Genomic DNA, 57,671 nt, shown 5'->3' on the forward strand with positions numbered 1-57,671 from the left:
GCACCATGCGATGCGCCATGACATCTCCGGCCAGCTCCGCGACATCCTCCGGCAGGGCATAATCGCGCCCCTGGATATGCGCCCGTGCCTTGGCCCCGGCTGCCAGCGCAAGCGAGCCTCGCGGCGAAACCGCGTGTTCGATATCCTCGGCAAGCGGCCCGTCGCGCGTGGCGGTCACCAGCCTGACGATGTAATCGCGCAGCTCCGGTGACAGATGCACCGCCATCGCCGCGCGCTGCGCCTCTTTCCGGGCGGCCAGAGCCAGGCGCGGCGGGGCGGCGGGCGTTTCTGCGCTTTCGGCTTCGACCAGGTCCAGGATACGCCGTTCGGTCTGCGCATCCGGCAGCTCCAGCGTGGTGTAGAGCAGGAAGCGGTCCAGCTGGGCTTCGGGCAGCGGGAAGGTGCCGTCATGTTCGATCGGGTTCTGGGTGGCGACCACAAGGAAGGGATCGGGCAGAGGATGCGTCTCGTTGCCGGCCGTCACCTGGTTCTCTGCCATGGCCTCCAGCAGGGCGGATTGCACCTTTGGCGGGGCGCGGTTGATTTCATCGACCAGGACAAGGTTATGAAACACCGGGCCGGGGACAAATTCGAAGCTGCCCGTCTGAGGGCGAAAGACCGGCGTGCCCGTCAGATCCGAGGGCATCAGGTCCGGCGTGCACTGGATCCGGGCAAAGCTGCCCTCCACCGCGCGCGACAGCCATTTGACCGCGCGGGTCTTGGCCAGGCCCGGAGGCCCCTCGACCAGAAGGTGCCCCCCGGCGAGCAATGAAATCAACAGGCGTTCGATCAGCCGCTCATGGCCGATCAGCCCCTGCTCCAGATAGCCCGACAGCGCAGCGATCCCCTGTGGCGGGGTTTCGGACAAGGTGTCCATGGTTCCTCTCCCTCCGCCGGTCGGGCGGCCTTCGCCGCGATGCTAGCCCATCGCCCCACCCCGGCCTATCTAGCCCAAAGTCGTACCGACCCTGGCGCGGCATGGGGGGTGCCTGGTTGGGAGAAACGAGCCTGTAGCGTGGGCCGAGACCGCTTGGTGGCCGACCTGAAGCGTCTGGAGGCGCGTGACACCAACGGCGCTTACTAAGTGAATTTACGGTTAAAAGCGCCCCTGTTGCGGAACCAAGGAATTGGTCTGATTTTCACGGTAGTTTCAAAGCTCAATAGGGCGACCAATTCCAACATTTCCAACGTTTCGAGAAATAGCCTCCGGGCGCCATCGGGCACGTCAATTGTCAGCAAAATCAAAGAGGATAACCCGATCCGGTTTGCCTGTCGGTCCGATGAGAAGCGAGATACCAGGCACCGTCGTGAGAAAAATCTGAAAGCACCTCAGGTACGGCCAAGAATGGGCAATTTCCCACAGCTCTTCATGTCTGCGAAGTGGTCCAGCGGAAGTCCCGGCAAGCTCGGACCTGCGCGCCCTCACAGGCCCTCTGGTGTCCGATACAATCAACCGAACAATGTTGGCCGTGCGGCTGCTGGTTCATCTGAGAAGCTCCCTAAGTCGCTCTGACCAACCGGCTGGCCGGAGAAACTCGTTCAGAACAAAGCCACTGCAAAGACGTCCGGCCACCCTGCCCGCTTTATCACTTAACAGCTGTTAAGTCCTACGTGCCGCCACCAGCCAAAACACGCTACAACCCAAGAACTCAACGCACGCCATCCAGAAACACCTACGCAAACCAACACCCACGTCCAAAACCCCATCCGGCCCACTTAACAGCTGTTAAGCCGCCTTCCGCCCCCCGTTCATCAGCGCCATGATCATCGGTCCGCAAGAGAACGCGCCTTCCGCCGCCTTGGCGCTCAGTGCGCGCAGGTAGCCCCCGGGCGAGCGGATTTCCGTGAACCGCTCCAGCATCGCCACCACGACGACAGCTGCCTGTTCCGGGCCCATAAGCCGGCAAGCCTCGTCCCAGGCAGAGCTGTTGATCCCCATCGCAGGCCGAACCTGGCTGGCGGCATTGAAAAGTTGATGCCAATGCCGGATCGGCCCTTCGTGGAAATCGTGGATGGAGGGACAGGCCGACAGGATCAACCTCAGGGGAATGCGTGGCATGGGCCGTTCGACCTCTTCCCCAGCCTCTTCCTCCGTCAGCGCCTCCTCTGGTCGGTCCTCGACCACGGTGCCGCAGGCCTGCTCCACCTGTTCAAATACAAGAGAGTCTTTATCTGAATTCTGATGGTGCTGCTCAGATTGACGCGCAGTGGTGCTCAGATCCTCTGTTTCGGTGCCGTCGATCAGGGTTCTTGCCTGGTCCAGCGCGGCCTCCAGATCGATCCGCAGGGCGTTCAGATCGGCTTCGGTCAGCTTGCGCCGCAGGGCCCGGGCGCTCAGCGCGGCCTTGTCCGCGAAGTAGTCCCAGGCATCCTGGCCCGGGGTCAGCTCCGCGCCGTAGCTGGCAACGGCGGCCAGATCCCGGCGCATCAGGCTGACGCATTCCCGCAGGCGGCGCAGATGCTCTTCCGCCGCACGGATCTCTTCTGCGGCTGCGGTGATTTCGGCGGCACGCCGGGGCAGGGGCGACAGGTCAAAGCCATAGGCCACCCGGGCCTCCCCAAGGCTGCGGCTGTAGCGCTTGCCATTGGGGCTGTCGCGGCGCTGGACAAAACCGGCCTCGATCAGCCGGGCCAGGTGGCGGCGCATGGTCGAACAGGCCATGCCGTTCAGCCGCTCGCAAAGCGCCTTGTTGGAGGGGTAGACGATCATCTGCGCCTCTCCGCCTAGCATGTCATCGGGATAAAAGCTGATAAGTCCCTGCAGGACAGTCAGCTCCCGTTCGGACAGGCCAAAGGCGGATTGCGCCTTGGACAGCTCCCGAAACAGGGCCCACTTGTTGACCGGATGCGTGGCACCGGCCGCCTCGCGCCGCTCCGCTGCCTGCAATTGGACATGCGTGATCGGTCGCTGAAACGACGAAAACGGGATGTATTCCATGTTTTTTGTCACGAAGGCAAAACTGTAGCGGCCCACGAAACGCTTTGCGCTTGCGGGTTGGACATCGGCTCGCTAAAGTCAGAGGTGCGAAAACTGAGTTTTGTTGCGAGCTAGTCCCGTGACGAAACCACTCTTAAAGGTCTCGTGAAGCTGGCTTCTCGGGGCCTTTTTTCTATCCTGCCTCTTGTCGTGCCTCCTTGTTTTTCACTGCTTCCCTCAATCTTCCGCCCGCTTGTAACGCGCGTGAAGCTCTTGCAGCAGGGCCGGGGCATTGCCTTCCAGCCAGCTGACGAATTTCGGGTCCTGCGCCTGCAGGTCAAGCTTCAGACGCTTGCCGCGGCTGCCGGTCTTGACCGTGGCGCGGCCCACGCCGGGGATTTCCTGGCCGCTCTCCGCCGTAGCGGGGGCAGGGCGCGCGGGCGCATTGGCCTGCGTCGCCGCCAAGGCGGCAAGAAAGGCCTGGTCAGAGGTCTCTCCGATAGTTTCGCCCTGCGCGCTTGCGGCGGCCTCCAGCAGGGGCGCGCGCTCTGCGCCCTCGGCCAGGGCGCGCTTCAGCTCTTCCCAGCGGGGGCGGCCGATGCCCGGTGCGGCGCCGATCGCGCGGATCAGGTCATCGCCCACCGTGCGCACCACGCTCAACATCTGTGAAACGCCGGCCTCTGTCAGGTTCAGAACCTCTGCCACGCCCTTGTTGCTGCGCTCACCCTCTGCCAGGTGGTCGCCTTCCAGCAGGGCAGAGGCTACCAGCGCGCGTTCGATGAAGCTCAGATCGCGGCGCGCCTGGTTCTCAAGCAGCTGATCTTTCAGGGCCTGGTCGTCTTCCAGCTCCGTGATGATCGCGCGGACGGGCTTGCCCAGCTGGCGGCAGGCCTCAAGCCGGCGCCGCCCGTAGATTAGGCTGTAACGGCCGCCTTCGGCCGGGCGCAGCAGGATCGGCACCCGCTGTCCGTTCCGCTCGACCGAGGCTTTCAGATCCGTCACATCGATTTGCAACCGGTCTTCCAACCGCCCGCCGGTATCGATCAGCGCCGGGTCGACCTCGGAAATGCCGCCGCGCAGACGCCGGTTTTCCCGAACGTCCGGCGCATTGTAGAGCGTGCTGAGCGCGGGGTTGAGTTTAGCCCTTCTTGCCATCACGTCCTCCGGTTCGGCCCCAGGTGTCCTGGATCAGCACGGCAATTTCATCGTTCACCGCGTTCATGGATTCCACGGCGCGGTCATAGGTGGTGCGGGTGAAATCCTTGCGGTCGACCTCGTACAGGGTCTGCTTGGTCAGGCCGGCGTCGGAAATCGCAGTGGATTCAACCATTTGGTTGGTCAGGACAGAGCGCCCGAACAGGCCGCGGATAAAGGCGATCATCTCTGTCTGCGGCGCATCGCCCACCTTGTAACGGGTCGGCAGGAACTTCAGCCACTCGTACCGCAGGTTGGCGCCCGCATCGCGGATCACGCCCAGCAGGTCAGAGGTCATCCGCAGGAACTGGCTCATGGACATCAGGTCCAGCATCTGAGGATGTACGGTCACCAGCACCCCGGTCGAGGCTGATAGCGCTGACATCGTCAGGAAGCCAAGCTGCGGCGGGCAGTCGATCACCACAACGTCGTAATCGGTGTCGACCTCGTCCAGCGCGTCCCGCACCCTTGAGAAAAAGGCCTTTGCCCCGCCAAGTGCGATGGCCGCCGGCGTCTCATGTTCGAATTCCATCAGCTCCAGGTTGCCGGGAATCAGGTCCAGACCGCGCATGTAGGTCTTGCGGATCACGTCGCGGATCGGCAGCGGATCCTCGTAGGCGACCACGTCGTAAAGCGTGCCGCCCTCCATCAGGTCGATTTCCGGCTGAATGCCGTGCAGCGCAGAAAGAGAGGCCTGCGGATCCAGGTCGATGGCCAGCACGCGGTAGCCCTTCAGCGCCAGCCGCTGCGCCAGGTGGGCAGAGGTCGTGGTCTTGCCCGAGCCGCCCTTGAAGTTCACAACGGAGATCACCTGAAGCTCATCTCCGTCCCGGCGCCCGGGCACGTAAGTATTTGTCTTCTTGGCGTTTTTCTCAAGCGCGTGGCGGATTTCCCAGATATCGTCCAGGGTGTAGCGCCGGTGGTTGCCGGCGGTCATGTCGACCTCGGGGATCTTTCCCTCGCGGTGCAGCTTGCGCAGGTAGGTGTGATCGACACCCAGAAGCTCCGCCGCCTCTCCGCTGGTGAGGCTGCGCATGGCCTTCTTGGCATCGGGCGGAAAATGGGCTTCCCTCTGCGCATGCAGGTTGGCCGCAAGAAGCTCTGCGTAATGCCCGATGGCGATATCGAGGTCCTGATCTGTCTCTGTCATATCCCGCTCGATTCGTGGGCGCGGTTTTTCTCGGAACTCGCGCTATTTTTCGAGACTATTGCCTGCCGACCCGGAGTCGCGCAAGTGTTTTCCACCGGGATCGGGGTGGAACGGGGGCCTAACCCCCTTTCAACAGGGAAAAAGCTGCCCTGTCACGCCCCGTTTGGGCGGTGCCACCCGCAATCGCGCGAAAAAACCGCGCCCATGAGCAGGGCAGGGGGCCTGCACAGGGACGTACGATTCGACGGCGGGGCAGGGGGCCAAAACCGGGCGGAGCGGCACGCGCGCGGGGCACGGCCCCCCTTGCGCGCCGCTTGTCGCTGCCGCTCCCGCGCGCAGGGAAGGGTCAGAGCATCCGCGTCAGGCGCAGGGCATCGTAGATCGCCGCATGGGTGTTGCGCGCGGCCACCGCATCGCCGATCCGGAACAGGCGGAAGCGGCCCGCCTCGTTCGGCGCAAGGCTTTGCGGGCGTCCTTCTGCCAGGGCCTCGTAATCCACCTCGCCAAGGTTGCGCGATAGGGGCTTGAGCGCGAAATACACATCGTCCAGCGGGCGCGTGCCATGGTTCACCACCACCTGGTCGACGATCCGCTCGCGGGTGACATCCCCGTAATCCGATCCCAGCACCGCCTTCAGCGCATTGCCCGCCTGCTCCACGGCGCGCAGCCGCCAGGTCACGGTAAAGGTGGTGTCCCGGGCCTGGAGCGCGCGCATGTAGGGCACCAGGTTCATGGCCATGACCTCGGGGGCGAAACTGCGATCAGGCGTCACGATCTCCACCCGCGCCCCGGTGGCCGAGATCACATCCGCGGCCTGCAGCCCGGCGTGATCCCCCGCATCGTCATAGACCAGCACGTTGCGCCCCGCCGCCACGTCGCCCGACAGGATATCCCAGGCAGAGACGACCAGCGCATTGCCCGCGCGCAGCACCTCCGTATGGGGCATCCCGCCGGTGGCGACGATCACCTCGTCCGGGTCGGTGGCCAGGATATCCTCTGCCTCGGCATAGGTGTTGAAACGGAAGGTTACCCCGGCTTTCTCGCATTGCGCCAGCCGCCACGCGATGATGGAGGACATCTCCCGCCGGCGTTCCTGCAAGGCCGTCAGGCGGATCTGCCCGCCGGGCTGGTCCGCCGCCTCGAAGACGGTGACCAGGTGACCCCGGGCGGCGGCCACACGGGCGGCTTCCATCCCGGCGGGCCCCGCGCCCAGGATGGTCACGCGTTTCTGAGCCTCTGCCGGCGCGATGGCATGGGGCTGCTCTTCCTCGCGCCCTGTCGAGGGGTTGTGCAGGCAAAGCGCCATGCCGCCCTGGTAGATCCGGTCCAGGCAGTAGTTCGCGCCCACGCAGGGGCGGATGTCCTCTTCGCGGCCCTCGACGACCTTCCGCACCAGGTGGGGATCGGCCATATGGGCGCGGGTCATGCCCACCATGTCCAGCTTGCCGCTGGCGATGGCATGGCGGGCGGTGGCCACATCGGGGATCTTGGCCGCGTGAAAGGTGGGAAAATCGGTGGCGGCGCGGATCTCTCCAGCGAAATCCAGGTGCGGGGCGTTGCGCATCCCCTGTATCGGGATCACGTCGGTCAGGCCGGGATCGGTGTCGATGTGGCCGCGCACCACGTTCAGGAAATCCACCAGCCCGCTGTCCTTGAGCTTCTGCGACATGGCCAGCCCCTCGGCCTTGCCGAACCCGCCAGGCAGACACTCGTCACCGCTGTAGCGCACGCCCACCAGGAACGCCTCGCCGCAGCGCCTGCGGATCTCGCGCAGCACGTCGAAGGCAAAGCGCATGCGGTTGTCCAGATCGCCGCCATAGGGCGCGTCAAGATCGTTGGTCAGGGGGGAAAAGAACTGATCCATCAGATGGCCATAGGCTTCAAGCTCGATGCCATCGAGCCCCGCCGCCTTCATCCGCTCGGCCGCGTCGCCGTAATCCTGGATGATGCGGGCGATGTCCCAATCCTCCATCTTCTTGGGAAAGGCCCGGTGCGCCGGCTCGCGCTCATGCCCCGGAGAGACCACCGGCAGCCAGTCCGCCTTGTCCCAGCGGGTGCGGCGGCCAAGGTGGGTAAGCTGGATCATCACCGCGCAGCCCTCGTCGTGGCACTCCTGCGTCAGCTTGGCCATGTGGCCCACCACCTCGTCCTTCCAGGCCAGGATATTGTTGAACACCGGCGGGCTGTCCCGAGAGACAGAGGCAGAGCCGGCCGTCATCGTCAGCGCCACGCCCGCCCTGGCCCGCTCCCGGTGATAGGCCCGGTACCGCGCCTTGGGCATCCCGTCGTCGGGATAGGCCGGCTCATGACTGGTGATCATGATGCGGTTCTTCAGCGTCAGGTGTTTCAGCTGGTAGGGCTGCATGAGCGGATCATTGGACATCGGGGACCTCGTGAAGACCAAGCCTGGGGCTGATGTCGAGCGTTTCCGAAAATGTTCACTTGTGTCAATTAAAAGATCACCGGTGTTTGGGCTGGCGCAGGCAGCCCCTTGTGCGCCCACGAGCCCACTGGCAAAAGTTTCGACGGCGCTGCAGGGGGTTACGGTCCGTCAGCCCGCCGTTCAGACCAAATCAAGCTGGCAGGAAAACCGACTCCGAGTACCCCAAGCCTGACCCGTCCCGCCCAAGTCACGGGCAACAGGGCAGGGGACCAGCCCCGACATGTTAAAGCCACAGGGCAGGGGCCTCGGGACAAGCCGCAGGTGGCGCGCGCCCTCAGCCCGCCTGCGCCGCGTATCCGATCCGCGCCTTGAAGCGGGCCATCTCGGCCTCGGTCGGTCGCTGCCCGGTATAGACCTCGACGTAATGGGGATGGCGCTGCAGGCGCTCTTCCAGGCTTTCGGCCACGCGGGTCGCGATATAACCGATCTGGACCAGGTAGATCGTCCGCGCGCGCACATCGGCATCCTCCGCTCCGTGCCCCCAGCGGATCAGCATCTGGCGCAGGGCCTCCAGGCGCCGCTCATCGGCCTGCTGAAGACGCGCCAGGACCTGCGGATCCTGCTGCGCCCAGGCCCGCACTGCGGTCTCGAGCGGGGCATCAAAGCTGTTCTGCGGCATGAAGATCGCGATGACATTCAGCATCGCCTCGGTCACGGTCGCGGCGTAGTCCTCTGTCGCGGCGATGAGCGGAAGGGTGGTGCTGCGCTCCCAGCGATCCAGCAATCCGGCCAGCAGCTCCTTTCGATCCTTGAAGAACCAGTAGAAGCTGGTGCGCGACAATTCCAGCGCATTGGCCAGCGGCATGATCTTCACCGCATCGACGCCCTTGTCGACCAGCGCGCCATAGGCCGCGTCCAGCCAAAGCTCCTGTGATCCGCGCCACCCGCGGGTCTGGGCCGTGTCTTCGCTCATGGGACTTTCCGCCGGTTGCCGCGCCACATTGTCCACAAAATGTGCACCCCTGTCGATACACCGCGCAAAACCCGCTGGCACGCCAACCCGCGCCTTTCTTCTTGCCGGCAAACTCCGGGGGAGACGCCCGAAAGGGGCATCGAGCCCCTCTCGGGCGTCGGGGGCAGAGCCCCCGCCAGCGCTTAACCCGGGCCTAACGCCCCGTTCGCCGCGCACCGACGTAATACCGACGCAGTACCGACGTGAAACAGACGTCCCACCGACAGCCATTTCAGTGGGTCAATCGGGGCTCCAGACCGCCTCGGAACGTCCCGCTGAAACGCTCCAGGATGGACGGGATTTGAACGGATCGCGGAGCCTGCCAAGCGATGGCGCGGTCGACTTCAGCAGCACAGCTGCGTGTCAGGGGCGCGCCAAAAATCGGGTCATTTCGTGCCGCCAATCGACGCCTCGAGTCATGCCTCCCCGGCCGGTAAAGTCCCTCAATTTCATAGCGGACACTGTGCAAGGCAACCGAGGTCATCACGGCCGGTTTCGGGCTGCGCCCACGCCTTGGCAAGGTTGCGTCTACCCAGCCAAACGCCCCTCCTCGCCAAAGGGGCGGCGTTTTTGTGCCTCGTGAGTACTTCGCAGTTTCCTGCGCAGCCGAAACTCTTGTGCGCGATGCGACCACACCCGTTCTTTGAATCCCCTGGCGTGAGTGGGGAGATCGGTCGTGCATCACGATCGAGGTTCCGGGATCCGAGTAAGCGCGTCGTTCCAATAACATCGAAGGTTTTTCAGAGAACACAACACGCCGCTCCCCCCTCCATATTGCGGCGCACGGCCTCTCGCCCCCTGCCGCGCAATTTTGCTTGCGTGTTCCCAAGAGAATCTGCATGGTTTCATTATGCGAACAAAAGTCCGACAAAATTGGCTGAGGTCCGAGTGTCACGTCTGGGGCTGATCATCAACCCTGTCGCCGGCCTTGGCGGCGCGATGGGGCGCAAGGGCAGTGACGAAACCGACATCGCCCAACGCGCCACCGCCGAAGGGCGGGTTTCCCAGGCACCGCACCGCGCGGCCCGGGCGCTGGCGGCATTCCGCGCCCAAAGCGATGCCCCCGTCCTGGCCGGCCCGGTCCTGCCGGACGGCGACGCGGCACAGGCCTTCGGCCCCGGCGCGCTGACGCAAACGGCCAAGGACACCCTGGCAACGGTCCAGGCGATGCAGGGGCAGGTGGACCTCATCCTCTTTGCTGGCGGCGACGGCACCGCCCGCGACATCTGCGCCGCCAACGAGACGGGCATCCCGATCCTGGGCATCCCCTCCGGGGTCAAGATGCAGTCCGGGGTTTTCGCCCGCAGCCCCGAGCGCGCCGGGCGGCTGTCCGCGGCCTTCCTGGCCGATCCCCGACGGCGCACCGAGATGGTCGAGATCCTTGATCTGGACGAAGCGGCGCGGCGGGACGGACGGCTGTCGGCCCAGCTTTACACGGTGGCCCGCACAGCGCTGGACCGGCAGGGCGCGCGGCAGAACCCGAAGGCGGGCAGCACCGATCCGGTGGGTGACCTGGACGCGGCGCTGGCGGCCTACGTGGCCGAGATGGAGCCCGATACCCTTTATATTCTTGGGCCGGGCACCACGATGAAGGCGCTGAAGGACAGGCTGGGCGGCGGGTCGTTGTTGGGCGTGGACCTTGCCGAAGGCGGCCGCCTTACCGGGATCGACCTGGACGACACCGCGCTTCTGGCGCGGGTCAGGGGGCGGCGCGTGCGAGTCGTCCTGACCGTGGTCGGGGGGCAGGGTTTCCTGCTGGGCCGCGGCAACCAGCAGATCTCGTCTCAGGTTCTTCGCGCGGCGGGGCTGCCGCCCATCGACGTGATCTGCGGCGCAGAGAAACTGGCGGGGCTGACCCCGCAGGAACTGACAATCGACACGGGCGATCCGACGCTGGACGGCACGCTTGCGGGATACTGGCCGGTCATTACCGGCGCGGGCCGCAAGCAGGTCGTGCGCGTCGTAGCCTGAAACAAGGACAGGAGAGGGTGATGAAACCGCATCCATGGATGGCGAATTCCGGCGGCACGGCCAAGCAAGAGATGCTGGCCGCGCTTGGGGCAAGCTCGGTCGAGGCGCTCTTCGCGCAGATCCCCGAGGATCACTACATGAAGGGGCCGCTGGACCTGCCGCCGCAATTGTCCTCCGAGGTCGCGCTGGCGCGGCACCTCGACGACATGATGGGCCGCAACACGGTGTTTCCGGCGGGATCGTGTTTCCGCGGGGCCGGGGCCTGGCCGCATTACGTACCCGCCATCTGCGATGAGGTCGTGGGCCGCTACGAGTGGCAGACCTCTGTCTTCGGCGCGCCGACCTCGGATCATGGCCGTAACCAGGCCTGGTTCGAATTCACCAGCCAGATCGGAGCGCTGGTGGAAATGGATTTCGTCGGACTGCCGGTCTATTCCTGGGGCTGCGCGGTGGGACATGCGGTGCGCATGGCATCGCGCATCACCGGGCGCCGCAAGGTGGTCGTGCCGCAGGTCATGGATCCGGAGCGCCGCATGGTGCTTGAGACCTATTGCGAACCCACAGAGATGGCCCGCCATATCGAGATCGTGACCGTCGCACTCGGCCCGGACGGGTGCGTCGACCGTGACGACCTGCGGGCCAAGATCGAGGGCGCGGCGGCGCTCTATATCGAAACCCCCGGCTACCTGGGCGTGATCGACGCCGATCCGGGCGAACTCTGCGACATCGCGCGGGCCGCCGGTGCCGAGGCGATCGTGGGTGTCGATCCGCTGTCCCTGGGATTGCTCGAAGCGCCAGGCGCCTATGGTGCGACCATCGCCGTTGGTCCGACCCAGCCTCTGGGCGTGCACATGTACGCGGGCGGCGGCGTCGGCGGTTTCATCGCCTCGCCCGACGAGGAACGCTATGCGCGGGAATACAACACACTGAACGTCTCGATCTCTCAGACGCGGGAAGCGGGCGAATTCGGCTTTGGCCTCGCCCTGTTCCACCAGTCATCCTACGGGATGCGCGACGAGGGCAAGGATTGGACCGGGAACTCGGTCTACCTCTGGGCGTTGGCGAACGCGGCCTACATGTCGGCCATGGGCCCCGAGGGCTTTGCCGAGGTCGGTCGGCTGATCATGGCCCGCGCCCGCGCCGCCGCCGAGGCGCTGAATGCGCTGGAGGGCGTTTCGGTCGACCTGACGCAGCCGGTCTTCAAGGAATTCGTTGCCCGCTTCGACAAGGCGGTGCCCCAAGTCAATGCAAGCCTGCGCGCCGCCGGGATCCTGGGCGGCAAGGACCTGACCGGAGAGCCCGGGATCGAGGGGAACGCGGCGCTCTTCTGCGTGACCGAAGTGCATACCCAAACTGATATCGACCGCCTGGTCCAAGCCGTGAAGGAGGCCATCGCATGACCGCCCCAATCAAGGATTTCGCCAAGAGATCAAACGGATATCGTGCTGCCAAATGGTCCGAGCCTGTGGTGATGCAGATGACGGGCACCGGCCGCCGTGGCGTGGTCTTCGAAGACGCGCCCGCGCCTGCGCTGCCAGGGAAATCCGCGCGCAAGGCCGCTCCGGCCTTGCCGGAGGTTACCGAGCATGATGCCCTGCGCCACTACCTGCACCTCAGCCAGATGACGCTTGGCATGATGGGGATATCGCTCTTCGGCACCTGCACGATGAAATACAACCCGCGCATCGGTGAGCGCGCCAGCCTGGATCACCTGCGGGGGCTGCATCCCCTGCAAGAGGCCGAGACGCTTCAGGGCGTGCTGGAGATGTATGACAATTTCAGCGACTTCCTCTGCGAAGTCAGCGGCATGGACCAGTTCGTCTTCCAGGCGGGCGGCGGGGCGGATGCCGCTTATACCCATGCCTGCGTGACGCGGGCCTACCACGCCAGCCGGGGCGAGTTGCAGCAGCGCGACCAGATCATCACCACGATCCAGACCCATCCCTGCTCGCCCGCCACCGCGAACACCGCCGGCTTCGAGGTGATTACCCTGTCGCTCGAGGAAAACGGCTATCCCTCGATCGAGCAGCTGAAGTCCGTCGTGGGGCCGCGTACGGCGGCGCTGATGGTGAACAACCCGGACGACATGGGCATCTACAATCCGGACATCAAGGAATGGGTGCGCATCGTGCACGAGGCCGGGGGCCTGTGCTTCTATGACCATGCGAATTTCAACGGCGTGATGACCCGTCTGCGCGCGCGCGAACTCGGTTTCGATGCCTGCATGTACATGCTGCACAAGACCTTCGGTGCGCCGAAGGGCGGGGGCGGCCCGGCTGTAGGCGCCTATGGCTGCGCCGAACACCTGGTGCCCTTCCTGCCGGGGCCGGTCGTGGTAAAGGACGGGGGCAGCTACCGCCTGGACGCGGATCGCCCCCAAAGTATCGGCCGCGTGCGCGAATTCTGGGGCAACGCGCCTCAGGTTCTCAAGGCCTATGCCTGGGCGCGCGCCATGGGCGCGGAGGGGCTGCGTGAGGCCGCGGATATCTCCGTCCTGTCCAACAATTACATGGACTGGCGGCTTGCCCAGGTGAGGGGCGTCAGCCGCTCCAATCCGGGCATAGACGCGCCCCGGATGGAGATGACACGCCATTCCGTCGAACAGGTGACGGAGGAGACTGGCTGTTCCATCTTCGACATCTCGATGCGGATGACGGACTTCGGCATCGATGCGCTTTGGCTCAGCCACGAACCCTTCCTGGTGCCCGAGCCGTTCACGCCAGAGGCGGGCGAGCTTTGGTCGAAGGAGGATATCGACTACTGGATCGACGTTCTGGAGCACGTGATCGGCGAAGCCTATGCAGATCCGGAGATCGTCAAGACCGCGCCGCACAATGCCGCCATCCACCAGCTGACCAGCGCGCTGGATGAACCCGATGTCTGGGCGACCACCTGGCGCGCCTATGAGCGCAAGCATCGCAAGCAGATGGCAGCCGAATAGGCCAAAAGAAACCGGCGCGCGGATGGACCGCGCGCCGGGTGATACTGCCTGAAACCTGCGGGCACCGTGATCAGGCCAGCAGGGCCACACCGCCCTTCAGATGAAGGTTTCGAGCCGGGTATTGACCACAAGTTCGGGAAGGCTGGCCTGGTTCGGCAAGGCCAGCACCATCGCCACGATCTCGGCCACATCCGCCGGTTGCAGGCGCTTGTCCTTGGGCGTGACGCCGGGCACGTCTGCGATCATGTCGGTGTCGATCGCGCCGGGGCAGATCGCGGTGCCGCGCAGACCCTCGTCCCAGCCCTGGAAGCGCACCGCCTGGGTCATCGCCAGAAGCGCGCCCTTTGTCATCACGTAGCCCAGAGAGGCAGAGGGATCGCGATAGCGCTTCGCATCGGTTGAGGCGATGGAGACGACGCGCCCTTGGCCGGAAGCCTTGAGGTGGGGCAGGGCGGCGCGGATCAGCAGGAACGGTGCCTTGGTGTTGACCGTCCACAGGTCATCCAGGTCAGGCTCTGTCCCGCGGGAGAAATCCACCATCTTGAGGATGCCGGCATTGTTGATCAGGGCGTCGGGGGCGCCCATCTCGGCCACGGTGGTATCGACCCAGGCCTGGGCCGTTGCGGGCTCGTGCGCATCGAAGCGAAAGCCGCGCAGCTGTGCGGGATCGGCATCCGGAAAGGCCTGGGCCAGCCGCTCGGGTTGGCGCAGGCCGACGGACACGCGATGTCCGTCGGCAAGGCAGCGGGCGGTGATGGCGGCGCCAAGGCCCCGCGCACCGCCCGAGATCATGACAAGGCGCGTCATCAGAACAGGCCCTGGTAGACGCCGCCATCGTTGATGATGTTCTGGCCTACGATGAACCCGGCCTGGTCCGAGCACAGGAAGGTGACAAGATCACCGCATTCCTTGGGATCGGCGAAGCGTCGGGCCGGTACGCTCTGGATCCGGTTCTCTACGATGGCCTCGTAGGTGGTGTTGCCGCGCCGCGCGTGGTTGTGCAGGTTGGTGTGCAGCGCGTCCGTGTCGAAGAAGCCCGGGCAGACGGTGTTGATCGTCACGTTGTCGCGCACGGTTTCCTTGACCAGCGAGGCGATCGCCCCGGACAGCGCCAGCCGCGCCGAATGCGAATGCGCGAAATGCGGCTGCGGGAACTTGATGAAACTGACCGAGATATTGACGATCCGCCCGAACTTGCGCTCGCGCATGCCCGGAAGCACGCCGGTGATCATTTCGAGCGAAGAGAAGAAATGCGCGTTGAACCATTCGTCCCAGTCGGCGCGGGTCCACTCCTCGTATTCGCCGGGGATCTGGCGCACGCCGGGATTGGTCACGAGGATATCTGCCCCCTCTCCCTTTGCCAGGATCTCTGCGCGGCCCTCTGCACTGCTGAAGTCGGCGGCCACGGTGGTGACCTTCACCCCGTGTTTGTCGCGGATCTCATCGGCCGTGGCCTCGAGCGCCTCGGCGCTGCGGGCGTTCATCACCAGATCGACGCCCTCTGCGGCCAGGGAAAACGCGCAGGCCCGTCCCAGGCCCTTGCTTGCGGCCGAGACGATGGCACGGCGACCCTTGAGTCCCATATCCATGGGGAATTCCTTTCTGTGGTCGTTGCTGTTCGGGCGGCCAGGAGCCGCCCTTTCTCTGTCGCGATCAGGCGCAGTTCTGGCCTGTTGCGAGGATGCGGTCCAGCCCGGCATGCAGTTCGGCCAGGGCTTTGCCTTCCGTCGGTTGCAGCGGGGCACGCGGCAGGCCACCGCCCGGCAGGCCAAGATAATCCATCGCGGCCTTGGTCGCAGGGTAAAGCGTGCGCCCCCCGCTGACAAAGAGGTCGGTCAGGTCGCGGGCCCGTGCCTGAACCTGCCAGGCGGCCTCGGTATCGCCGCGCTGCACCATGGACCAGATGTCCAGAAGATCTGTCCAGATGTTGGGGAAGCAATCCACCAGCCCGTCGCAACCGGCCAGCATGGCCGGCACGCCGATAGTCGAGGATGGGCCGCAGAAGACGCGGATGCGGTCCCGGGTCAGGGTCAGCGTGCGGTGGAAGTTCAGCCAGTCGCCCGAGCTTTCCTTGATCGCCACGACATTCTCGAGATCAGCAAGTTCATCCACGATCTCTGGCGTCAGGGCGTTCCCCGCATTGCCCGGGATGTTGTAAAGCACCACCGGCAGCGGAGCGGCATCGCTGATCGCGCGGAAATGCGCGACGATCTCGGCGCGGGACAGGTGCACGAAGTAGGGCGGCAGGACCAGCACGCCGTCGGCGCCTGCCTCTGCGGCGTCTTCCATGCCGGAAATCACGTCGCGCGGTGTGATCCCGGCGGCGCCCACGATGGCGGTGCCTTCAGTGCCTGCGGCCTGTCGCGTGGTGGCATAGATGGCGCGCCGCTCGTCTGGACGCAGGGCCCAGAATTCGCCGGTGCAGCCTGCTGCCAGGACGCCGGTGGCGCCGGCAGAGATCAACCGCTGGATGTTGGCGGCCAGGCCCTCATGGTCAACCTCGTCCTTCGCGGTGAAAGGCGTGGTGATCGCGGGCATGGGGCCGGACCAGGTGATCGTATTTCTGTCCAATGTATTATCCTCGTAACTTACAGCGGCGCCAGCGCATCTTCGGCGCGCAGGGCATCGCAGACTGACCCTGCGGCCTTGCGAACGGTCGAGACGGCAAGGTCGATCTCTTCCGGAGTGATGATGAAGGGCGGGGAGAAGCTGATCGCGTCGCCACTGGGCAGGGCGCGGCTGATGACACCCTCCTGCATGGCCGCGCGCACGATGCGCGGTCCGACCTGAAGGGCCGGGTCAAAGCGCTGCCAGCCGTCGGCCGTGGGGCGGGCGAACTCGACCGCGGCCATCAGGCCCTTGCCGCGCGTCTCTGCGACGATGGGAAGATCGCCAAAGGCCTTTGCGAGGGCGGCATTCAGGTAATCGCCCATCTCGCCAGCGCGGGCGACCAGGTTGTCTTCTTCGACGATGTCCAGGTTGGCCAGCGCCGCGGCGGCCATGATCGGGTGCGCGGTGTAGGTGTAGCCGTGTCCGAAGGCGCCGAATTTCGCCGCGCCCTCGCCAGAGATCACCTGCCAGACCGCGTCGCCCACCAGGACGCCCGAAAGCGGCGCATAACCGGAGGTGATGCCCTTGGCGACGGACATCAGGTCCGGCTTGATCTCCATGCGTTCGGAGCCAAACCAGGTGCCAAGGCGGCCAAAGCCACAGATTACCTCGTCGGCGATCAGCAGAACATCGTGGCGGTCGAGGACCTCCCGGATGGCGGGGAAATAGCCTTCGGGGGGGACGATCACGCCGCCCGCGCCCATCACCGGCTCCGCGATGAAGGCGCCGACCGTTTCGGGGCCCTCGGCCAGGATTAGGTCTTCAAGCTCCTGCGCCAGTCGCGCCGTGAAGGTGGCATCGTCTTCGCCGGGGTGGCGGGTCCAGATATTGTGCGGGGCACTGACGTGGCGGATCATCGGCAAGGGCAGGTCAAAGCCCGCATGCAGCCCCGGCAGCCCCGTCAGGCCGCCCGAAAGCACCGTCACACCGTGATAGCCACGGTCGCGGGCGATGATCTTCTTCTTCTCCGGCTTGCCGCGGGCATTGTTGTAATACCACACGATCTTGGCCTGGGTGTCGTTGGCATCCGACCCGGATGCGCCGAAGAACACCTTTGAAAAGCCCTTAGGGGCCTTTGAGATGACGCGCTCTGCAAGGATCGCGGCGGGTTCCGTCGCCATGGAGCTGAAGCCGTGGAAGTAGCTCAGCTTGCGGGCCTGGTCGGCCAGCGCATCTGCGATACGCTCCTGGCCGTAGCCGACGTTGACGCACCAAAGCCCTGCCATCGCATCAAGGTAGCGGTTGCCCGCGTCATCGGTGATCCAGCTGCCTTCGGCGGTGCGTGCCATCATCTGGGCACCGCTCTGCTCGTGCGTTTGCGCCATGCTGAAGGGATGGAAGACATATCGCCTATCCAGGTCGCGGGTCTCGTTCATGCCCGGCCTCCTCTTTTGTTTGTGTTCATTTCGCCCGCATCGGGATGACCGCTGCAGGGGTTTCGTCGAGGTTCAGGCGTGTGCCGTTTTCGCTCGCTTCGAAGAGATGGATCGCCGCGGGATCGAAACGCAGGGCGACCTTCTGGCCAACATCCAGCTTGCGCGCAGCCTCGACCCGCGCGCTGATGCGGGTCTGGTCGGGCAGTTCCAGCGTGACGATGGTCTCGTGGCCGGTGTTCTCGGCCAGACGGACCGTGGCGGGCAGCCCATCGCCGCTGCCGATGGCGACGAATTCGGGGCGTACGCCCAGCACCACAGGCCCATCTGCCAGGCTGTCGACAAAGTCGGCCCGGTTGAACGGGATGCGATGCCCGGAGATGACGATGTGGTCCCCTTCGGCGGTGCCGTCGATCTGGTTCATCGGCGGGGTGCCGATGAAGCCTGCGACAAAGCGGTTGGCGGGGCGGTTGTAGATCGCGTCAGGCGTGTCGAACTGCTGGACCCGGCCGCCGTGCATCACCGCGATGCGGTTGGCCATGGTCATCGCTTCCAGCTGGTCGTGGGTGACGTAAACCATGGTCTTGCCCAGGCGGGCGTGCAGCTCGATCAGCTCTGCCCGCATGTAGCTGCGCAGCTTGGCATCCAGGTTGGACAGGGGTTCGTCCAGCAGGAAGACCTGCGGATCACGCACCAGCGCGCGCCCCAGGGCCACCCGCTGTTGCTGCCCGCCCGACAGCTGCTTGGGCTTGCGGTCAAGCAGCGCTTCGAGTTGCAGCAGCTCGGCGGCCTTTTGCACCGCTTCGGCGCGGGCCTTACCCTTGATCCCGCGCTTTTTCAGCGGGTAGGCGATGTTTTCGCCCACGGTCATGTGCGGGTAGAGCGCATAGGATTGAAACACCATGGCGATGTCGCGCTTGCCCGGCGCCAGGTCGTTGATCACCCGGTCTCCGATCCGGATCTCGCCCGAGGTGGGGAATTCCAGCCCGGCCAGCATCCGCAGGGTCGTGGACTTGCCACAGCCGGATGGCCCAAGCAGGGCGACGAACTCACCGTCGTGGATGTCGAGGTCCAGCTTTTCGAGAGCGACGAAGCTGCCGAACCGCTTGTGGACGTCTTTGAAGATTACATTGGCCAATTCATGTTCCTTTGTATTCAGCCCTTGACGCCGCCAGCTCCGAAGCCGCTGGTCAGGTAGCTTTGGAGGAAAGCGAACACGACGATGAGCGGCAGGCTCATCATCACCGATGCCGCCATGAGCAGGGACCATTCGATGTTGAACGCGGAGATGAGCATGGACATCACGCCGGTGGTCAGCGGCGAAACCGCGTCTGAATTGACCAGCACAAGCGCGTAGAGATACTCGTTCCACGAGAGGATGAAGGTGAAGAGCGCGGTGGAGATGATCCCCGGCAGTAACTGCGGGAAGATCACGTCGCGAAAGGCGCCCATCCGGCTGGCCCCGTCCACAAGGGCCGCGTTCTCCAGGTCCACCGGGATGCCCTCCATGAAGGAGCGCAGCAGCCACAGCGCATAGGGCAGGGCAAAGGTGGTATGGGCGAGGATCAGCGAGAAGAGCGTGTTGGATAGGCCCAGGCTGACCATCATCAGATAGAGCGGGATGATCAGCACCACCGATGGCAGCAGGTAGGTGAACAACACCAGCATCGCCAGAGTCTCGCGGCCACGGTAGCGGAACCGGACAAGGCTGTAGGCCCCCAGGGTTCCCAGCCCCACCACGAAGACGGTCGTGGTACTGGCCAGCACCACCGAGTTCCGGAAGTAGCGCAGGAAGGGCGTTTCGCTGAGCAGCCGCCAGTAGTGTTCGAAGGTGACGGTTTCGGGCACCCAGGTGGGCGGGATCCGGAACAGCTCGGTCTGCGGCTTGAGCGACGTTACGATCATCCAGAGCAGCGGAAAGGAGATCAGCAGCACCAGCGACCAGGTGATCAGGTTCAGAAGAACAGGTCGGACAAGTTTCATGCCTTTTCCTTCGTCTGGCGAATGTAGAGGACCATGAAGACGAGCATCACCAGCATCATGCCGACGGAATAGGCCGCGGCCTGTCCCATCTGGTTCAGCCCGAAGGCCTCCTGGTAGACGAGCAGGGACAGCGTCTGCGTGGAGGTCACGGGGCCGCCACCGGTCAGCAGGTACAGCAGGTCGAATTCCTTGAAGTCCCAGATCGCGCGCAACAGGATGATCACGGTCAGAATGGACCGCAGCTGCGGCAAGGTCACGTCCCAGAAGCGGGCGATCGGTCCTGCGCCGTCGATGCGGGCGGCCTCGTAGAGGTTTTCCGGGATCGTCTGCAGACGCGCCAGAACGGCGATCACGACAAAGGGAAAGTACTTCCAGGCCCCCACGAGGATCACGCCGATCATCGCGTTGGGCATCGATCCCAGCCAGTCCAGCGGCATGTCGATGATGCCAAGCTGCATGAGGCCCTGGTTCAGCGCGCCGTAAAGGTCGTTGAACAGCCATTTCCAGACCAGGACGGCCACGACGGTGGACAGGAAGTAGGGAAACAGCACCAGGCTGCGCGCCAGGGATCGAAACCAGATGTTCTGGTGCAGGAGCAGGGCAATGCCGACACCTGCCACGATCTGAAGCGTCAGCGTGCCGACGGTCCAGACGATGGTGACGCGCAGCGAGCTCCAGAAGGCCTTGCCAGTCAGCAGCTCGATATAGTTGTCAGCCCCGACGAAGCCGCCTTGCAGGGTCGGGGTGTAGATCTGGAACACCGACAGGTAGAGCGCCGCCAGAAGCGGATAGACGATCACCAGCAGGAAGACGAGGATCGTGGGCGTGATCAGCACCACGCCAAGACGCGCATAGGCACGTTCCAGCGGCGACAGACCGTTGCGGGGAGGGTCGGTGGTCAACGTGGTCATGGAAAGTCCCGAAGATGAGGGGGCCGGCCGCAGGTGAAACACCCGCAGCCGGACGGAGTGGTGACAGTCGGGGCGCTTAGGCGCCCATGATGTCCTCGATTCGGCTGGCGGTTTCGCCCAGCACCACATCGACGTTTTCATCGTTCAGCACGACGCGCTGGACCATCTCTGCGATCACGCCGGAGTTCACGACTTCGCCGGCGCGGGTGTTGGGCTGGTGCTCCGGGCTTTCCCAACCCAGGTTGAAGCCGTTCGCGGCGGCTTCGGACATCAGATCGACTTCGGCCCTGTACTTCTCGATGATCGGATCGTTCAGGTAGTCCGGGTCCTGCGCGATGGTCTTGAGCACCGGCAGGACGTGACCCGGGGCGGCGTGCAGCTGCTGGATGTAGCCCTCGGGATCATAGAGGAAGGCCGCGAACTGCTTGGTCGCTTCCATGTTCGACGCCTGCTTGGGGATGAACACTGACGGGAAGTCGTTGAAGGTCCAAGGCGCGATATCCCGGGATTTCGTCGGGTAGGTGTCGCAGGTGATGTGATCCGCGATGGCGGGGTTCTGGTTGTTGACGTTGACCAGAACGCGGCCGGTATAGACGCCGGTGGCGCAGGCGCCGGACACGAAGGCCGTCAGGCTGTCGCCCCAGCTGTAGTTGGTGGCCCCCGGCGGGCAGTACTCGCGCATGGCCTTGTAGAATTCCAGCGCGTCGCGGGTTTCCTGGCTGTCGATGGCCACCTCGAGATCGGGCGAGAAGACCATGCCGCCCGCCTGGTGGATGACACCGATGAAGATCAGCGAAGTCATCGAATTGCGCCCGTAGGGCAGGGGCGCGCCGTAGATGCCACCGCCCTGCATTTTACTACAGGCGGACAGAAGTTCGTCCCACGTGCGTGGATTGGCCTCGATCCCGGCCTTTTCCATCAGGTCCTTGCGCAGCCAGATCACATTGGCCGAGGAGTTGCCGATGGAGGTGCCGGCGTATTGTCCCTTGTCGATCTCGTAGATCCGGTTGACGCCGTCGTAGAATTTCTCGGGGCCGATCATCTCGATCACGTCGTTGAAGGGCTCCAGCAGACCGTTGCGCCAGTAGTTCGACACGGCGAAGCTGGGCAGGTGGGTCACGACGTTCGGAACGTCTCCGCTGGCAAAAGCCGCTGCCAATTGAGGGGCGTAGCCTTCGTCCGAGGTCTTTTCGAACACGACTTTGATATTCGGCTGCGCGGCTTCGAAGTTGGCGATCTGGGTTCGGTAAGCCGCCATTTGCTCTGGCGATGATTGAGGCGACCACCAGCGCAGGGTGATCTTCTCTTGCGCCAGGATCCGGCGCGGCATGAGGGCCGCGGCGCCGGCCGCTGCCATTCCGGTAAGAACCGTGCGACGCGGCAGTCCCGCGTTCGTCATTTTATTGGTGGTCATAAGACACTCCCATGTTGGCGATGTCCGCATATCGAACATATGTCCGGATTATTGCTTCGACATGTTTCAGATCGCAAGTGTTTTTTGCGAAACACTCGGATGAAGGAGGGTTCCTATGCGCCATTTGTGGTGTTAGTTCGGAGCGCGAACAAAAAAATGGATCTCAGATGGCGAAACCTGCAAAGACCAGCTCCGTTCAGGCCGCGAGCGACACGCGCCTTGGCACCGTCACAGCCGAAGCTGGAGACGAGAATGACAAGCTGTCCAGCCGGGACTTCGTCAGTTCGCTGTCCCGGGGGCTGGAAATCCTGTCCAGCTTCAGCCGCACCTCTAAGAAGATGACGCTGTCCGAAGTTGCCGCGGAAACCGGGATGAGCCGCGCCACGGCGCGTCGTTTCCTGCTGACCCTGGTCAAGGAAGGCTACGTCATAACGGACGGCAAGTTGTTCGACCTGACGCCGAAGGTCCTGGACCTCGGGTTTTCCGTGCTGTCCAAGATCGGGATCTGGGATCGTGCCCGCCCCTTCATGGAGCGCCTGTCCGAACAGACCGGCGAAAGCTGCACGGCCGCTATCCTGGACGGGCTGGACGTGGTCTATGTGGCCGGTGTCCAGGCGCACAACATCATCAGTGTCGGGATCACCGTGGGCAGCCGGCAATCGGCCTTTTATACCGCGAATGGTCGTGTCCTGCTGGCGTCACAGCCAGAGGAAAACTGGGACGGCATCATCGCCAATGCCCGGCTGGTGCCGCGCACTCGTCACAGCGTGACCAACAAGGCCGAGCTGCGCGCGACCCTGGAAACTGTGCGCGATCAAGGCTGGGCCCTGGTCGATCAGGAGCTGGAAGAGGGGCTGCTGTCGATCGCGATCCCGCTGAAGTTCCGGTCCGGTGTTCTGGCAGGGTCGATCAATATCGCCGTTCCGTCGATCCGGGCCACACGTGACACGATGGTGGATGTCTACCTGCCGAAGCTGCGTGAAACCGCGGAAGACATTCAGAAGTCCCTGGCGCACTGATCGCGCAAGGCTGGCGGTCAGGCCCGCCAGCGCGCCGGTGCATAGGGCGCAGGGTCGACGGGCGGGGTCAGGCCAAGTGCCAGGCTGACTGCCGTACGGCCTGTTATCGGGCCCAGCGTGTAACCGGCATCACCAGGAAGCGCGAAGAACACGCGGCTGCCATGCGAGGCCGGGCCGATCGTCGACTTGCCGTCCACGGGCGTGTTGTAACCCGCCCAGGTCCTCAGCACGCGCAACCCGCCGATGCCCGGCGCGATCTGTGCCGCAAGGGCCACATTGCCCAGAAGGCTGGTCTTGCGGATGCCGGGCGCCTGCCGGTCCGCGGTGGCGGTCCGGGCCTCCCACCCGCCGCCGATCACCACCTGGCCCGAACGGAACTGCTTGAGCGTGATGGGACGTTCGGCGTGCTGGACAAGATGGTGGATCCGGTATTCCCCGGCCTCGGTGATGTTCATGTGCAGCGGTTCCGGCGGGGTGGACAGGTTCAGGCCCAGCCGTCCGGCCAGCGCACCTGCGCCCCAGGCAGCTGCGATCAGGATCGCGTCGGCGGCATAGGCGCGGGCACCATGAGCGACCGGGTGCGGGCCGTCCTCGATACCCGTGATCCGGTCATGAACGTGACGCACCCCAAGCGCATCCAGCGCGGCGCGCATCTTGCGGTTGGCGACGAGCGGGTTCAGTTTTCCTTCGTTGCGACACAGCTCTGCACCGGCGATCTGCTCAGACAGCCAGGGGGCCAGCGCGTGAAGCGCGTCCCGGTTCAGAATCTCGACGTCCAGTCCCTTGCGCGCTTCGCGCCCTGCCTTCTCATGCAGGAACTCCAGCTGCGCCGGGGTCTCTGCCAGCATCAGCCCGCCCTCGCGGGTCAGCTCCACCCCGCCCAGCCTGGCATCCAGCGCTTCCCATTCGCCCACCGCTGCCAGGTAGAGCGGCAGGGAGCTTTCAAGGTTGTCCGCCAGATGCGGGTTGAGCCGCAGGAACCGGCTTTGCATCTGGACATGCAGGCTTCCGGCGTTGGCGTGGGAGCCGGCGTTGCGCTGCGCATCGACGATGGTCACGCGCGCGCCCGCTTCGGCGGCGACCAAGGCGGCCACCTGCCCGGTGATGCCGCCCCCGATGATTAGCAGGTCGGTCATTCAGGATCGTCCAGCAGCGCCTCGGCGGCGGTGATCGCGGCAATGTCCACCGGCTTGATCGGGACGCGTGGTGCGAAATACGACAGGTCTTCGAGCGGCAGACCCTGGCGACGTGCCATGATGCCTGCCACCGCCGGTGCGCAATAGCGGCCCTGGCAGCGGCCCATACCGATGCGCGTGGCCCGTTTCAGAGCGCCGATATCGGTTGGGTCATCCGTGAGCGCGGCATCCAGCTGTGCCTTGGTCACCTCTTCACAACGACAGATGTGCGTTTCCGGAGCGGCCTCTTCAGGCAAGGGCAGCCTGGCGGAATAGAGTCGCCAGAGTGCATCCTGAAAGCCCCGGTGACGGCGCAATGCGCTGTCGTCATCCGGTCGGGAGCTGGCGCCGGTGGCGGCCCGGCCCGCGATGTGGCCTTCGACCATTGCGGCGGGGGCCCCGCCCAGACCGCAGCAGTCACCCACCGCGTAAACCCCGGGAACCGTCGTCTCGCAGGTGGAAGAGCGCGTTACCCGCAGGTGGTCGAAACGCGCGTCGTAGGTCATGTCGCAGCCCAGCAGGCGCAGGATCTCGTTAGAGGGCTGAAAGCCGTAGTTCAGCAGCACCGCGTCGGCCTCGACTTGGGCCGGGCGCCCGCGGGCAGAATACTCGACCATAAGCGCGCTGTTCTGCGCGTGGATGGCGTGGGGCAGGGCGTCATGGGTGACACGTACTCCGTATCGGCGCAGGCGGGCCAGCATGGTGAAGCCCTTGCGGGTCAACCCGGTATCCCGCCGTGCCATGTCCAGCGCCGCGAAGGGGCGGGTCGCGGGTGCCGGCGCGGCCTCGGCCAGGACGACGATCTCGGCGCCGCCCGCGGTCAGTTCCTGCGCAACCTGTGCGACGAGCGGGCCATTGCCGAACAGCGCGACGCGCTTGCCGGGCAGGGTGCGATAGCTTCGCCACAAGGTCTGGGCGGCGCCGACCGTCATCACGCCGGGCAGCGTCCAGCCGGGGATCATCGCGGGACGTTCATAGGCGCCCGTTGCCACGATCAGACGATCGGGCGCGATGGCATAGACGGCCTCGGGGCTGGTGGCCATGATCTCTGGCCCGTCGAAGGCGCCCCAGACCTCTGTCTGAGACAAGAGCGTGACGCCGGCCTCTCGAGCCCTGCGCTGCAACTCACGACCTTCGCTTTGCTGCGGATCCAGCGGGGCCTTCTGCGTGTCGGCGGATTGCTTGAAATACTGGCCGCCGGGCACCTTGCGTTCGTCCAGCAGCACGACCTCGGCCCCTGCGTCACGCGCGGCGATGGCGGCAGACAGGCCACCTGCGCCTCCGCCGATGACCAGCACCTCCGGGGTCAGGCGTTTGGGGGTCAGGCTGCGCGGAGCGGGCGGCGTCAGTGGCGGGCGCGCCACCTGCGTTTCGACCTTCATGCCCTCACGGACGGGGGTCATGCAGGCGCGCTGGTTGGGTTGCCCGTCCACGGTGACAAGGCAATCCTGGCAGACCCCCATGCCGCAGAAGATACCGCGCTTGGCCTCTGTATCGGTCTGGCGGAAGGCGCGATGCCCGGCGGCGGTCAGCGCGGCGGCAACGACGTCGGTGCTGGCGCAGGTGATTTCTTGTCCGTCAAAGGTAAAGCGGCGGGTCATGACTGTGTCCCTTGCAGGATTTTCCGCCGTCCGTCCAGCAGGCGGGCCAGAGCCTCTTCGCGCCATATGCGGCGGTCGGGCAGCGCGGCCTCTGACAGTACGGCGCGGCGTTCGGCCTCTACCCGGTCGACCAGTGCGGGGGGCCAATCGGGTGCCTTTTCGCCCCGGTCGCGGCCGATGGCGGCATAGGCTGGCCCCAGTCGTTCTGCGTGGCCGCGCACCCCGCCGGCGGTGTTCAGGTCGGCTGTTTCGAACGGGCCGGACAGCGCCCAGCGGGGGCCAAGCCCGTCGCGCACCAGCCGGTCCAGCGCATCAACGCTGATCACCTTTTCATCGACCAGCCGGTAGGCCTCGCGCAGAAGGGCGGATTGCAGGCGGTTGAAGACGAAGGCCGGGACTTCGTGGCCAAGGCGGGCGGGGTCATAGCCACCTTGCCGGAACAGCGTCTCGGCGCGATCCAGTGTCGTGGCGGTGGTCCCCGGAGCGGGAACAAGCTCCAGGACCCGCAGCAGGCTGGGGGGGTTGGCAGGGTGGGCGACAAGGCAGCGCGCCTGGTCAGCTGGGTCCGGCAGGATTTGCGACATCGGAATGGCAGAGGAGGCGGTGGCCAGGACGGTCGTCTCGCTGCGCGCAATCAGATCGGCGAACAGGGCCTGCTTGGCGTCGAGCCGTTCGGGTCCGGCTTCGATTACCAGGGGATCCGTGATGCGGTCCGGCAGGGCGGCGCCGTAGGTCGCGGTGCCGCGCGGCGTGTCCAGTCCCGCCAGTGCCATGGCCCTGGCGTGGCGACCGATGAGGTCTGGTGCTGCGTCCCGGGCCGGTTGCGCAGGATCGCAGAGCGTCACGTCGAAACCCGCGGCCATGAACGCCGCGGCGAAGCCGGTGCCGATGGGCCCGGCTCCCAGGATGAGAACCGTTCGCGCGTCATTCATGTTGCTCGACTCCCTAGTGTTCGTTATGTGAACAATTGTGCGAAATGTCGAATGGCGTCAAGAGCGCCGGAAAGGGAAAGCCGATGTTGAAGGGCAAGACGGTGCTTGTCACGGGCGCCTCCAAGGGAATTGGACAGCAGATCGCCCGAGAGGTTGCAGCCCGTGGAGCGCGGGTCGTGGCGCATTACGGCCGGGATCGCGCGGGCGCCCAAGCGGCCCTGGAGGGCGTGGCTGAGGAGCGTGCGATCCTGTTGCAAGGGGATCTTGCCGCGCCCGGTGGCGCTGAAGAGATCTTTGCAAAGGCGGTGGAGCTAACCGGCGGCCTGGATGGCATGGTCAACAACGCGGCGGTCATGCGCTTTGCCGGCGGCATCGACGATACGGATGAAGACTGGGCCGATGTCTGGTCCGAAACCTTCCAGGTCAACGTGTTCGCGGCCTCGATCCTTCTCCGGCAGGCGGTGCGGCATTTCCGTGAGCGCGGTGGCGGTGAGATCGTCGGGATTTCCAGCTGGGCCGCGCAGAAAGGTGTCACCAATCCGCAGACCATCGCCTATGCCGCGTCGAAAGCGGCCTTCAAGGCTGCCTTGCAGACTGTCGCAACCGGCTATGCCCGTGATGGTATCCGCACTTACATCATCGCACCTGGTGTCGTGGACACCAAGATGAGCCGAGATTTTGCTGAAAGCCAGGGCGGGCGCCATGTTGTTGAAGACCGGTTGACCATGGGGGCGTTCGTGCCGCCGTCGGACATCGCCGCGCTGGCCGCCTTCTGCCTGTCGGGCCAGTGCCACCACCTGTCCGGCGCGACGCTGGACGTGAACGGGGCCAGCTACATTCGCTGAGACCGGCTGAAAGAGGCAGCTAGACGACCCCGTCCCTGAAGGTCCCGCTGTGCTGTTTCACCTTTTTCGTGACGTTTAGAGCTGACCGGCGCCGTGTTACCGGCGCCGGTTCATGTTCTTGGGGTCAGGACGCAAGCTTCAGATAGAACGCATAGAGCTTTGGCAGGATCGACGCGGGCTCCGGATGTCCCAGTTTTTGCGCGGCGTGATACGGCCAGGCAGGGTCGCTCAGCATGCCACGGGCCAGCGCAACAAGGTCGGCCTTGCCCTCTGCCACGATGCTGTTGGCCAGCTCGGGGTCGCTTATCATGCCGACGGCCACGGTCGGAAGGCCGGTGTCCTGGCGTATACGCTCTGCGAAGGGAACCTGGAAACCCGGCTCCGGCTTTTGCTGGGTCAGCCGCATGCCAGCCGGGATCCCCCCGCCCGAGGCATCGATCATGTCGACCCCTTCGGCGCGCAGGGCATGGCTGAGGGCGACGGTGTCGTACAGCGTCAGCCCGCCGCCTTCGCCATCGACGCAGGAGGCGCGGTAAAGAAGCGGCATGTCGTCCGGCAGCGCGGCCCGCACGGCCCGGGCTACTTCAACCGGAAGGCGCATCCGGTTTTCCACCGGCCCGCCATAGTCATCGGTGCGACGGTTGGAGTACGGCGACATGAATTCATGCAGCAGGTAGCCATGGGCGCCGTGGATCTCTACGCCGTCGAAGCCGGCCTCGATGGCACGTCGGGCGGCGGCGGCGAAATCGCGGATCACACCCTCGATCCCGGCAGCATCAAGCGCCTGGGGGGTATGCCAGCCTTCGCGGGCGGGCAGGGCAGAGGGCGCGAAGGTCTGCCAGGCCGGTCCTGATCCCTGTGGATCCAGAGGACCCGCCCCGTCCCAGGGCCGCTTGGTCGAGGCCTTGGCCCCGGCGTGGTTGATCTGCACGAAGACAGGAATGCCTTGCGCACGGTATAGGTCTGTGACCTCGCGCCATGCGGCGACCTGTGCATCATTGTAAAGCCCCGTGCAACCGGGGCTGATGCGGCCCTCTGGACTGATGCCCGTCGCCTCCACCACGACCGAGCCAACGCCCGAGGTGGCATAGCGCCCGTGGTGCGCGCGGTGCCAGGCATTGGGCACACCGTCGATGGCCTGGTACTGGCACATCGGTGCCAGCATGATCCGGTTGGGAAAGGTGACGCCGCGCAGTTGAAAGGGCGTGAATAGCGGAATGTCTGTCATGCCGCCCTGCTTTCGAGTTCGTCCATAAGCTTGTCAAGCTCATCCATGATGCCCTTCAACCGTTCGGCCTTGGCCAGATCTTCAGCGCCGAGCGAGGCAAAGGTGGTCAGCGGGGGACGGACGTCACCAACCGGGTAGCCCGCCTTGGCCGCCAGCGCCTTGGAATAACACTGATGCCCGTAGGTTGGGTGGCCTTCGGCGATGACGTGTTCGATCACCGTGATGTGGCGCTGAATGCGCTTGGCATCCTCGATCCGGCCGGCCTCCAGAAGCTCCCAGATCCTGGTAGAGGCGCGCGGGATGTAATTGCCGAAGGGGTTCACGTATCCCACAGCGCCCAGAAGGAAGCTTTCCACGATCCGCTCGCCGGCAAATACATTCATGACGCCTTCGGTCTCTTCGACGATGTCGTAGACGCGGGCGACGTCCATCGACGCCTCCTTGATGTGGCGGACGGTGTCGAATTCGCGGGTCAGGCGGCCGACCAGTTTCGCGGACATGTCGACGTTGGAGGTGACCGGGTTGTTATAGAGCATGATCGGAAGATCGCAGGTCCGGGTTATCGTGTCGTAATAGCCGACGATCTCGTCCTCGGTCGGGGTGTAATAGTAGGGTGGGATGATCATCAGGCCCTGGGCACCGGCGTCCTGCGCTTCGCGCGCATAGCGGGCGGCGGTCGGGGAATGCGCGTTCGCGGCCCCCACCAGCACGTCGATGCGGCCATCCACATGGGCGACCGTATCCTCGATATAGCGGCGACGCTCATCGTCGGTGACGGTCAGGAACTCGCCCGATGTACCAAGGATGATGATCCCGGGCGCGCCTTGCGCGATCTGCCAGTCGACAAAGCGGCGGTTGGCAGCAAGGTCGATATCGCCACCATCCTCGGTAAAGGGCGTGACATTTACCGAGTAGCTTCCACGAAACTCTTTCATATCTCTCTCCGGATTACAGCGCGGCCCAGCCGTGGTCGGCGAGGATGGCGTGGGATTTGCGATAGTCGCCATCAGGGTCGTTGGCGGGATCATTGGCGTCGGCGATGATTTCCAGAACGGTCATCTTGTCGTAGCCAATGTCTTTCAGGGCCTGCAGGGTGGGGCCGGGATCGACGATTCCGGTGCCCAGGCATTCGTGCTTGAAGACATCCGCCGGCGTATCCGAAATGTGCACGTTCTCGACCAGGTCGCCCAGCATCCGGATCGCCTCGGCCGGGTCCTCCTTGATGTAGATCGAGTTGCAGACATCGAAGTTCACGCCCACATCACCGATCCGCTCGCAGAGCTCCTTCATGTCCAGGGCGGTGGGGCGATGCGTGAAGGGAACGTTTTCCAGCAGGATGCGGACATTGGCGCCTTTGGCGTGCTCCACCACCTTTTGCGCGCTCTCGACGAACCAGTCGTCCAGCCAGGTCTTGGGCGGATCGATCAGCCCGCCATGGGGCCCCGGGATCATTACCACGTAGGGGCACGACAGATCCGCAGCCAGGTCGATGGTCTCGCGATAGCGATCCACCGTGTAATCGCGCATCAGGCGGTCCGGAGCGTTGGGGTTGTTATCGATCAGCGGATAGCAAAGGGACGTGATCCGAGCGCCTTCGCCATCCAGCCAGGACTTGTAGGCGCGAACGTCGTTGCGCGACAGCTCTGCAGGCCAGCAATGCGGCGGAAAGATCATCAGCTCGAAATTGCGGTAGCCCAGCCCGCGCAGGTGGCGCAAGGAGTCCAGCCCGGTTTTCGAGTAGAGATGCGGAAAAGTACTGGCGGCGACTTCTAGTGCCATTGGGGGGAACCTCCGTGTCAGTAAAATCTGTATGTTCATTATGCGGACAAAAGTTAGTATATCGAACATAAGAGAGTCTTCAACGGGGATTTGTTCATGCGCTACGATCTTGCGATCATCGGCGGGGGGTTGGCTGGAACGGCTACCGCATATTATGCGGCGCGCGCCGGGGCGCGGGTGATCTTGCTGGAGCGACGGGATTTGAACCTGGGCGCGTCCGGGTCAAATGCGGGGTCAATCCACGCGCAGATCCCCTTCGACCCGTTCCGCAATCTCGGGGCCGATTGGGCGCGCCGTTATGCCGAGGTGCTCCCACTTTTCATAAAGTCGATCGACCTTTGGGCGGGGCTCGAAAAGGAGCTGGGCGGAGAGCTCGGTTTTGTCGGCAAGGGCGGCTTGATGGTGGCCGGGTCAAAGGCCGAGCTAGAGATGCTGCAAGAGAAATCCGCCATCGAACGGGCGCAGGGTTTGCGCATCGATATCTGGAGCGCGCAGGACCTTTCCGAACAGGCGCCCTTCTTGACGAAGGGCTTTCCGGGCGGTGCCTTTTGTCCCATCGAAGGCAAGGCCGACCCGTTCCGTGTCGCGCCCCTGTTTGCCAGCCGTGCCATCGAAGCGGGGACGGCGCTACGCCGCAATGCCCCGGTCACGGCAATTGACCGTGAAAACGGGGGATTCGTCATTACAGCGGGCGGCACCCCCGTTCACGCTGCCCGTGTCGTCAATGCCGCCGGCGCACAGGCGGCGGAAGTGGCAGCGATGTTGGGCGTTTCCGTCCCGATCGAAGCCCATGCCATCCAGGTCAGTGTCACCGAGAAACGCCCCCCTCTGCTGCCATGGCTCCTGTACTTCACGTCCGAGAAGCTGACCCTGAAACAGGCCGCCGAGGGCGGCTTTCTGATTGGCGGTGGATGGCCCGCGCGCATGCGCGGCGGCCCGGTGGTCGATCACCGATCGACCCTGCGCAACCTCGCCTTGGCGCAGCGCCTTGTGCCGGCGCTGGCCGATGTCCAGATCGTGCGCAGTTGGGCCGCCATGGTGAACGGGACGCCCGATTGGCGGCCCGTCTTGGGCGAGGTGCCGCAAGTTCCGGGCTTCTTCCTTAACCTTTTCCCCTGGATGGGCTTCACCGCCGGGCCCGTGGTGTCAAAGGCCATCGCGGCGCTGTCGCTTGGCATGACGCCTGACGTGGATCTGGCACCCTTTTCGCTCTGATGAGCCTTTGGTTGGCGAACTTTTGTTGCCAAATGCGCAAGGTGTTCGTTATACGAACAAATGTACGCAAAAATAGGAGAGTCGCATGTCGGACTGGATGCGTCAGACCAACCTGATCGGTGGAGCATGGGTAGGGGCCGATAACGGAGGCACGATAGACGTCACCGACCCCTCCAGCGGAGAGGTCATCGGACAGGTGCCTAATTCCGGCGCGGCCGAAACCCGCCGGGCCATCGAAGCCGCCCACGCGGCCTTCCCCGCCTATGCTGCAAAGACGGTGACAGAGCGCGCCGCGCTGCTGCGGGCGCTGGCGGCGGAAATCACTGCGAACGCCGAGGATCTTGCGCGCATCCTGACGATGGAGCAGGGAAAGCCGCTGGCCGAAGCCCGGGGAGAGGTGATGTCTTCGGCGGCCTATGTGCAATGGTTCGCAGAAGAGGCGCGCCGCACCCGAGGTGAGGTCATCCCGTCGCCCTGGCCCAATCGACGCCTGATGACGACCAAGCATCCCGTCGGCGTCGTCGCAGCTATCACGCCGTGGAACTTTCCCAGCTCCATGCTGGCACGCAAACTGGGGCCGGCCTTGGCGGCGGGTTGCCCGGTTGTGGTGAAACCGGCAACAGCGACCCCCTATAGCGGGCTTGCCTGGGGAATTCTGGCAGAGCGCGCCGGCTTCCCGCCAGGGGTGGTCAACATCCTGACCGGTTCGGCCCGCGCCATCGGCGGAGAGATCATGGACAACCCCCTGGTGCGCAAGGTCACGTTCACCGGGTCGACGGAGATCGGCAAGGAGCTGCTGCGCGGTGCCGCCGGAACGGTGAAGAAGGTCAGCATGGAACTGGGGGGCAACGCCCCCTTCATCGTGTTTGACGACGCGGATGTCGACCGGGCCGTGGATGGCGCCATGATTGCCAAGTTCCGCAACGCCGGGCAAACCTGCATCTGTTCAAACCGCGTCTACGTCCAAGCTGGCATCTACGACACCTTTGTCGAGCGGCTGGCGGAACGTGCGAAGGCGCTGAACGTCGCGCCGGGCCTCGAAGAGGGTGCGGAACAAGGCCCGCTGGTCGACGCCCCCGCCTTGGAAAAGATCTCTGAGTTGGTGAAGGACGCCGTGGACAAGGGCGGGCGTGTGCTGGCCGGCGGGAGAGCGCATGAACGCGGCGGGCTGTTCTATACCCCGACCGTCATCGCCGACGCCACGCCGCAAATGCGCGTCACCCAGGAAGAGATCTTCGGCCCTGTTGCCCCGGTCTACCGTTTCGAGACCGAGGAAGAGGTCATCGCCATGGCCAATGACACGGTCTACGGGCTTGCCGCCTATGCCTATACCGGCGACCTGGGGCGCGCGTTCCGGCTTCAGGACGGGTTGGAATACGGGCTGATCGGTATCAATGAAGTGCTGATCGTGACCCCGGAAATCCCCTTCGGCGGTCTGAAGGAATCCGGCATGGGCAAGGAAGGCGGCTGGCAGGGCCTCGATGACTATCTCGAAACCCGGTACACCTGCATCGGCGGATTGTGAGCACAGGTTTCCCTTGGGGATGATGGCGTCAAGTCGCTGAGATAGCTTGAGTTTCCACCGACCTCTAAATGACCAGACTGCCCTGTCGAGGATGGCGCCGCACCCGTGGCGCCTTCACCTCAACAGGAGCGTGAGCGGGACCTGGGATAGCCTGCGTGTCCTAAACCGCAGTGGCGGCAGCTGCGCCCATTCCGCACAGAAAGCATCGAAAGGACGCCGACATGATCACGCTTGAAGGCAAAACCGCGCTTGTCACGGGCGGCGCTCAGGGCCTGGGCCGGGCCATCGCCAAGACCCTCGCGCAGGCCGGGGCCTCTGTCTGCGTGCTGGACCTGCCCGACGTGCTGTCCCGGGTCGAATTGCCCAAGGGCTGGCACCGTCTTCCCTTGGATCTGACCGCCCCTGATGTCGAAACGAACCTGCTTGACGGTCTGGCCGAGCTGGGAGCGCTGGACATCCTGATTGCCAATGCCGGACGCGTGCCGCCCTGGCGGCGGATCGAGGCATTGGACATGGAGGAGTGGGACGCGGCCTTTACCCTGAACGTGCGGGCCGTTGCGCTATGCCTGAAATGCGCCACACCGTGCCTGCGCCTATCGCGGGGGGCAGTGGTGCTCATGGCATCGATCAACGGGTACAAGGCCCATCCCGACCAGGCTCTTTACACCACAACGAAACACGCGGTCCTCGGATTGGCGCGCTCGGCCGCTCAGGACTTGGGACGGTACGGGGTGCGCGTCAATGCTCTGGCACCGGGGCCGGTGATGACCGATGCCTTGCGCGGACGGATCGAGGCGCGCGCGGCCAAGGGCGGCACGTCGATGGAACAGGCCATTGCGGAGCTGTCCGCCGAAACGGCTCTGGGCCGGCTGGTGACCGAGGAAGACGTCGCAAATGCCGCGTGCTTCCTTGCATCGCCACTGGCGGCCGGGATCACCGGAACCTGCCTGCCGATCGAAGCTGGCTTGCGTTGAGGCGCTACCTTGCGCGTGCCTCCATTTCGCTGACCGGGGCAGGTTATTCTGGACAGCCTCTAATAGAGATTATGTTAATAGAATTGGTTGGGCCGTTAATACCCGGCTCGCTTAGCGGCGCCGAGCAAGCCTTATGGTTTCGTGGTCGCAGCGCATTCCGTTCGGTATGCGCGACATGGCTCTTCATTTCGTCACAGAAAGGTTGAGTAAGTCGACCTTTGCGGAGCTAGTCGAGGCGTAGCGCGCCGCGGTAGGCCTTTGCGGGAAGCAAATTCGTGGTAGGACCAGGGCAAGGGTTTGTCTTGCTCCGAGGGACTAGCTTGAGGTGTTTAGCTGCTACCCTAGTTTATTATTCCGCGTGATGGCAGCGCACTCGGGTTGCGCCGATCCTTCGAGTTTCCGGGACCACGCTGCGGCACAGGTCCGTCGCCAGCGGGCAGCGCGGATGGTAGTGGCATCCAGGAGGCGGATTGATAGCATCGGGGATTTCGCCCTTGGGTGGTTCGACTTCGCGGCCAAAGGCGTCCATGCGCGGCGCGGCCGCAAACAGCATCTGCGTATAGGGATGCTTGGGCTCTGCGAAAAGACGATCACGCGGCGCCTCTTCGACGAGTGCGCCCAGGTACAACACGCCGATCCGATCTGCCATGTGCTGCACAACGGTCAGATCGTGACTGATGAACAGGTAGGTCAGCCCCATCTCTTCGCGCAGGTCCGACATCAGGTTCAGGACTTGGCTTTGAACGCTGACATCCAGCGCGCTGGTCGGTTCGTCGCAGATGATGATCCTGGGATGAGAGGCCAAGGCGCGTGCGATGCAGATCCGTTGCCTTTGCCCACCGGAGAATTCATGCGGGAACTTGCCGGCATCCGCCGCGGACAGGCCCACCTGTTCCAGAAGGCGCTCGGCAAGGCCGTCAGTCGCGACGCCCCGGATGGCGACGGGCTCTGCGATGATGTCGCGCACCTTCCAGCGCGGGTTGAGCGAGGCATAGGGATCCTGAAAGATCATCTGCAAGTTGCGCCTGGCTTCTGCAGCTTGCTCCGCGCCTGTGGAGACGATGTCGATGCCATTCACTTCGACCACGCCCGAAGAGGCCGGGACCAAGCCGGCCACGATGCGCCCGATGGTGGACTTGCCCGAGCCGCTTTCGCCGACCAGCGCGTAGACACTGTTTTCCGGGATTTCCAGGCTGACGTCATCCACGGCACGCAGCGTGGCGCGGGGAAGCCGCTCGATCACGCGGTTCAGCCAGGGTTTTGAGACGTCGAAATCGCGGGTCAGCGACTTCAGTCTTATGCTCGCGCTCATGCCGGGGTCTCCTCTGGCTGGTGCATCGGGAACCAGCAAGCTGCGCGGCCATCGCAGGCGGTCAGGCTGGGCCCGGGCGCCTGACGACAGCGCACTTCGGCCCGGTCGCAACGTGGATGAAAGGGGCAGCCCTCCGGCAGTGCATCCAGACGCGGCATGGACCCGGGGATCTGCCGCAGGCGCCGTTGCCCTCGGGATGCATCCGGCGTCGAGGCCATCAACCCGGTGGTATAGGGATGGCGGGCGCGGCCCACCACGTCGCGCACCGGCCCCAGCTCTGCCAGGCGACCGGCGTACATGACGGCGACGCGATCGGCGGCCTCTGCAATCACGCCCATGTCATGGGTCACCAGCATCACGGCCACGCCACGTTCGCGGCATAGGCGTTTCAGCAGGGCGATGATCTGCGCCTGCACGCTGACATCCAGCGCCGTCGTGGGTTCATCCGCGATCACCAGTTCGGGTTCGGCACAGAGCGCCAGCGCGATCACCACGCGCTGCCGCATGCCACCGGAAAACTCGTGAGGGTAGCTGCCAATCCTCTGGCGCGCGGCTGGAATGCCAACTTCGTCCAGCGCGGCCACCGCCCGGTTCAGCGCCTTTGCCCGGCTGACGGGCAGGTGCTCAAGGATCGTTTCGGTCAATTGGTCGCCGACGGTCAGCAAGGGGTTCAACGAGGTCAGCGGATCCTGGAAGATCATGCCCATCCGCCGTCCACGCAGGCGGCGCAGGGCCTCTCCCTTCAGATGGTGGATCGGCTCTCCGGTCAGCAGGATCTCACCCGATGCAATGCGCGCGGGTCGATCCAGGAGCCCGATGACGGCGTTGCCTGTCATCGACTTGCCGGCGCCGGATTCGCCCACGACGCCCAGGATTTCCCCCTTCGTGATATCGTAGCTCACGCCATCGACGGGCCGCAGGATGCCCCGGCGGGTGGGGATTTCGACCACAAGGTCGCGCACAGAAAGAACGGGTTCGCTCATCTCTTTCTCCTTCAGCGCAGGCGGGGGTTCAGGGCGTCGCGCAGCCAGTCCCCCAGGAGGTTGATCGACAGCGCCAGGGCCAAGAGGGTCAGGGCCGGGAACAGCAGGATCCACCACTCACCCGAGAACATGAAGCCCTGCCCGATCCGGATCAGCGTCCCCAGGCTGGGCTTGGTGGGAGGCGCGCCGACGCCGAGGAATGACAGTGTTGCCTCGGCGATGATCGCCAGCGCGAGAGAGATCGTGGCGATCACCAGCACCGGGTTCAACACGTTTGGCAGGATGTGGCGCAGCATGATAGAGAAGGGCTTTCGCCCGATCAGTCGCGCGGCCTGCACGTAGTCCCGGCGCTTCTCCACCAGCGTGGCGCCCCGCACGACGCGGGCGAATTGCACCCAGTCGCTGAGGCCAATGGCGAGGATCAGCACCCAGATCGCCATCTGGTCGCGGTAGGCGGGCGGGGTGATGCCCTTGGCAACACCAAAGATCAGCATTGCCACAAGGATCGCCGGAAAGGTCAGCTGGATGTCGGCCACCCGCATGATGAGCGCTTCGACCCAACCACCGAGGTAGCCCGCCAGGAGCCCCAGGATCACCCCGATTACCAATGCCAGCAGCACCGCTGAGAATCCCACGAACAGCGAGATCCGCATCCCGTAGAGGATCGTTGACAACACGTCCCGCCCCTGGTCATCGGTGCCCAGCAGGAACATGTCCTGCGTGAAGGCATTGGGCCGACCCGGCGGCGTAAAGCCGTTCATCAGGTTCAGCGACCCCGGGTCGAACGGATCATGCGGGGCAATCAGGGGCGCAAAGACCGCTGACAACACGAGGATCACCACCACAGCGGCCGAGACCATCGCCACGGGCGTGTGCCGGAATGACCATGCCAGGTCACTGTCCCAGGCGCGGGCCAGCCGGCTTGGCTCGCTTGGCGGCAAAGTTTCGGTTGGTCTGTCTTGCATTTCAGTGGCCTCCGGCCTTGCCGTCAATCCGCAAGCGGGGATCGATGGCGAAATAGAGCAGATCGACGATCAGGTTGATGGCCACGAACATGACAGAGATCATCATCAGGTAGGCGGCCATCACTGGGATATCGACGAACTGGATCGCGTTGATGAAAAGCAGGCCGACGCCGGGCCACTGGAATACCGTCTCGGTGATGATGGCAAAGGCGATGATGCTACCCAGCTGCAGGCCGGTAATAGTGATCACCGGCACCAGCGTGTTCTTCAGCGCATGGCGGAAATTGATTGCCCGTTCGCGCAGGCCGCGGGCACGACTGAACCGGATGTAATCCATCCGCAGCACTTCCAGCATCTCCGTGCGCACCAGCCGCATGATCAGGGTCATCTGATACAGGCCCAGGGTGATCGCCGGCAGAACCAGCGCCTTCAGCCCGCTTTGCGTCAGGAAGCCGGTGCTCCATCCGCCCAAGTTGACCACGTCGCCGCGCCCGAAGGAGGGCAGCCAGCCCAGCTCGACCGAGAACACATAGATCAGGAGGATGCCGATCAGGAAGGTGGGAAGCGACACGCCGATCAGCGACACGGTCATGATGACGTTGGCCGCCGCCCCGCGCCGTCGGATGGCCGTGAAGATCCCAAAGCCGATGCCCCCAAGAAGGGCGAGGAGCCCCGACACGGCGGCGAGCTCCAGTGTCGCGGGCAGGCGTTCGGCGAGGATCTCAGACACGGGCCGGCCCTGCCGATAGCTCAGCCCGAAGTTGCCTTGCACGGCCTGTTCAAGGAACTTCCAGTACTGCACGGCAAAGGGGCGATCCAGCCCCAGCTGGTCGCGCAGGCGGTCCACATCGGCTTGCGTGCGTTCCTGGCCCAGCATGTTCTCTACCGGATCGCCGACGAAGCTGAACATGGAAAAGGCGACAAAGCCGGTCACGAGCAGGACAAGAACGGACTGCGCCACGCGACGGATGATATAGGCAAGCATAAGGCTGGCGTATCCCGACAGGAATGAAACTGGATGGACGCGCCAGGCGGCAAGCTTGGCCTGCCGCCTGGCGTCACGAGGTGCAGTCTAGCTTACTCGACCGAGAAATACTTGAGCTTCACCTGGTCGTCCGCATCCACCGCAGCGCCGACGCTGGTCTTCATCGCCCAGTTCAGGACCTGGTGGTGGATCGGCAGATAGACTGCGTCAGCCTTGGCCATGGCCCACATCTCATCGATCATCGCGTCACGTTTCTCAAGGTCCACCTCGGCGGCAATCGCCTTGGTCATCTCGTCTAGCTTCTCGTTGGAATAGTGGGTGCCGTTCCAGGTGCCGTAGAGCTCGCCCTTGGTGTGATAGAGGAAGTTGAAGATGTACTCAGAGTCGTAGCTCGGCACGCCCCAGCCCAACATGTAGAAATCGGATTCAACACCGCTGATCAGGGGGAAGTGCTGTGCCTTGGGCTGCGCGTTCAGGTTCACGGTGACGCCGATCTGCGCCATCATGCCGACAACCGCCTGGCAGATCGCCTCGTCATTGACGTAGCGGTCGTTCGGGCAATCCAGCTGCACCGTAAAGCCATCGCCCCAGCCCGCTTCGGAAAGTTTGGCCTTGGCTGCCGCGACATCTGTCGCGGGCATGCTGTTCAGCTCTTCGCTCCACCCGTTCACGAACGGAGGCATGATGACGCCCGCCGGGATCGACTGGCCACGCATCACGACCTGTTTGATGGCATCGCGGTTGATCGCCATGTTCATCGCTTCGCGCACGGCCTTGTCCGCCATCGGGTTGCCCCCTTCTGGCGTTCCGTTCACAAGTTCGTCCGAGGTATTCAGACCGAAGAAGATCACGCGGTTCTGCGGAGAGGATACGATCTTCAGGCCCGGGTCCTGTTCGATGCGCTGAAGGTCCTGAACCGGCACATCCTGGATGAAGTCCACCTCACCCGAGAACAGGGCCGCCATCCGGGTCGATGGGTTCTGGATCGGCGTATAGACGATATCGCTGTAACCGATCGGGTAGGTGTCCTTGCCCCAATAGCCGTCAAACGCCGTCATCTCGGTCTTCACGTCGGCCTCGCGGCTGACCAGCTTGTAGGCCCCGGTTCCGTTGACGTTGCGCGAGGCATAGGTTTCATCGCCGCCCTCGACGTCCTGCACGTGGACGGTGTCATTTGCCTCGGCCCAATCCTTGTCGATGATCAGGATGTTCGGCAGCGCAGCGGGCAACAGCGGGTTCGGCCCCTTGGTGGTGATCCGCACCTCATAGTCGCTCACAGCTTCTACCGAAGCGACCGAGGAGATCAGGCCCTTCATGTCGGAATTCTCCGACAGGGCGCGCTCTAGGGAAAAAACCACGTCCTCTGCCGTGAAATCCGCCCCGTCGTGGAATTTCACACCTTCGCGCAGGGTGAAGTTCCAGACGTCGGGATTGTCCGAGCTCACGCTCCAATCAGTCGCCAGCGCGCCTTCAAGCTCGCCAGCGGGATTGCGCAGAACCAGAGGCTCCATCATCTGGTGCATCAGCGCCAGGGTGGGTCCTTCGTTCTGGGCGTGCGGATCCAAGGTCAGCGCATCGCCGGAGCGTGCCCATCGAAGCGTTTCGGCCTGCGCCATCGTCATCGACAATGTCAGTGCCGTTGCGGCCAGAAGCATGTTCTTCATCGGTTTAGTCTCCCTGTTATCTTTATTGTCCCGGTCAGGTGGGTGTGATTGTCAGGCCCCGTCTCCCGCGAGGCGCACGGCGCGGGGAAGCGAGGACAGAACCTCCACCCCTTCCGCGCCCATGATCACGATGTCCTCAAGGCGGATCCCGAAGCGGCCCGGAATGTAGATGCCCGGCTCTATCGAGAAGACCATTCCTTCCTGCAGAACGGTCTGTGAAGAGGACGTCAGGTAGGGCGGCTCATGGACCTCTAGCCCCAGCCCGTGGCCGGTACGGTGCACGAAGTACTCGCCATAGCCGGCATCGGTAATGACCTTGCGCGCTGCATCGTCGACTTCATGCGCCCTGACACCCGGCCGCGCGGCCGCCGCGGCCGCCTGCCAGGCGCGCTCGACCACGTCATGCACCTCCTGGTAGCCCTCGGGCAGGCTGCCCACCGCGGCCATGCGCGTGATGTCGCTGGGATAGCCGCCGAAGCCCGCCCCGATGTCAAAAACGATCGCATCGCCCTCTTCCAGCACCCGGTCACCGGTGGCGTGATGCGGAAAGGCGCCGTTCGGGCCGCTAGCACAAAGAGTGAAGGCCACGGCTGCGCCCTCTTCTGCGAAGCTGTCGCGCATTGCCTGGGCCACCTGCGATTCCGTCAGGCCGGGCCGGATTGCGGAAAAACCGGCTTCCATCGCGCGGTCCGCTACCGCCGCGCTGCTGCGCAAGGCTGCCAGCTCGGTCTCGTCCTTGATCATGCGCAGCGCCCCGATCAGGCCGTCGGCAAAGACCGGCTCTGCCCTGTCGAAGGTCCTTATGAGCGGAAGTGAGAAATCGGTGCGCATGGTTTCGTCCAGAACCAGCTGCGTCACGTTGCCGACCTTCTGCGCCAGGGTGCGCAGGGCCTCTTCGGGGCCGTCCTCGTCGCGCCAGGTGATCAGCGGCAGCCCGGCATTGGCGCCGGCCTGTTCGGCATTGACCGACGGCACGATGAAATGCGCACTGTCGCGCCCGATAGCCAGGAGCGTCAGCCGCTCGTCCGGATGCGGATGCCAGCCCAGCACCCAGTGCATATGGGCGCCGGGGCCCAAGGCAACGAGCTCTGCGCCCTGTTCGGTCATGGCCGCGCGAACGGCGGCCAGTTTGTCATCGGTTCGGCTCATGGTGTCTCCTTAGGCCGCGCGGGGCCGGGTATCCGGCGTGAGCGGGCTTTGGTAGGGTGTTTTCTGGAGGCGCGCGTCGAAATCAGCGCGCGCTTCGGCCAGCACTTTAGTATCGGTCAGAAGCTCGGCGGCGGCGGCCGCCAACGCTTTGCTGACTTGGGTCATCGCCTTGTGCGCGGCCGGTGCCTTGCCTTGCGCAGTGGTCTGCCAGGTGTGCAGCGGCGTTCCGATCGCCATGGTGCCCCCGCCCAGCTGAGCAAAGGGGACCTTCCAGCTGATATCGCCCAGATCGGTCGAGCCCAGCATCGGAACGCCACGTGTCTCGTAAGGGACGACGAAATCGCAGATGGGGGCATCGGTGGGCTCCACGCCGGAAGCCAGGAAGGAGGCTTCGATATCCGCATCCGTGAGGGTTCCCTGGATCCGGCGGGCGAAGTCCCTGTCGGCATCGTCGAATTGTGCCGGCCCGACCGCTTCGAGGTGGCGTTGCAAGAGCCGATAGAGCGGCGGGTTATCCAGCATCTCTGACATGGCCGAGATGAAATCGACCTCAACGCTGGTCTCCGTCATCGTCGCCGCGCCCCGCGCGACGTTGGTCACCCGCTCCACCAGGCTTTGCATGTCGCGACGCTTGAGCGACCGGACCGAGTAGCGCACCGTGGCACGCTCCTGCACGACATTGGGAGCTATCCCGCCGGAATCCGTTACCGCGTAATGCATCCGGCTGTCCTGCGGTACATGTTCGCGCAGGTAGTTCACGCCGACATTCATCAATTCCACCGCGTCTAGCGCGCTGCGACCCAGATGCGGAGAAACTGCGGCATGGGACGTGCGTCCTTTGAAGTGGAAATCCACCATCGCCACGGCCAGTGTCAGCGGCGGGATGATGCCGTTGAAGTTCGTCGGATGCCAGGACATCGCCGCATCGACGTCATCGAAAACCCCGTCACGCACCATGAAGGTCTTGGCGGCGCCGCCCTCTTCGGCGGGGCAGCCATAGTAGCGCACCCGACCCGGCAGGCCGTTGGCCTCCAGCCAGTCCTTGACCGCCGTTGCCGCCAGTAATGCGCCCGCGCCCAACAGGTTGTGCCCGCACCCGTGACCGCTGCCGCCCTGTTCGACCGGAGTGGGCTGATCCACACCAGCCTGCTGGCTGAGCCCTGGTAGCGCATCGTATTCCCCGAGGATCGCGATGACCGGGCCGCCCTGCCCTGCCTCGCCCATGACCGCCGTCTCGATCCCCGCGACTGCTTCGGTCACGCGGAATCCTTGTTGCTCGAGCATCTCGCGATGGGCCGCGGCCGATCGCTTTTCCTGATACAGCAGTTCCGGCGTTTCCCAGACGCGATCCGCCAAGTTGCAGAACCCGTCCTTCTTTGCCTCGACAAAGGACCAGAGCGCGTTTTCGTTGCTCATGATGGCAGCCTTCCAGTTGATTGAATTCTTTTTATTTCGCGACATTTGTTCGCATGTCGCACGTTGTGTCAAGCATTCCAGGTGGCGCATCGAATTCGTATGCCCTTCTTCGATGGTCACGTCGGGGCAAGGGTTTTGGGCCGGTGAAAAGGCGTCGCCGTGCTGTGCGTTGCAACGCACGGCGCAGGTATTGACTGAAGTGCGAGGAAGGCCCGAAAGGTACGTGCAGAGCGTTTGTGGCAGGGCCTGTCACGGCTTCTCTTGTGAAATCCGCCCTCAGACGAGTTCTCAAGCGATCCTTAACCTGAGCCTGCGATGTGTCCTGCGTCCGAGCGCGAACGAACACGTCCAAGTCAGGGACATCCTTAAGATGGCAGGCATCGTTGGTGGCTTCTCTTCTCAGCCAGAAAGCGAACAGAGAGGCCATCCGAACTTCGGGTCGCGAGGCGCGGCCTATGCCAAATTCTTCTCTTGCTAAAGCAAACTTCGCGCCTTCGTGCTCTTTGAAAGAGTTGGGCCTTGGATCGAAACCGGCGAGCCATAGGTGCTTGGCAAGCAGCGCGCCGCAAACGTTCTGGTGGTTCATTACGCGGCTCTTATTGGGCACCTCGCAGAGCAAGGCGGTAAATCGCCATAGCTTCGAGGCCCTCGCCTCATGATCTGCCATCTGCGCAGATACGCGACAGTCGATCATCTTTAGGGAGCTGGGCCGCTTGGCCTGCACATGCGTCATGACAGGCGGGTCAAAAGCCAATCCGTCGGCGACCTGCCGATCAGTCGCCGCCGCTCGGGGATTGCTCCTGGTTTGCGCAGTCGCTCGACCAAACTGCCAGATTTGGCGGTTGGGAAATACAGTCAGAGCAGGGTTGTCTTGAGGAGAGAGCAAGGGCCACCTATAATATTCTGCGAACATTTGTTCACATGATAGATTGTGAGGCAAGCTTTTTCAAAGGATCAGATTGCGGCGCCAGTTTCACCAGCATCCTCGGCATACACTTGGCGAACTTGAAAGCGTAGCGGTCTGCGGGGGCCACGTCATCGCCGCACATCAATCGGGCAACCCCGCTAAGACGTCGCTCGCGCCAACGACGATTGCGGTAGGCCAATCGAGACAACAGAGCTTCCTATCGCCTTGTCTCTTCCGCACCCTCACTAGTGCCGTAAGTGTGTCGGCCAAGCCATCTAAGTGTTTCCGGCGCAATGGGCGGTGGTCTGTGGCTTGGGTCTAAGTAGTGATCGGCCTCACTCAGGAGGATGACATGATCGCGCTTTGACCTGGGGCGCCTAAACAGATTCGCCTTTGCCTACATGCCACCCATGCAGCCTGCACTAGAAGCCCAATATGTGGTCGCTCTCAGCTAGCAGACCTTCGCCATCGCTGAGAAGGCCATGCGCGTACCGAGATAGGCATGTCCTCCAGGGTCGGGCGCTGCGACCGGGTGAGTGCCTCGTGGCTGAATAGATTCGTACATAAGTTCACTTTACTCGGGACTTCTTAGCCTTTTTTGTAAAGCGGTAGCTGCGGCTAATACCCTGGAGATAAGGCAGATATGCCATTCTGTAGAAGCGCCTTAGGGAGATTTGTCGAAAAAAATGTTGACCGATCTCTGCTGCGCAATCAAACTAAATAACGGACAAATGTCCGTATAACGAACAATGCGTGCCCTACCAGCGCCGCAGTCCCGACAGGAGAGAGACAATGAAAAACTGGCTTATCGCAGGCGTTGCAGCCCTTGGCCTGACCATGGGTGCAGCACCGCAGGTCGAGGCAAAGTCGCTTGAAGATATCCTTTCCGACGGCACCATCCGCATCGGCATCAACCCGAACTTTCCCAACATGAGCACCCGCGACGAGGATGGCACTTGGCAGGGGTTCGACATCGAGATTGGCGCGATGATCGCCGATAAGCTGGGTGTCGAGGTCGAATGGGTGCCCACCGAGACCGCGCAGCGCGTACCCTTTCTGGTCTCGGATCGCATCGACGTTTCCATGGGCGCGCTCACCCGCAACTCCGAACGCGCCAAGCTGATCGACTTCACCGTGCCCCTGCACACAGAGGTTCTGGCCGTGCTCGCCACCGACAAGATCGAAGGCGAGACCTGGGAGGATTTCGACAAGGACGGCGTCGTGCTGGCGAACATGCGTGGCAACTGGACCGTCGGCTGGATCGAAGAGAACATGCCCAACGTGGAGATTGAGCTGGTCGACAGCATCGCCGACACAGTGCGCATGGTGGCGCAGGGCCGTGCCGACGCCATCGTCGAGAACGTCGACTTCTTCATGGGCTTCACCAAGAACCACGAGAGCGTCAACTGGCGCGTGGTGCCGGAACCGATCTTCGTCGCCTATTGCGGGCTTGGCGTCAGCCAGGGCAATGAAAACCTGACCGAAGCGCTGAACATCATCCTGTATGACCTGCATTCCTCGGGCGCGGTCAAGGCCGTCTGGGAAGACAACTACGGCGCTCCCATGCTGCGTGAAGTGCCCGTCACCCCGTTCTTCTGATCTTTTCGGATCCGACGGGGCGCGGAGCTGCCGCGCCCCAGTCCTTCCCAAGCACAGCCGAAAGCCTGCATGGACTACAATTTTCAATTCAACGTCGTCTGGCGCAACTTCGACGCTTTGCTCAGCGGTGCGTGGCTCACCCTTCAACTTGGTGTCTTCGCGTTTTCAGCCGGTTGCCTGATCGGCCTTGTCGGCGCTGCCTGTCTCAGTTTTGCGCCCCGCCCCCTGCGCTGGCTGGTGCAGGCCTTCGTGATCTTCATCACCAACACGCCTGCGCTGATCCAGATCTACTTCCTGTACTTCGGTCTGCCTGAATTCGGCATTCGCTGGTCCAACGAGGCCTGCGTCTTGATCGGCCTGACGCTGAACGCGGGCGCCTACCTGACGATGATCCTGCGCGCCGGTTTCCTCTCGGTGCGCGCCAACGAAATGGAGGCGGGCGAGACCATGGGCTTGTCGCTGCCACAGCGCATCCGCTACATCGTCGTGCCGCATATCGCGAAGTCCATCTACCCGGCGCTGGCCAACTTCTTCATCGTGATCCTGGTCATGGGCACTTCGGTCGGTGCGGTGATCGGCGTTGATGAGCTGACAGGCCAGGCAATCAACCTGTCCACCGTGAACTATCGCTGGCTGGAATACTTCACCGTGGCGGCGCTGATGTATGTCGTGCTGACTTTCATCGCCTCGATCGGGCTGGCCTTGCTGGGCCGCTGGGCCTTCCGCGTCAAGGCGAGGATCTTCTGATGGACCGTATTCTGTCGCAACTCCCCGACTTCTTCGCCTGGAAGAACCTCGTCCTGCTTGGGGAATCCGCGTTTCTGACCCTGTCGATGACATTGCTTGGCTGCCTGATCGGTTTCAGCCTGGCTCTGGTACTGGTCTACCTGCGCACTGCGCCCGGCCGATGGGCGCTGCCGCTCCGTGCCCTCTGCATCGCTTATGTTGAGATCTTCCGGCGCATCCCCTTCCTTGTGGTCATCTACCTAGTGTTATTCTTCATCCAGACGATCGCGTCTGATGTCTCGCTTTTCAGCATCGCGGTCATCTCGATCTGCATCTACGCCGTGGCCTATACCGCCGAGATCATCCGCGGCGGCATCGACTCCGTACCCCGCACCCAGATCGAAGCCGCCCAGACGATGAACCTCAGCCGGTTCCAGGCCATGCGTCTGTGCATCCTGCCCCAGGCGTTGCCGGTCATCGTGCCGCCCGCCATCGCCTTTGCCGTCAGCTTCATCAAGGACACCGCGCTGGTCAGCCAGATCGGGGTGTTCGAGTTGACCTTTCGCGGCAAGGAGCTGAACAACCAGGGTTATTCCGGCGTCCTGGTCTTCGGAACCATCGCGCTTTGCTATTTCCTCATGTCCTTCCCCCTCAGCCTGCTTGGCCAACACCTGGAGAAACGATTTGCCACACCTCGCGGTCAACGCCATTCACGCTAAATACGGCAAGCTGCCTGTCCTGCATGGCATCGACTTTGCCGTCGACCGGGGCGAGGTCGTATCGCTGGTCGGCCCTTCCGGATCGGGGAAATCGACCGTGCTTCGCGCCTTGGTGGGCCTGACGCCGGTCACCGCCGGCAGCATCGAGGTCGATGGAACCTGCATCGACTATGCCGCCCCCCGTGCCGTCCGGGCCGCCCGCGACCGCATGGCGATCGTGTTTCAGCAGTATAACCTGTTTCAGAACATGACCGTGCTGCGGAACGTCACGCTGGCTCCGACCAAGGTCAAGGGTCGCGCCCGCGCCGAGGTCGAGGAGGAGGCGATGCGCCTGCTCAAGCTCGTCGGCATGGATCACAAGGCGACCGCCTATCCCGATGAACTCTCCGGCGGCCAGCAGCAGCGCGTGGCCATCGCCCGCGCCCTGGCGCTGAAACCGGAGATCCTTTTGCTGGATGAGGTGACTTCCGCGCTAGACCCCGAGCTGGTCAACGAGGTGCTCGACGCGATCCGCAGCCTCGCCGCGGAGGGCATGACCATGTTGCTGGTCAGCCATGAAATGGCCTTCGTGCGCGAAGTCTCGTCCAAGGTGATCTTCATGGATGCCGGGCAAGTTGTCGAAACCGGGGACCCTGCGGCAATCTTCGACGCGCCCTCCAGTGAGCGGGCTCGCGATTTCTTCGGCAAGGTTCTGCGGTGAACGACCGCCGCTGTTACCGGCCCAAATCACATTGGCGCCCGCGTCGACCCCGTTCGCGCAGGGCCGGCGAGCTCTGGATCGCCCCCGTTGCCTTCATTGCCTGCCATCATGCGCGATCCCTGTGGCAGAACGGATTGATCGGCCCATCACCCCGCAGCTCTTGTTAGAGTTAGGCGGTATCGACTACCGGTCGATACCCTGTTCGAAGACGATCTGACGGCCAGCGGCCATCCGAGGCGACCGCTCGCTACAGCCCATGCGAATGCTTAGTCGAAAGAAAACGGGCCGCCCCAAGGGCGGCCCGATCTTATTCTGTCCTCAGCTCTTAAGGCGTGTTAGCCGTTCAGAAGCGCGGTGACGCGGCGGACGGCAGCGCGGCGGTTGACCTCGGATGCAGAGGATGTCTGCACCTTAAGATCGCTTTCACCGTAGCCCTGCACCACCATGTTCTCCGGCGGGACGTCGAAGTACTCCGTCAGAGCCAGCGCAAGGCTTTCCGCGCGGCGGTCCGACAGGGCAAGATTGTAGCTTGCCTGGCCAACGGCGTCGGTGTGACCTTCGACAAGGAAGACCTCGCCGGGGTTCTTGGCGATCATGGCCGACATCGCCTTGCCAAGTGCGGCCAAGTCGCGGGCCTCTTCCGGGCGGATCACGGCAGAGCCGGTGGCGAAGTTCACGCCCTCAACGGCGATTTCCGGCACCAGTTTGCGCACCGCGCCGATGTCCCGGATCTGGCTCAGCGAATAGGCGCGATCGGGATTGTAGGCTGCGCGCTCAAGCGCTGCTTCCAGATCGTCGACAGAGCCGTTCCGGTAATCGATGGACTTGGTCTCGGCCTGCGGCAGGTCGCGCACGTTCACGGATTGGAAGGTTCGCGTGTCATCGAACAGGACGACTTGCTCACCGTTCGGCAGCACGCGCGAGCGGCGCAGCACGGTCCCGTCGGCGGCGCGCACAGTCACGATCTGCGTGCCGTCTTCGCGAGTCACGGTTGAGCGGGTGGAACCATCGTTGAACGCTTCGGTGCGCACATCGCTGCCCGGCTGACGCAGCAGGGTGTCGTCATCCTTCAGCAGAACATAGCGGCCATCGTCCTGTTCCAGAACCACGCGGTCACCGGAGTTGCTGACCACCTTGTCGCCGTTGTTCAGCAGCGAGCCGACAGCGTAAGCACCAAGGCCTGCCAGAGCAGCTTTGCCTATGGTTTCAAAGACTTCGCTGCCCTTATCCTCTGACGTGGATTCATTCACCTTGGTGGAGAATTCCTCGTCCGAGGAGCGCGCGGTCTCTTCGGTCACGGTTTCGGTCACCACGTCTTCTGCCTCTGCATCGGCGGCAGCGGCTGCGGAGGTGACGCGCTCTTCCTGGCGGCTTTCCTGGCTGGCGGCTTCAGCTTCGGCCTTGGCGCGCTGCTCTTCTTCCGTCAGGGGCGTCGCCTCTTCGGCAGCGGACTGATCGCTGGCTTCAGCGGTCGCGCTATCCTCGGTTGCTGCCTCATCGGCCGTGACTTCGGTGGTCGCCTCGGCCTCTACTGCAGTGTCGTCTTCGGCGGCAGTCACCTGTTCCTGAGTGAGTTCGGTTTCGGTGGCGGCAGGATCTTCCTTGGGCTGCTGAGCTTGCTCAACGGCTTCGGTCTCGGGCGGGCGCGGGGTCGTTTCCGGTGCGGCATCGCCTGTGTCGCCAATCTCACCAGAGGCTTCAGACGTGGTGTCGGCCTCGGCAGCATCGCCAGTTGCTGCGTCGGTCTCCGCGGCAATCTGGGACGGATCCTTGGGCTTCGGCGAGGTTTCGGCGGCAGACGGCGCGTCGGCTTCAGCCTGAGTGGTGCCTTCGCTGGTCACCGGGTCTTCTTCGGTAGCGGGAGATTCTGCTGCTTGAGCGCCTGCAGGCTGCTCATCGGTGGCGGTTGCAGCCGTATCAGCGGGTGCATCGGCCTGCGGAGCTTCTTGCGCCGTGTCCTGAGCGGCCTCAGCCTCGGGGGCTTCAGTTGCGGGAACCTCAGCAGTTTCAGCTCCGGCCTCCGGCTCTGCCTCCTGCACCGTTTCGGCAACGGCGTCGTCAAGCGCCTGTTTCTGGGCGGCCTCTGCCTGCTCTTCCAGCAGCTTCTGGCGCTCCTCTGGCGTCAAATCTGCAAGGTTGGGGTCGATCTGGCCTTCTGCCTGAACCTGCGCCTGCCCGGTGGCATCTGCCTGGGCAAGAACAGGGCCGGGAAGGGCGACGGTAATGCTGAGCGCGATTGCGGTCGTGCTTTTCAGAATCCTGCGGGTCATCGTCTTTCCTTTCCTCCACCACCTGGGCGGTCTTCCCAATCACAACGCGCGGAAAGGCATGACGGTTCACGCTATTGCACAGCCCTATGGCGGGTTGTCGCCTATGACGCGCGCAAGTCTCTGAAAAGGATATGGATTTCGGAATGTGACCTGAGGGTCTGATGGCTTTGGACCCGGAACCGAAGGTATCGTGCTTGCGACTTGCAGTCCCAAAAACACTTGGGCCCGGAACGCGTAAGTCGCATTCCGGGCCCAGGTCATCGTCATCTAAACCGCCTTCGCGGCCAGGCTCAGCCTTGAATGCTGTCGGCCACGTTGGGCGGGCTATCGTTGGTCGCCCAGCCCTTCTTGCCGTCCGTTTCCGGGAGCGCGATCTTGCCCTTCTTCTCGATCAGCAGCGTCTTGGCGATGAAGTTGGCCGAGACGGGAGCGGTCAGGAACAGGAAGAGCGTGATCAGAAGCTCATGAAAGCTGAGAGAGCCTTCGATGAAATAGAAGTAGATCATGGAGGCGACAAGCACGCCGCCGACGCCCAGCGTCGTCGCCTTGGTGGGCGCATGAAGGCGCTGCATCGTGTCACGCAGCTTGAGTAGGCCAAAAGAGCCGACAAGCCCGAAGATTCCTGCGATCACAAGGCAAAAGGTAACAAGGATTTCTGCGATCTGGTCCATTGTCCGCTCCTATTCGATGATGTCGCCGCGCAGGACGAAGCGGCAATAGGCTACGGTTGAAACAAAGCCGACCATGGCCACCAGCATGGCGGCCTCGAAGTACATCTCTGTGCCGTTGCGGATCCCGTATAGCACTAGAAGGGCGATGACGTTGATCACCATGGTGTCGAGCGCCAGGATCCGGTCCGCCGAGTTCGGCCCCTTGACGATCCGCCAGAGGTTCATCAGCAGGCCAAGCCCGAAGCAGGCGATGGCGAAAGCAACTGCAATGGCAATCATTGGAAGATCTCCTTCAGCCGGCGTTCGTAGCGGTTCTTGATATCGTCCCGCGTGCCCTCGGGATCATCGGTGTGCAGGCAATGCACCAGGATCTCGCTGGCGTCGGCCGACAGCATGGCAGAGACTGTGCCCGGAGTCATGGTGATCGTCCCCGCCAGAACCGTGATCGCCTCGGGCGAGGTCAGCTCCATCGGAACGACCACCCAACAGGTTTTCAGGTCGGCGTTGCGTTTGAACAGGATGATCATTGCCACTTGGACGTTGGCCACGACGATGTCCCAAAGCACCACGAGGATGTATTCGATCACCTTGAGGGGCCGGCGGACCCTGGCCTGGTTGGGCCAGTAAGGGCCGGTCAGTGCCGGCACCAGAACGCCCAGGATCGCCCCCAGGATGAGGTTGCCGAGCGAGTAGTGGTTGACCAGCATCAGCCAGACAAGAACCAGGCTGATGCTTAGAAGCGGGTGCGGGATCAGACGTTTAAGCATCTCAGCCTTCCTCTCCGGTGCCCAGGACCGCGCCGATGTAATCACTGCGTTCGAACAGCTGGACAGAGGTCGCTTCCAGGTAGTTGGTCGTCGGTCCTGCCAGCACGGCCAGCAGCCCCAGAAGAAGCAGCGCGGTCAACGCCGGCATGACCTCCATCGCGCGGGCGGCGGGCGGCGGGACGGTGCCTTCCGGCAGGTCGGGGACGGGCTCTGCGGTGGATTTCCAGAACAGCATGCTGCCGGCGCGGGCAAAGCCCACGATGGTCAGCAGGGAGCCGGTCAGCACCGCGACCCAGGCCCAGACGATAAGGTCCGGCTGGCGGATGGTGTCCAGGATCAGAAGCTTGCCAAGGAACCCGCTGAGCGGCGGCATCCCCGCTACGGCAATTGCCGCGCCGAAGAAGAGTGCCGAGAACAGGCCGTTCTGCACCGTGACCGGCATTGCTTGCAGGTTGTCCGTGCCGCGCCGGGTGATCACCAGATCGGCGACAAGGAACAGCGCCGCGGCGGCAAGGGTGGAATGTACCAGGTAGTAGAGCGCGGCGGTCGTGGCCTCGGGCGTGAAGACCGCCACGGCGACCATCAGCGTACCCATCGACCCGACGACAGAGAAACCCGCCAGCGGCATCAGGCGCCGAGCGCCCAACACGCCGATGCCACCCAGGGCGATGGTCACGATGGCCGCCGGGAACAGCCAGTCCCCGATCATGCCGTCCAGTGCCGGCATGTCCGGACCGAAGACCACCGTGTGGATGCGGATGATCGCGTAGGCGCCGACCTTGGTCATGATGGCAAAGAGCGCGGCAACCGGGGCGGGCGCATTCGCATAGCTGGCCGGCAGCCAGAATTGCAGCGGGAAGAGCGCGGCCTTGATGGCGAAGACCACCATCAGCAGCATGGCGGCAACTCGGACCAGGCCGGCTTCCTCGGGCGGGATCTCTGCCACGCGCACGGCCAGATCAGCGATGTTCAGTGTCCCGACAGAGGCATAGAGCGTCCCGAGTGCAAAGAGGAACAGGGTGGAGCCGGCAAGGTTCATGACCACGTATTGCAGCCCGGCTTGAAGCCGTTCCTTGCCGCCCGAATGGATCATGAGCCCGTAGGAGGCGATCAGCAGAACTTCGAAGAAGACGAAGAGGTTGAAGGCATCCCCGGTCAGGAAGGCTCCGCAGATGCCCATCAGCTGGAACTGGAACAGCGCGTGGAAATGCCGCCCCTTGTTGTCCCAGCCGGTGGCGACCGCGTGGATCACGACCAGCACGGCCAGCACCGCTGTCAGGAAGACCATCATCGCGGAAAGGCGGTCCAGCACCAGCACGATGCCGAAGGGCGCGGCCCAGTCGCCCAGGAAATAGACCTCTGTTTCTCCGCTGCTGGCAGAGATCAGAAGACCGGTTGCGATGCCGGCAAGCAGAAGCGTGCCGGCGACCGAGGCGATGCGCGCCAGGGTGATGTCGTGCCGCATGACATAGCCGATCAGCGGCGCCAGCAGGGCTGGCAGCAGGACAGGAGCGATGATCCAGTTCATTGTGCGTCGGGCTCCCCGCTCAGGGCGTCTTCGTCTTCATGGATGTCCAGCTTGTCGTTCCCGCGCTCCAGGTAGGCCCCAAGGGAGACCATCACCAGCACGGCCGTCATCCCGAAGGAAATCACGATGGCGGTCAGCACCAGCGCCTGCGGCAGCGGGTCGGTGTAGCCCGCGATCCCGTCACCATGCAGGATCGGCGGCTCATCCACGGTAAGCCCGCCGGAAGAGAAGATGAACAGGTTCACCGCGTAGGAGAGCAGGGCCAGGCCCAGGATCACGGCAAAGGCACGCAGGCGCAGGATCAGGTAGACCCCCCCGGCGGTCAGCGTGGCGATGGAGCTTGCAATGACGATCTCCATGTCAGCTCTCCTCCCTTGTCTGGCGGACCCTGTCGGATGGATCGTAATCCATCGGCTCGGTGTTGACGGTCTCTCCGGCGTGGCGGGCGATCCGCGACAGGCTGTAGAGCATCAGCATGACGGCCCCCAGCACGGTCAGGAAGACTCCCAGGTCGAAGGCCATGGCCGAGGCCAGCTCGAATTCCTCGATCGGATCCCAGTGGACGTAGCCGAATGTGCTGGTCAGGAACGGCAGCCCCCAGAGGAAGGCGGCACAGCCCGTCAGCCCGGCGATCACGACACCGAAGCCGATCATGGCATGGTATTCGATCCGCTGGCGTGCCTGGGTCCAGGCAAAGCCCGAGGCCATGTATTGCATCAGAAGCGCGATGGCGATGACCAGACCGGCCACGAAGCCGCCACCCGGTTCATTGTGCCCGCGCAGGAAGATGTAGACGCCCACCATGGTGGCGATGGGCAGCATGAGCCGCGTGCTCACAACCATCATCAGCGGGTGGCGATCGCGCGACAGGTCATCGGAAAAGTCCATGTTGCGCAGGCGCTTGCCCGCGGGACCGGACAGAAGCGCCTCCATCAGGGCAAAGATGATCAGCCCGGCGATACCCAGCACGATGATCTCCCCGTAGGTATCGTAGCCACGGAAGTCGACCAGGACAACGTTGACAACGTTGTGGCCGCCGCCGCCCTTGTAGGAATTGGCCAGGAAGTAATCAGAGATGGTGTCGATGTCGCGCCGCATGAAGGCATAGGACAGCAGACCGACGCCCGCACCGGCCCCGATGGCAATCACCCCGTCACGCACACGGCGGAACATGCCGCTTTCGATGGGCGTATCCTTGGGCATGTAGTGCAGCGCCAGCAGAAGCAGCATGATCGTCACCGTCTCGACCGAGATCTGGGTCAGCGCCAGGTCAGGTGCAGAGAGGTAGACGAAGGCGGCAGAGACCATCAGCCCGATGATCCCGATCACCACCAGGGCCCGGAAGCGCTGGCGATGCAGCAGCACGACCGAGAGCGTGCCGGCGATCAGCAGAAGCCAACCAACGGCTGCCATCGGCGGGATCGGCAGGTTCGGGCGATTCACCTGCGCCATGCCGCCCCCCTGCCAGGCCGCGAAGCCAAGCAGGACCGTCGCGAAGACGAAGATCGCCAGGTAGCGGGTCATCGCGCCGTTGTGCAGTCCTTCGGTGATGCGCCGGGCCAGGGCCGCGATGCTTTCGACGAGGCCGTCGAAGATCACCTTTGCCTCCGGGCGCGGCAGCGCGGCCCAGCCCCGGCTGAGCGGAGAGTAAAGCGCCAGCACGATCAGGCCGCCCACGACGGCGGTGAGGGACATGTAAAGCGCCGGCGTCAGCCCGTGCCAGATTGCCAGGTGGGTATGGATGCTTGCACCGGTGACGGCACTTGCAGCAACGTCCACGATGGGTTCGGCGACGAAGGGGAACAGCCCGATCACCATGACCAGCACCACCAGCAGCGCGGGCGAGGCCCACATGCCGAAGCCCGGATCATGGGGCTTGTGGGGGTAGTCGTCCCGCACCGGCCCGAAGAAGACATGTGCGATGAAGCGGAAGGAATAGGCCGCCGAGAGCAGGGCGCCCAGGGTGGCCGCGATCGGCACCAGGTACTGGTTGCCCGCCCAGACCGTATGCGCGGCTTCTTCCAGCATCAATTCCTTGGTCAGGAAGCCGTTTGTCAGCGGGATCCCGGCCATGGACAGCGCCGCCAGCGAGGCGATCACGAAGGTCACGGGCATCAGCGTGCGCAGCCCGCCAAGGCGGCGAATGTCGCGCGTGTGTGCCTCGTGGTCGATGATCCCCGCGCTCATGAAAAGCGCGGCCTTGAAGGTCAGGTGAACGATGATGTGGAACACCGCCGCCGTTGCCGCGGCCTCCGTGCCGAGGCCCAACAGGAAGGTCAGGAAGCCCAGGTGACTGACGGTGGAAAAGGCCAAAAGCGATTTCAGATCGTTGCGGAAAATGGCGATGCAGGCGGCCATGACCATGGTGAACAGGCCGACGGAGGCGACAATGTAGAACCAAGCCTCGGTTCCCGAAAGGACCGGCCACATGCGGGCCATCAGGAAGATCCCCGCCTTCACCATGGTGGCGGAGTGCAGGTAGGCCGAAACCGGCGTCGGCGCGGCCATGGCATGGGGCAGCCAGAAGTGGAACGGGAACTGCGCGGACTTGGTGAAAGCGCCCAGAAGGATCAGGATCAGCGCCGGCATGTACCAGTCAGAGGACCGGATCAGCTCACCTTGCTGCAGGATATCGGTCAGGTTGTAGCTGCCCACGATATTGCCAAGGATTAACATGCCACCGATCATCGCCAGCCCGCCTGCACCCGTCACGGCCAATGCCATGCGCGCGCCCTGACGACCTTCGGGAAGGTGCTTCCAATAGCCGATCAGCAGGAAGGAGGAGAGCGAGGTGAGCTCCCAGAAGATCAGCAAAAGCAGGATGTTATCCGACAGGACGATGCCCAGCATCGCACCCTGGAAGAGCAGCAGGTAGGTGTAGAACTGCCCCATCGGATCTTCGCCAGACAGGTAGAACCGCGCATAGAGGATGATCAGCAGCCCGACGCCCAGGATCATGCAGGCAAAGAGAAAGCCCAGCCCGTCCAGGAAGAAACTGGCCGAAAGGCCCAGTTGCGGCAGCCAGTCGATCTGCGTCTGCACCACCCCGCCCGAGAAAACGGTGGGAGCATGGACCAGCAGGATGGCCAGCGCCAGAGCGGGCGGCACTGCCGCGAATGTCGCGCAGGCATTTCGCCCCGCCCGGATCATCACGCCTGGGATGAGAGCGCCGATAAACGGCAGCAGCGCGATGATCAGCAGTAGGTTTCCCCCGTCGTTCATTGCCTCGCCTTTTTTGAGATCATTCTTTGGTTACCGTTGATACCAAGCGGGGGGTGGTGGGCAAGAGTACGCTGGTGCTTTTTTGCCCCCTTTTCGGTCAGGAAACCCTTGTTACGCGACTACCCCGCGGAATTGTGATCGCGCAGTGATGTCGGACAGGAATTCCGCATGTCGGAAGGCTTCTCGTATCCACCTCGCCGCTGTTCTTCGAGGGCCCACGGACAGCCCTTCGGAAAGGCCATGCGCCCCGCTTGCCCGGCCTATTGCCCCCGGGCCTGGCGCAGGGTCTCAACCGGGTTGCAGCCGTACTTGCGCCGGTAATCCGCCGTAAGCCGACCAAGGTGGCTGAAGCCCCAGCGGGTGGCAGCCTCGGTCACCGTGGTTTCAGGTGTCGGGTTGGACAGATCCGCCCATAACTTTTGCAGGCGGAAATCGCGCAGGCGCTCCATCGGGGACATGTTGCGGTGCGTACGGAAGGTGACCTGCAGTGTCCGGCTGGAGGTCCCGGCCGCCTGGGCGATATCGGCAAGGCTCAGGGGCTCGCCCAGGTTCGCCTCCATGAAACGTTCGGCCTGGCGGATGATGCGGGGGCTGGGACCCCTGCCCGTCTCGCCGTGTCGCGACAGGTTGGATGGCAGGGTTTCCAGCAGGCCCAGGATCAGCGTGCGCTCCAGTTCTCTCGACAGCAGGCTCGCATCGCCGATTACCACATGACCCATGTCGGCTTCGCGGCTGATGTGGAAGATGAGCTCCAGCAGATCGCGCCCCGTGCCTTGGCGCAGGTCGGTCGGCCCCCTGAAGCGCAGGGCGGACTCGCCTGGCAGTCCGAAATGCGCCCGGGCGAGGGACGTGATAAATGCCCGGTCCAGCTGCAGCATTATCTGCGCGCAGCCATCGCTCCAGATCATCGAGGTTTCCACATCCGGGTTGAGCACCGCCCCGCTCCCGCCGCCGATGACATAGTGATCCGCCCCGTTCGTTACGGAGGCAAAGCCGCGCAACGGTACCTGCAGCAGGTAAAAGGACTCCAGCGCCCCCGGCACGATCTGTGCCTTCGCGCCATAGGTCATGAAGTTAACCGAAAGCTGCGCGCCATCCAGCCGGTTGTGGGTCACGCGCATGGGATCCCGTCCGATACGCTCCAGCCGATGATCGCAATATACCCGGGAGACCCGGTCGCGTGCCTCGTCCAGCTCCCCAGTCACGAATAGCGGATGCGCGGACAGGGGCGTTGCCGCCTGGGCCGGGTTGGCCCTTTGGGGAAAGGGGTTCGCAAGCTGTGTCACAGATGAATGTTATTCCTGAAATACATTTCTGCGCAATCCGGATGATCGCTGCGGCAAGCGGATAGCGCGCGCTTCGAAGCGCCCTGCATGATTGCTGATCATGAAAAACAGCAACACAGGGCAAGGTAAATGCGTGGATTGACGGACAAGGTGGCCATCGTTCCGGGTGGCTCGACCAAGATCGGAGCGGCTGTCGTTGCGGCGTTCCGGTCCCATGGGGTGCGGGTTGTCGTCGCCGATATCGATGATTCCGGCAAGGCGCTGGAGGGGGATGGCGTCACCTTCATCAAGGCGGACCTGCGATTGGACGCAGACGTGCAGGCCATGGTTGCCACAGCGGTGGACACTTACGGGCGGCTCGATTTTCTGGTGAACGTGGCCGCGACCTACCTGGACAACGGCGCCGAAAGCACCCGCGCCGAATGGCTTGAGGCGCTGGACGTGAACCTTGTCGGTTCCGTCATGCTGATGCAGGCGGCGCGCAAGGAACTGGCCCGGACCAAGGGGGCGATCGTCAACTTCGGCTCCATCTCTGCCCGCGTCGCGCAGACTGGGCGCTGGCTTTACCCGGTCAGCAAGGCCGCGATCCTGCAGTTGACCCGCAACCAGGCCATGGACCTTGCGCCGGATGGGATCCGCGTCAACGCGGT

The 57,671-nt window shown here is 63.8% G+C and carries 48 protein-coding genes (1 of these 48 running past the window's edge); 13 read left to right on the forward strand and 35 right to left on the reverse strand.

All coding sequences use genetic code 11. The features are described 5' to 3' along the window. From HCZ97_RS07625 to HCZ97_RS07650, 6 genes are all read right to left on the reverse strand, one after another. Nucleotides 1–877, reverse strand: an 877-nt coding sequence (locus tag HCZ97_RS07625; protein WP_167688102.1) for a MoxR family ATPase, incomplete at its 3' end; no start/stop codon positions are given. A gap of 849 nt (nt 878–1,726) precedes the next feature. After that, nucleotides 1,727–2,938 carry a plasmid replication protein RepC gene (gene repC / locus HCZ97_RS07630; RefSeq protein WP_167688103.1) on the reverse strand — a complete coding sequence of 404 codons (1,212 nt, stop codon included), beginning with the start codon at nt 2,936–2,938 and terminating at the stop codon, nt 1,727–1,729. Nucleotides 2,939–3,154: 216 nt separating this feature from the next. Next, on the reverse strand, nt 3,155–4,072 hold the full coding sequence (repB, locus tag HCZ97_RS07635; RefSeq protein WP_167688104.1) for a plasmid partitioning protein RepB: 918 nt from the start codon (nt 4,070–4,072) through the stop codon (nt 3,155–3,157). Beyond that, complete coding sequence (gene repA, locus HCZ97_RS07640) at nt 4,056–5,261, reverse strand: plasmid partitioning protein RepA (protein WP_167688105.1); 1,206 nt, start codon at nt 5,259–5,261, stop codon at nt 4,056–4,058. Before repA ends, repB begins: the two co-directional genes overlap by 17 nt. Before the next feature lie 346 nt (nt 5,262–5,607). Further along, nucleotides 5,608–7,644, reverse strand: coding sequence for an N-methyl-L-proline N-demethylase HpbA (gene hpbA / locus HCZ97_RS07645; protein WP_167688106.1), 2,037 nt, complete (start codon nt 7,642–7,644; stop codon nt 5,608–5,610). Nucleotides 7,645–7,978: 334 nt separating this feature from the next. Next, nucleotides 7,979–8,617 carry a TetR/AcrR family transcriptional regulator gene (locus HCZ97_RS07650; protein ID WP_167688107.1) on the reverse strand — a complete coding sequence of 213 codons (639 nt, stop codon included), beginning with the start codon at nt 8,615–8,617 and terminating at the stop codon, nt 7,979–7,981. A gap of 912 nt (nt 8,618–9,529) precedes the next feature. Between HCZ97_RS07650 and HCZ97_RS07655 the strand changes: the two genes are divergently transcribed. The 3 genes from HCZ97_RS07655 to gcvPB are packed head-to-tail and all read left to right on the forward strand — an operon-like array spanning nt 9,530 to nt 13,568. Then, the gene (locus HCZ97_RS07655) at nt 9,530–10,627 is read left to right on the forward strand and encodes an ATP-NAD kinase family protein (protein ID WP_217701744.1); all 1,098 of its coding nucleotides are present in this window, start codon (nt 9,530–9,532) and stop codon (nt 10,625–10,627) included. Nucleotides 10,628–10,647: 20 nt separating this feature from the next. Beyond that, a complete protein-coding gene (gene gcvPA, locus HCZ97_RS07660) occupies nt 10,648–12,027 on the forward strand; it encodes an aminomethyl-transferring glycine dehydrogenase subunit GcvPA (protein ID WP_217701745.1) in 1,380 nt (459 codons plus the stop codon). Next, nucleotides 12,024–13,568, forward strand: coding sequence for an aminomethyl-transferring glycine dehydrogenase subunit GcvPB (gene gcvPB, locus HCZ97_RS07665; RefSeq protein ID WP_167688109.1), 1,545 nt, complete (start codon nt 12,024–12,026; stop codon nt 13,566–13,568). Before gcvPA ends, gcvPB begins: the two co-directional genes overlap by 4 nt. Before the next feature lie 96 nt (nt 13,569–13,664). Here gcvPB and HCZ97_RS07670 read toward each other — a convergent pair whose 3' ends face one another. The 8 genes from HCZ97_RS07670 to HCZ97_RS07705 all read right to left on the reverse strand — a co-directional run bounded on the left by HCZ97_RS07670 (nt 13,665) and on the right by HCZ97_RS07705 (nt 21,859). Then, nucleotides 13,665–14,375, reverse strand: a complete 711-nt coding sequence (locus HCZ97_RS07670; protein ID WP_167688110.1) for an SDR family NAD(P)-dependent oxidoreductase — start codon at nt 14,373–14,375, stop codon at nt 13,665–13,667. Next, on the reverse strand, nt 14,375–15,157 hold the full coding sequence (locus HCZ97_RS07675; protein WP_167688111.1) for an SDR family oxidoreductase: 783 nt from the start codon (nt 15,155–15,157) through the stop codon (nt 14,375–14,377). Before HCZ97_RS07675 ends, HCZ97_RS07670 begins: the two co-directional genes overlap by 1 nt. 64 nt (nt 15,158–15,221) lie before the next feature. Next, nucleotides 15,222–16,139, reverse strand: coding sequence for a dihydrodipicolinate synthase family protein (locus HCZ97_RS07680; RefSeq protein ID WP_167688112.1), 918 nt, complete (start codon nt 16,137–16,139; stop codon nt 15,222–15,224). A 17-nt stretch (nt 16,140–16,156) separates the two neighbouring features. Then, entirely contained in the window at nt 16,157–17,554 is a 1,398-nt protein-coding gene (locus tag HCZ97_RS07685; RefSeq protein WP_167688113.1) for an aminotransferase, read from the reverse strand. A gap of 25 nt (nt 17,555–17,579) precedes the next feature. Further along, nucleotides 17,580–18,689, reverse strand: coding sequence for an ABC transporter ATP-binding protein (locus tag HCZ97_RS07690; RefSeq protein ID WP_254871413.1), 1,110 nt, complete (start codon nt 18,687–18,689; stop codon nt 17,580–17,582). 17 nt (nt 18,690–18,706) lie between these two features. Then, nucleotides 18,707–19,534 carry a carbohydrate ABC transporter permease gene (locus HCZ97_RS07695; RefSeq protein ID WP_167688115.1) on the reverse strand — a complete coding sequence of 276 codons (828 nt, stop codon included), beginning with the start codon at nt 19,532–19,534 and terminating at the stop codon, nt 18,707–18,709. Beyond that, on the reverse strand, nt 19,531–20,445 hold the full coding sequence (locus tag HCZ97_RS07700; protein WP_167688116.1) for a carbohydrate ABC transporter permease: 915 nt from the start codon (nt 20,443–20,445) through the stop codon (nt 19,531–19,533). The genes HCZ97_RS07695 and HCZ97_RS07700 overlap by 4 nt, the downstream gene beginning before the upstream one ends. 76 nt (nt 20,446–20,521) lie before the next feature. Then, the gene (locus tag HCZ97_RS07705) at nt 20,522–21,859 is read right to left on the reverse strand and encodes an ABC transporter substrate-binding protein (protein ID WP_167688117.1); all 1,338 of its coding nucleotides are present in this window, start codon (nt 21,857–21,859) and stop codon (nt 20,522–20,524) included. A 167-nt stretch (nt 21,860–22,026) separates the two neighbouring features. Between HCZ97_RS07705 and HCZ97_RS07710 the strand changes: the two genes are divergently transcribed. Further along, nucleotides 22,027–22,878 (forward strand): IclR family transcriptional regulator C-terminal domain-containing protein, encoded by an 852-nt coding sequence (locus tag HCZ97_RS07710; RefSeq protein ID WP_167688118.1) that lies wholly within the window; start codon nt 22,027–22,029, stop codon nt 22,876–22,878. Between the two features lie 17 nt (nt 22,879–22,895). Here the strand turns inward: HCZ97_RS07710 and HCZ97_RS07715 are convergent, their stop codons facing one another. From HCZ97_RS07715 to HCZ97_RS07725, 3 genes are read right to left on the reverse strand one after another with little or no spacing between them, the layout of a single operon-like run. Beyond that, complete coding sequence (locus tag HCZ97_RS07715; protein ID WP_167688119.1) at nt 22,896–24,014, reverse strand: FAD-binding oxidoreductase; 1,119 nt, start codon at nt 24,012–24,014, stop codon at nt 22,896–22,898. Beyond that, nucleotides 24,011–25,654 carry an FAD-dependent oxidoreductase gene (locus HCZ97_RS07720; protein WP_167688120.1) on the reverse strand — a complete coding sequence of 548 codons (1,644 nt, stop codon included), beginning with the start codon at nt 25,652–25,654 and terminating at the stop codon, nt 24,011–24,013. The genes HCZ97_RS07715 and HCZ97_RS07720 overlap by 4 nt, the downstream gene beginning before the upstream one ends. Then, nucleotides 25,651–26,586 (reverse strand): 3-hydroxyacyl-CoA dehydrogenase NAD-binding domain-containing protein, encoded by a 936-nt coding sequence (locus HCZ97_RS07725; protein ID WP_167688121.1) that lies wholly within the window; start codon nt 26,584–26,586, stop codon nt 25,651–25,653. The genes HCZ97_RS07720 and HCZ97_RS07725 overlap by 4 nt, the downstream gene beginning before the upstream one ends. 83 nt (nt 26,587–26,669) lie before the next feature. Between HCZ97_RS07725 and HCZ97_RS07730 the strand changes: the two genes are divergently transcribed. Continuing rightward, a complete protein-coding gene (locus HCZ97_RS07730; RefSeq protein WP_167688122.1) occupies nt 26,670–27,431 on the forward strand; it encodes an SDR family NAD(P)-dependent oxidoreductase in 762 nt (253 codons plus the stop codon). 124 nt (nt 27,432–27,555) lie between these two features. On the opposite strand, the gene HCZ97_RS07735 is transcribed toward HCZ97_RS07730, so the two are convergent. Genes HCZ97_RS07735 through HCZ97_RS07745 form a run of 3 tightly spaced genes read right to left on the reverse strand, consistent with a single transcriptional unit; the run spans nt 27,556 to nt 30,438 of the window. Beyond that, nucleotides 27,556–28,659, reverse strand: coding sequence for an NADH:flavin oxidoreductase/NADH oxidase (locus tag HCZ97_RS07735; protein ID WP_167688123.1), 1,104 nt, complete (start codon nt 28,657–28,659; stop codon nt 27,556–27,558). After that, complete coding sequence (locus HCZ97_RS07740) at nt 28,656–29,594, reverse strand: dihydrodipicolinate synthase family protein (protein ID WP_167688124.1); 939 nt, start codon at nt 29,592–29,594, stop codon at nt 28,656–28,658. Before HCZ97_RS07740 ends, HCZ97_RS07735 begins: the two co-directional genes overlap by 4 nt. Nucleotides 29,595–29,607: 13 nt before the next feature. Next, nucleotides 29,608–30,438, reverse strand: coding sequence for a sugar phosphate isomerase/epimerase (locus HCZ97_RS07745; RefSeq protein ID WP_167688125.1), 831 nt, complete (start codon nt 30,436–30,438; stop codon nt 29,608–29,610). 96 nt (nt 30,439–30,534) lie between these two features. Between HCZ97_RS07745 and HCZ97_RS07750 the strand changes: the two genes are divergently transcribed. The 3 genes from HCZ97_RS07750 to HCZ97_RS07760 all read left to right on the forward strand — a co-directional run bounded on the left by HCZ97_RS07750 (nt 30,535) and on the right by HCZ97_RS07760 (nt 34,152). Next, nucleotides 30,535–31,653, forward strand: coding sequence for an FAD-binding oxidoreductase (locus tag HCZ97_RS07750; protein WP_167688126.1), 1,119 nt, complete (start codon nt 30,535–30,537; stop codon nt 31,651–31,653). Nucleotides 31,654–31,738: 85 nt separating this feature from the next. After that, nucleotides 31,739–33,178, forward strand: coding sequence for an NAD-dependent succinate-semialdehyde dehydrogenase (locus tag HCZ97_RS07755; RefSeq protein ID WP_167688127.1), 1,440 nt, complete (start codon nt 31,739–31,741; stop codon nt 33,176–33,178). Nucleotides 33,179–33,399: 221 nt separating this feature from the next. After that, a complete protein-coding gene (locus HCZ97_RS07760) occupies nt 33,400–34,152 on the forward strand; it encodes an SDR family NAD(P)-dependent oxidoreductase (RefSeq protein ID WP_167688128.1) in 753 nt (250 codons plus the stop codon). Between the two features lie 349 nt (nt 34,153–34,501). Here HCZ97_RS07760 and HCZ97_RS07765 read toward each other — a convergent pair whose 3' ends face one another. The 7 genes from HCZ97_RS07765 to HCZ97_RS07795 form a co-directional block, all read right to left on the reverse strand. After that, a complete protein-coding gene (locus HCZ97_RS07765; RefSeq protein WP_167688129.1) occupies nt 34,502–35,464 on the reverse strand; it encodes an ABC transporter ATP-binding protein in 963 nt (320 codons plus the stop codon). Then, nucleotides 35,461–36,447: an ABC transporter ATP-binding protein gene (locus HCZ97_RS07770; protein WP_167688130.1), complete on the reverse strand. Its 987-nt coding sequence runs from the start codon at nt 36,445–36,447 to the stop codon at nt 35,461–35,463. The genes HCZ97_RS07765 and HCZ97_RS07770 overlap by 4 nt, the downstream gene beginning before the upstream one ends. Nucleotides 36,448–36,458: 11 nt before the next feature. Further along, entirely contained in the window at nt 36,459–37,412 is a 954-nt protein-coding gene (locus HCZ97_RS07775; protein WP_167688131.1) for an ABC transporter permease, read from the reverse strand. A 1-nt stretch (nt 37,413) separates the two neighbouring features. Then, nucleotides 37,414–38,397: an ABC transporter permease gene (locus HCZ97_RS07780; RefSeq protein WP_167688132.1), complete on the reverse strand. Its 984-nt coding sequence runs from the start codon at nt 38,395–38,397 to the stop codon at nt 37,414–37,416. Between the two features lie 92 nt (nt 38,398–38,489). After that, nucleotides 38,490–40,061 carry an ABC transporter substrate-binding protein gene (locus HCZ97_RS07785; protein WP_167688133.1) on the reverse strand — a complete coding sequence of 524 codons (1,572 nt, stop codon included), beginning with the start codon at nt 40,059–40,061 and terminating at the stop codon, nt 38,490–38,492. 51 nt (nt 40,062–40,112) lie between these two features. Continuing rightward, nucleotides 40,113–41,210 (reverse strand): Xaa-Pro peptidase family protein, encoded by a 1,098-nt coding sequence (locus tag HCZ97_RS07790; RefSeq protein ID WP_167688134.1) that lies wholly within the window; start codon nt 41,208–41,210, stop codon nt 40,113–40,115. A 9-nt stretch (nt 41,211–41,219) separates the two neighbouring features. After that, nucleotides 41,220–42,746, reverse strand: a complete 1,527-nt coding sequence (locus HCZ97_RS07795) for a M20 family metallopeptidase (RefSeq protein ID WP_368484336.1) — start codon at nt 42,744–42,746, stop codon at nt 41,220–41,222. Nucleotides 42,747–44,325: 1,579 nt separating this feature from the next. Here HCZ97_RS07795 and HCZ97_RS07800 point away from each other — a divergent pair. The 4 genes from HCZ97_RS07800 to HCZ97_RS07815 all read left to right on the forward strand — a co-directional run bounded on the left by HCZ97_RS07800 (nt 44,326) and on the right by HCZ97_RS07815 (nt 47,277). Continuing rightward, nucleotides 44,326–45,132: a transporter substrate-binding domain-containing protein gene (locus tag HCZ97_RS07800; protein ID WP_167688136.1), complete on the forward strand. Its 807-nt coding sequence runs from the start codon at nt 44,326–44,328 to the stop codon at nt 45,130–45,132. Nucleotides 45,133–45,201: 69 nt separating this feature from the next. Then, nucleotides 45,202–45,879: an amino acid ABC transporter permease gene (locus tag HCZ97_RS07805; RefSeq protein ID WP_167688137.1), complete on the forward strand. Its 678-nt coding sequence runs from the start codon at nt 45,202–45,204 to the stop codon at nt 45,877–45,879. Then, on the forward strand, nt 45,879–46,577 hold the full coding sequence (locus HCZ97_RS07810) for an amino acid ABC transporter permease (protein ID WP_167688138.1): 699 nt from the start codon (nt 45,879–45,881) through the stop codon (nt 46,575–46,577). Before HCZ97_RS07805 ends, HCZ97_RS07810 begins: the two co-directional genes overlap by 1 nt. Next, a complete protein-coding gene (locus HCZ97_RS07815; protein WP_167688139.1) occupies nt 46,543–47,277 on the forward strand; it encodes an amino acid ABC transporter ATP-binding protein in 735 nt (244 codons plus the stop codon). Before HCZ97_RS07810 ends, HCZ97_RS07815 begins: the two co-directional genes overlap by 35 nt. A gap of 335 nt (nt 47,278–47,612) precedes the next feature. On the opposite strand, the gene HCZ97_RS07820 is transcribed toward HCZ97_RS07815, so the two are convergent. The 8 genes from HCZ97_RS07820 to HCZ97_RS07855 all read right to left on the reverse strand — a co-directional run bounded on the left by HCZ97_RS07820 (nt 47,613) and on the right by HCZ97_RS07855 (nt 57,021). Further along, nucleotides 47,613–49,547, reverse strand: a complete 1,935-nt coding sequence (locus HCZ97_RS07820) for an OmpA family protein (RefSeq protein WP_167688140.1) — start codon at nt 49,545–49,547, stop codon at nt 47,613–47,615. Between the two features lie 290 nt (nt 49,548–49,837). Then, a complete protein-coding gene (locus HCZ97_RS07825) occupies nt 49,838–50,218 on the reverse strand; it encodes a Na+/H+ antiporter subunit G (protein WP_167688141.1) in 381 nt (126 codons plus the stop codon). Nucleotides 50,219–50,227: 9 nt separating this feature from the next. Next, a complete protein-coding gene (locus HCZ97_RS07830) occupies nt 50,228–50,497 on the reverse strand; it encodes a K+/H+ antiporter subunit F (protein WP_167688142.1) in 270 nt (89 codons plus the stop codon). After that, nucleotides 50,494–50,985 carry a Na+/H+ antiporter subunit E gene (locus HCZ97_RS07835; RefSeq protein ID WP_167688143.1) on the reverse strand — a complete coding sequence of 164 codons (492 nt, stop codon included), beginning with the start codon at nt 50,983–50,985 and terminating at the stop codon, nt 50,494–50,496. The genes HCZ97_RS07830 and HCZ97_RS07835 overlap by 4 nt, the downstream gene beginning before the upstream one ends. A gap of 1 nt (nt 50,986) precedes the next feature. After that, nucleotides 50,987–52,513: a monovalent cation/H+ antiporter subunit D gene (locus tag HCZ97_RS07840; protein WP_167688144.1), complete on the reverse strand. Its 1,527-nt coding sequence runs from the start codon at nt 52,511–52,513 to the stop codon at nt 50,987–50,989. Beyond that, on the reverse strand, nt 52,510–52,872 hold the full coding sequence (locus HCZ97_RS07845) for a Na+/H+ antiporter subunit C (RefSeq protein ID WP_167688145.1): 363 nt from the start codon (nt 52,870–52,872) through the stop codon (nt 52,510–52,512). Before HCZ97_RS07845 ends, HCZ97_RS07840 begins: the two co-directional genes overlap by 4 nt. A 1-nt stretch (nt 52,873) precedes the next feature. After that, nucleotides 52,874–55,735 carry a monovalent cation/H+ antiporter subunit A gene (locus tag HCZ97_RS07850; protein ID WP_167688146.1) on the reverse strand — a complete coding sequence of 954 codons (2,862 nt, stop codon included), beginning with the start codon at nt 55,733–55,735 and terminating at the stop codon, nt 52,874–52,876. 260 nt (nt 55,736–55,995) lie between these two features. Further along, the gene (locus HCZ97_RS07855; RefSeq protein ID WP_167688147.1) at nt 55,996–57,021 is read right to left on the reverse strand and encodes an AraC family transcriptional regulator; all 1,026 of its coding nucleotides are present in this window, start codon (nt 57,019–57,021) and stop codon (nt 55,996–55,998) included. A 129-nt stretch (nt 57,022–57,150) separates the two neighbouring features. Here HCZ97_RS07855 and HCZ97_RS07860 point away from each other — a divergent pair, with 129 nt between their 5' ends. Next, nucleotides 57,151–57,671, forward strand: partial view of an SDR family oxidoreductase gene (locus tag HCZ97_RS07860; protein WP_167688148.1) — the 5' portion only. Its footprint extends 253 nt past the window's final position; the window shows 521 of its 774 coding nt (coding positions 1–521); the start codon lies at nt 57,151–57,153; its stop codon lies off the right edge, out of view.

The organism is Pseudooceanicola sp. HF7 (genome assembly GCF_011806405.1).
Lineage (GTDB): Bacteria > Pseudomonadota > Alphaproteobacteria > Rhodobacterales > Rhodobacteraceae > Pseudooceanicola.

Coding starts and splice junctions, on each gene's coding strand:
- HCZ97_RS07850 (WP_167688146.1), bottom strand. CDS start 55,735: ATGAACGACGGGGGAAACCTACTGCTGATCATCGCGCTGCTGCCGTTT.
- gcvPA (WP_217701745.1), top strand. CDS start 10,648: ATGAAACCGCATCCATGGATGGCGAATTCCGGCGGCACGGCCAAGCAA.
- HCZ97_RS07750 (WP_167688126.1), top strand. CDS start 30,535: ATGCGCTACGATCTTGCGATCATCGGCGGGGGGTTGGCTGGAACGGCT.
- HCZ97_RS07715 (WP_167688119.1), bottom strand. CDS start 24,014: ATGACCGACCTGCTAATCATCGGGGGCGGCATCACCGGGCAGGTGGCC.
- HCZ97_RS07820 (WP_167688140.1), bottom strand. CDS start 49,547: ATGACCCGCAGGATTCTGAAAAGCACGACCGCAATCGCGCTCAGCATT.
- HCZ97_RS07735 (WP_167688123.1), bottom strand. CDS start 28,659: ATGACAGACATTCCGCTATTCACGCCCTTTCAACTGCGCGGCGTCACC.
- HCZ97_RS07775 (WP_167688131.1), bottom strand. CDS start 37,412: ATGCAAGACAGACCAACCGAAACTTTGCCGCCAAGCGAGCCAAGCCGG.
- HCZ97_RS07840 (WP_167688144.1), bottom strand. CDS start 52,513: ATGAACTGGATCATCGCTCCTGTCCTGCTGCCAGCCCTGCTGGCGCCG.
- HCZ97_RS07830 (WP_167688142.1), bottom strand. CDS start 50,497: ATGATTGCCATTGCAGTTGCTTTCGCCATCGCCTGCTTCGGGCTTGGC.
- HCZ97_RS07700 (WP_167688116.1), bottom strand. CDS start 20,445: ATGACCACGTTGACCACCGACCCTCCCCGCAACGGTCTGTCGCCGCTG.
- HCZ97_RS07745 (WP_167688125.1), bottom strand. CDS start 30,438: ATGGCACTAGAAGTCGCCGCCAGTACTTTTCCGCATCTCTACTCGAAA.
- repA (WP_167688105.1), bottom strand. CDS start 5,261: ATGACAGAGACAGATCAGGACCTCGATATCGCCATCGGGCATTACGCA.
- HCZ97_RS07730 (WP_167688122.1), top strand. CDS start 26,670: ATGTTGAAGGGCAAGACGGTGCTTGTCACGGGCGCCTCCAAGGGAATT.
- gcvPB (WP_167688109.1), top strand. CDS start 12,024: ATGACCGCCCCAATCAAGGATTTCGCCAAGAGATCAAACGGATATCGT.
- HCZ97_RS07675 (WP_167688111.1), bottom strand. CDS start 15,157: ATGGATATGGGACTCAAGGGTCGCCGTGCCATCGTCTCGGCCGCAAGC.
- HCZ97_RS07720 (WP_167688120.1), bottom strand. CDS start 25,654: ATGACCCGCCGCTTTACCTTTGACGGACAAGAAATCACCTGCGCCAGC.
- HCZ97_RS07780 (WP_167688132.1), bottom strand. CDS start 38,397: ATGCTTGCCTATATCATCCGTCGCGTGGCGCAGTCCGTTCTTGTCCTG.
- HCZ97_RS07845 (WP_167688145.1), bottom strand. CDS start 52,872: ATGGAGATCGTCATTGCAAGCTCCATCGCCACGCTGACCGCCGGGGGG.
- HCZ97_RS07705 (WP_167688117.1), bottom strand. CDS start 21,859: ATGACCACCAATAAAATGACGAACGCGGGACTGCCGCGTCGCACGGTT.
- HCZ97_RS07710 (WP_167688118.1), top strand. CDS start 22,027: ATGGCGAAACCTGCAAAGACCAGCTCCGTTCAGGCCGCGAGCGACACG.
- HCZ97_RS07785 (WP_167688133.1), bottom strand. CDS start 40,061: ATGAAGAACATGCTTCTGGCCGCAACGGCACTGACATTGTCGATGACG.
- HCZ97_RS07685 (WP_167688113.1), bottom strand. CDS start 17,554: ATGAACGAGACCCGCGACCTGGATAGGCGATATGTCTTCCATCCCTTC.
- repB (WP_167688104.1), bottom strand. CDS start 4,072: ATGGCAAGAAGGGCTAAACTCAACCCCGCGCTCAGCACGCTCTACAAT.
- hpbA (WP_167688106.1), bottom strand. CDS start 7,644: ATGTCCAATGATCCGCTCATGCAGCCCTACCAGCTGAAACACCTGACG.
- HCZ97_RS07760 (WP_167688128.1), top strand. CDS start 33,400: ATGATCACGCTTGAAGGCAAAACCGCGCTTGTCACGGGCGGCGCTCAG.
- repC (WP_167688103.1), bottom strand. CDS start 2,938: ATGGAATACATCCCGTTTTCGTCGTTTCAGCGACCGATCACGCATGTC.
- HCZ97_RS07790 (WP_167688134.1), bottom strand. CDS start 41,210: ATGAGCCGAACCGATGACAAACTGGCCGCCGTTCGCGCGGCCATGACC.
- HCZ97_RS07670 (WP_167688110.1), bottom strand. CDS start 14,375: ATGACGCGCCTTGTCATGATCTCGGGCGGTGCGCGGGGCCTTGGCGCC.
- HCZ97_RS07805 (WP_167688137.1), top strand. CDS start 45,202: ATGGACTACAATTTTCAATTCAACGTCGTCTGGCGCAACTTCGACGCT.
- HCZ97_RS07695 (WP_167688115.1), bottom strand. CDS start 19,534: ATGAAACTTGTCCGACCTGTTCTTCTGAACCTGATCACCTGGTCGCTG.
- HCZ97_RS07740 (WP_167688124.1), bottom strand. CDS start 29,594: ATGAAAGAGTTTCGTGGAAGCTACTCGGTAAATGTCACGCCCTTTACC.
- HCZ97_RS07765 (WP_167688129.1), bottom strand. CDS start 35,464: ATGAGCGCGAGCATAAGACTGAAGTCGCTGACCCGCGATTTCGACGTC.
- HCZ97_RS07650 (WP_167688107.1), bottom strand. CDS start 8,617: ATGAGCGAAGACACGGCCCAGACCCGCGGGTGGCGCGGATCACAGGAG.
- HCZ97_RS07825 (WP_167688141.1), bottom strand. CDS start 50,218: ATGGACCAGATCGCAGAAATCCTTGTTACCTTTTGCCTTGTGATCGCA.
- HCZ97_RS07835 (WP_167688143.1), bottom strand. CDS start 50,985: ATGCTTAAACGTCTGATCCCGCACCCGCTTCTAAGCATCAGCCTGGTT.
- HCZ97_RS07770 (WP_167688130.1), bottom strand. CDS start 36,447: ATGAGCGAACCCGTTCTTTCTGTGCGCGACCTTGTGGTCGAAATCCCC.
- HCZ97_RS07800 (WP_167688136.1), top strand. CDS start 44,326: ATGAAAAACTGGCTTATCGCAGGCGTTGCAGCCCTTGGCCTGACCATG.
- HCZ97_RS07810 (WP_167688138.1), top strand. CDS start 45,879: ATGGACCGTATTCTGTCGCAACTCCCCGACTTCTTCGCCTGGAAGAAC.
- HCZ97_RS07725 (WP_167688121.1), bottom strand. CDS start 26,586: ATGAATGACGCGCGAACGGTTCTCATCCTGGGAGCCGGGCCCATCGGC.
- HCZ97_RS07755 (WP_167688127.1), top strand. CDS start 31,739: ATGTCGGACTGGATGCGTCAGACCAACCTGATCGGTGGAGCATGGGTA.